At 74.2% G+C, this 57,671-nt stretch carries 48 protein-coding genes and 1 pseudogene (1 of these 49 only partly in view); 29 read left to right on the forward strand and 20 right to left on the reverse strand.

Going from position 1 to position 57,671, the window contains the following annotated elements:
• Together AB0D49_RS23040 and AB0D49_RS23045 are read right to left on the reverse strand one after the other, a co-directional pair.
• Positions 1–248, reverse strand: a 248-nt coding sequence (locus AB0D49_RS23040) for a hypothetical protein (protein WP_362760367.1), incomplete at its 3' end; no start/stop codon positions are given.
• A gap of 25 nt (positions 249–273) precedes the next feature.
• Positions 274–606 carry a TraR/DksA C4-type zinc finger protein gene (locus tag AB0D49_RS23045; RefSeq protein WP_362760856.1) on the reverse strand — a complete coding sequence of 111 codons (333 nt, stop codon included), beginning with the start codon at positions 604–606 and terminating at the stop codon, positions 274–276.
• Positions 607–993: 387 nt separating this feature from the next.
• On the opposite strand from AB0D49_RS23045, the gene AB0D49_RS23050 reads away from it, so the two are divergent.
• From AB0D49_RS23050 to AB0D49_RS23080, 7 genes are all read left to right on the forward strand, one after another.
• Complete coding sequence (locus tag AB0D49_RS23050; protein ID WP_362760370.1) at positions 994–1,998, forward strand: sensor histidine kinase; 1,005 nt, start codon at positions 994–996, stop codon at positions 1,996–1,998.
• A gap of 2 nt (positions 1,999–2,000) precedes the next feature.
• Positions 2,001–2,702, forward strand: a complete 702-nt coding sequence (locus AB0D49_RS23055) for a response regulator transcription factor (RefSeq protein WP_362760373.1) — start codon at positions 2,001–2,003, stop codon at positions 2,700–2,702.
• A gap of 137 nt (positions 2,703–2,839) precedes the next feature.
• Entirely contained in the window at positions 2,840–3,112 is a 273-nt protein-coding gene (locus tag AB0D49_RS23060) for a hypothetical protein (RefSeq protein WP_362760376.1), read from the forward strand.
• 126 nt (positions 3,113–3,238) lie between these two features.
• The gene (gene secD / locus AB0D49_RS23065; RefSeq protein ID WP_362760377.1) at positions 3,239–5,530 is read left to right on the forward strand and encodes a protein translocase subunit SecD; all 2,292 of its coding nucleotides are present in this window, start codon (positions 3,239–3,241) and stop codon (positions 5,528–5,530) included.
• 349 nt (positions 5,531–5,879) lie between these two features.
• On the forward strand, positions 5,880–6,308 hold the full coding sequence (locus tag AB0D49_RS23070; RefSeq protein ID WP_362760380.1) for a hypothetical protein: 429 nt from the start codon (positions 5,880–5,882) through the stop codon (positions 6,306–6,308).
• Between the two features lie 137 nt (positions 6,309–6,445).
• Positions 6,446–6,949: a hypothetical protein gene (locus AB0D49_RS23075; RefSeq protein ID WP_362760383.1), complete on the forward strand. Its 504-nt coding sequence runs from the start codon at positions 6,446–6,448 to the stop codon at positions 6,947–6,949.
• Between the two features lie 245 nt (positions 6,950–7,194).
• A complete protein-coding gene (locus tag AB0D49_RS23080) occupies positions 7,195–8,622 on the forward strand; it encodes a glutamate decarboxylase (protein WP_362760386.1) in 1,428 nt (475 codons plus the stop codon).
• 102 nt (positions 8,623–8,724) lie between these two features.
• Here the strand turns inward: AB0D49_RS23080 and aztD are convergent, their stop codons facing one another.
• The 4 genes from aztD to aztB form a co-directional block, all read right to left on the reverse strand.
• Entirely contained in the window at positions 8,725–9,945 is a 1,221-nt protein-coding gene (aztD, locus tag AB0D49_RS23085; RefSeq protein ID WP_362760389.1) for a zinc metallochaperone AztD, read from the reverse strand.
• A gap of 99 nt (positions 9,946–10,044) precedes the next feature.
• Complete coding sequence (gene aztC / locus AB0D49_RS23090; RefSeq protein ID WP_362760392.1) at positions 10,045–11,007, reverse strand: zinc ABC transporter substrate-binding protein AztC; 963 nt, start codon at positions 11,005–11,007, stop codon at positions 10,045–10,047.
• Positions 11,004–12,293 carry a hypothetical protein gene (locus AB0D49_RS23095; protein WP_362760395.1) on the reverse strand — a complete coding sequence of 430 codons (1,290 nt, stop codon included), beginning with the start codon at positions 12,291–12,293 and terminating at the stop codon, positions 11,004–11,006. The genes aztC and AB0D49_RS23095 overlap by 4 nt, the downstream gene beginning before the upstream one ends.
• Positions 12,294–12,390: 97 nt before the next feature.
• A complete protein-coding gene (aztB, locus tag AB0D49_RS23100) occupies positions 12,391–13,284 on the reverse strand; it encodes a zinc ABC transporter permease AztB (RefSeq protein ID WP_362760398.1) in 894 nt (297 codons plus the stop codon).
• Positions 13,285–13,308: 24 nt separating this feature from the next.
• On the opposite strand from aztB, the gene aztA reads away from it, so the two are divergent.
• Together aztA and AB0D49_RS23110 are read left to right on the forward strand one after the other, a co-directional pair.
• Positions 13,309–14,043 (forward strand): zinc ABC transporter ATP-binding protein AztA, encoded by a 735-nt coding sequence (gene aztA / locus AB0D49_RS23105; protein WP_362760401.1) that lies wholly within the window; start codon positions 13,309–13,311, stop codon positions 14,041–14,043.
• A gap of 313 nt (positions 14,044–14,356) precedes the next feature.
• A complete protein-coding gene (locus AB0D49_RS23110) occupies positions 14,357–14,869 on the forward strand; it encodes a hypothetical protein (RefSeq protein ID WP_362760404.1) in 513 nt (170 codons plus the stop codon).
• A 174-nt stretch (positions 14,870–15,043) separates the two neighbouring features.
• On the opposite strand, the gene AB0D49_RS23115 is transcribed toward AB0D49_RS23110, so the two are convergent.
• Positions 15,044–15,892 (reverse strand): DUF4097 family beta strand repeat-containing protein, encoded by an 849-nt coding sequence (locus AB0D49_RS23115; protein WP_362760407.1) that lies wholly within the window; start codon positions 15,890–15,892, stop codon positions 15,044–15,046.
• A gap of 487 nt (positions 15,893–16,379) precedes the next feature.
• Complete coding sequence (locus AB0D49_RS23120) at positions 16,380–16,808, reverse strand: DoxX family protein (RefSeq protein ID WP_362760410.1); 429 nt, start codon at positions 16,806–16,808, stop codon at positions 16,380–16,382.
• A 602-nt stretch (positions 16,809–17,410) separates the two neighbouring features.
• Between AB0D49_RS23120 and AB0D49_RS23125 the strand changes: the two genes are divergently transcribed.
• The 5 genes from AB0D49_RS23125 to AB0D49_RS23145 all read left to right on the forward strand — a co-directional run bounded on the left by AB0D49_RS23125 (position 17,411) and on the right by AB0D49_RS23145 (position 23,576).
• Positions 17,411–18,106 carry a lytic polysaccharide monooxygenase gene (locus AB0D49_RS23125; RefSeq protein WP_362760413.1) on the forward strand — a complete coding sequence of 232 codons (696 nt, stop codon included), beginning with the start codon at positions 17,411–17,413 and terminating at the stop codon, positions 18,104–18,106.
• A 284-nt stretch (positions 18,107–18,390) separates the two neighbouring features.
• On the forward strand, positions 18,391–20,100 hold the full coding sequence (locus tag AB0D49_RS23130) for an aromatic amino acid ammonia-lyase (RefSeq protein WP_362760415.1): 1,710 nt from the start codon (positions 18,391–18,393) through the stop codon (positions 20,098–20,100).
• A gap of 51 nt (positions 20,101–20,151) precedes the next feature.
• Entirely contained in the window at positions 20,152–21,144 is a 993-nt protein-coding gene (locus AB0D49_RS23135; RefSeq protein WP_362760419.1) for an aldo/keto reductase, read from the forward strand.
• A 45-nt stretch (positions 21,145–21,189) separates the two neighbouring features.
• Complete coding sequence (locus tag AB0D49_RS23140; protein ID WP_362760421.1) at positions 21,190–22,404, forward strand: cytochrome P450; 1,215 nt, start codon at positions 21,190–21,192, stop codon at positions 22,402–22,404.
• Positions 22,401–23,576, forward strand: coding sequence for a cytochrome P450 (locus AB0D49_RS23145; protein ID WP_362760424.1), 1,176 nt, complete (start codon positions 22,401–22,403; stop codon positions 23,574–23,576). Before AB0D49_RS23140 ends, AB0D49_RS23145 begins: the two co-directional genes overlap by 4 nt.
• On the opposite strand, the gene AB0D49_RS23150 is transcribed toward AB0D49_RS23145, so the two are convergent.
• The 4 genes from AB0D49_RS23150 to AB0D49_RS23165 form a co-directional block, all read right to left on the reverse strand.
• The gene (locus AB0D49_RS23150; RefSeq protein WP_362760427.1) at positions 23,542–23,880 is read right to left on the reverse strand and encodes a hypothetical protein; all 339 of its coding nucleotides are present in this window, start codon (positions 23,878–23,880) and stop codon (positions 23,542–23,544) included. The two genes, AB0D49_RS23145 and AB0D49_RS23150, sit on opposite strands and share 35 nt — an antisense overlap.
• Positions 23,880–24,587: an O-methyltransferase gene (locus AB0D49_RS23155; RefSeq protein WP_362760430.1), complete on the reverse strand. Its 708-nt coding sequence runs from the start codon at positions 24,585–24,587 to the stop codon at positions 23,880–23,882. Before AB0D49_RS23155 ends, AB0D49_RS23150 begins: the two co-directional genes overlap by 1 nt.
• A 198-nt stretch (positions 24,588–24,785) precedes the next feature.
• Positions 24,786–25,595, reverse strand: a complete 810-nt coding sequence (locus tag AB0D49_RS23160; protein WP_362760433.1) for an alpha/beta fold hydrolase — start codon at positions 25,593–25,595, stop codon at positions 24,786–24,788.
• Positions 25,596–25,648: 53 nt separating this feature from the next.
• A complete protein-coding gene (locus AB0D49_RS23165) occupies positions 25,649–26,629 on the reverse strand; it encodes an alpha/beta hydrolase (RefSeq protein ID WP_362760435.1) in 981 nt (326 codons plus the stop codon).
• 338 nt (positions 26,630–26,967) lie between these two features.
• Between AB0D49_RS23165 and AB0D49_RS23170 the strand changes: the two genes are divergently transcribed.
• The 7 genes and pseudogenes from AB0D49_RS23170 to AB0D49_RS23200 all read left to right on the forward strand — a co-directional run bounded on the left by AB0D49_RS23170 (position 26,968) and on the right by AB0D49_RS23200 (position 35,298).
• On the forward strand, positions 26,968–27,120 hold the full coding sequence (locus tag AB0D49_RS23170) for a hypothetical protein (RefSeq protein WP_362760437.1): 153 nt from the start codon (positions 26,968–26,970) through the stop codon (positions 27,118–27,120).
• Between the two features lie 14 nt (positions 27,121–27,134).
• A complete protein-coding gene (locus tag AB0D49_RS23175) occupies positions 27,135–28,691 on the forward strand; it encodes a protein kinase (protein ID WP_362760439.1) in 1,557 nt (518 codons plus the stop codon).
• A 404-nt stretch (positions 28,692–29,095) separates the two neighbouring features.
• The gene (locus AB0D49_RS23180; RefSeq protein ID WP_362760442.1) at positions 29,096–29,992 is read left to right on the forward strand and encodes an SDR family oxidoreductase; all 897 of its coding nucleotides are present in this window, start codon (positions 29,096–29,098) and stop codon (positions 29,990–29,992) included.
• Positions 29,993–30,188: 196 nt separating this feature from the next.
• On the forward strand, positions 30,189–30,500 hold the full coding sequence (locus AB0D49_RS23185) for a CU044_2847 family protein (RefSeq protein WP_362760444.1): 312 nt from the start codon (positions 30,189–30,191) through the stop codon (positions 30,498–30,500).
• Entirely contained in the window at positions 30,497–31,294 is a 798-nt protein-coding gene (locus tag AB0D49_RS23190) for a trypsin-like peptidase domain-containing protein (RefSeq protein WP_362760447.1), read from the forward strand. Before AB0D49_RS23185 ends, AB0D49_RS23190 begins: the two co-directional genes overlap by 4 nt.
• Before the next feature lie 1,085 nt (positions 31,295–32,379).
• Positions 32,380–33,216: pseudogene (locus tag AB0D49_RS23195) on the forward strand (AfsR/SARP family transcriptional regulator); the annotation flags it as partial.
• A gap of 618 nt (positions 33,217–33,834) precedes the next feature.
• Positions 33,835–35,298, forward strand: a complete 1,464-nt coding sequence (locus AB0D49_RS23200; protein ID WP_362760449.1) for an MFS transporter — start codon at positions 33,835–33,837, stop codon at positions 35,296–35,298.
• Positions 35,299–35,380: 82 nt separating this feature from the next.
• Here the strand turns inward: AB0D49_RS23200 and AB0D49_RS23205 are convergent, their stop codons facing one another.
• The 4 genes from AB0D49_RS23205 to lnt form a co-directional block, all read right to left on the reverse strand.
• Positions 35,381–37,318 (reverse strand): GAF domain-containing protein, encoded by a 1,938-nt coding sequence (locus tag AB0D49_RS23205; RefSeq protein ID WP_362760452.1) that lies wholly within the window; start codon positions 37,316–37,318, stop codon positions 35,381–35,383.
• A gap of 99 nt (positions 37,319–37,417) precedes the next feature.
• Entirely contained in the window at positions 37,418–38,218 is an 801-nt protein-coding gene (locus AB0D49_RS23210; protein WP_362760455.1) for a 3-hydroxybutyrate dehydrogenase, read from the reverse strand.
• A gap of 54 nt (positions 38,219–38,272) precedes the next feature.
• Positions 38,273–38,752, reverse strand: coding sequence for an NUDIX domain-containing protein (locus tag AB0D49_RS23215; RefSeq protein ID WP_362760458.1), 480 nt, complete (start codon positions 38,750–38,752; stop codon positions 38,273–38,275).
• Between the two features lie 68 nt (positions 38,753–38,820).
• Positions 38,821–40,428, reverse strand: a complete 1,608-nt coding sequence (gene lnt / locus AB0D49_RS23220; protein WP_362760459.1) for an apolipoprotein N-acyltransferase — start codon at positions 40,426–40,428, stop codon at positions 38,821–38,823.
• A 346-nt stretch (positions 40,429–40,774) separates the two neighbouring features.
• On the opposite strand from lnt, the gene AB0D49_RS23225 reads away from it, so the two are divergent.
• A complete protein-coding gene (locus AB0D49_RS23225; RefSeq protein WP_362760859.1) occupies positions 40,775–41,791 on the forward strand; it encodes an O-antigen ligase family protein in 1,017 nt (338 codons plus the stop codon).
• 191 nt (positions 41,792–41,982) lie between these two features.
• Here AB0D49_RS23225 and AB0D49_RS23230 read toward each other — a convergent pair whose 3' ends face one another.
• Both AB0D49_RS23230 and AB0D49_RS23235 read right to left on the reverse strand, forming a co-directional pair.
• Positions 41,983–42,537 carry a hypothetical protein gene (locus tag AB0D49_RS23230; protein WP_362760462.1) on the reverse strand — a complete coding sequence of 185 codons (555 nt, stop codon included), beginning with the start codon at positions 42,535–42,537 and terminating at the stop codon, positions 41,983–41,985.
• A 330-nt stretch (positions 42,538–42,867) separates the two neighbouring features.
• A complete protein-coding gene (locus tag AB0D49_RS23235) occupies positions 42,868–43,659 on the reverse strand; it encodes an aspartate/glutamate racemase family protein (RefSeq protein WP_362760465.1) in 792 nt (263 codons plus the stop codon).
• A 39-nt stretch (positions 43,660–43,698) separates the two neighbouring features.
• Between AB0D49_RS23235 and AB0D49_RS23240 the strand changes: the two genes are divergently transcribed.
• Entirely contained in the window at positions 43,699–44,892 is a 1,194-nt protein-coding gene (locus tag AB0D49_RS23240; RefSeq protein ID WP_362760468.1) for a glycosyltransferase, read from the forward strand.
• Between the two features lie 204 nt (positions 44,893–45,096).
• On the opposite strand, the gene AB0D49_RS23245 is transcribed toward AB0D49_RS23240, so the two are convergent.
• Positions 45,097–46,416: a TerD family protein gene (locus AB0D49_RS23245; RefSeq protein ID WP_362760861.1), complete on the reverse strand. Its 1,320-nt coding sequence runs from the start codon at positions 46,414–46,416 to the stop codon at positions 45,097–45,099.
• Positions 46,417–46,712: 296 nt separating this feature from the next.
• Between AB0D49_RS23245 and AB0D49_RS23250 the strand changes: the two genes are divergently transcribed.
• From AB0D49_RS23250 to AB0D49_RS23275, 6 genes are all read left to right on the forward strand, one after another.
• Positions 46,713–47,147 carry a DUF6643 family protein gene (locus AB0D49_RS23250; RefSeq protein ID WP_362760471.1) on the forward strand — a complete coding sequence of 145 codons (435 nt, stop codon included), beginning with the start codon at positions 46,713–46,715 and terminating at the stop codon, positions 47,145–47,147.
• A gap of 51 nt (positions 47,148–47,198) precedes the next feature.
• The gene (locus tag AB0D49_RS23255) at positions 47,199–48,023 is read left to right on the forward strand and encodes an MOSC N-terminal beta barrel domain-containing protein (protein ID WP_362760863.1); all 825 of its coding nucleotides are present in this window, start codon (positions 47,199–47,201) and stop codon (positions 48,021–48,023) included.
• Between the two features lie 425 nt (positions 48,024–48,448).
• Positions 48,449–49,051 (forward strand): hypothetical protein, encoded by a 603-nt coding sequence (locus AB0D49_RS23260; RefSeq protein WP_362760474.1) that lies wholly within the window; start codon positions 48,449–48,451, stop codon positions 49,049–49,051.
• 152 nt (positions 49,052–49,203) lie between these two features.
• Entirely contained in the window at positions 49,204–51,648 is a 2,445-nt protein-coding gene (locus AB0D49_RS23265) for a right-handed parallel beta-helix repeat-containing protein (protein ID WP_362760477.1), read from the forward strand.
• A 402-nt stretch (positions 51,649–52,050) separates the two neighbouring features.
• Positions 52,051–53,502 (forward strand): carotenoid oxygenase family protein, encoded by a 1,452-nt coding sequence (locus AB0D49_RS23270; protein WP_362760479.1) that lies wholly within the window; start codon positions 52,051–52,053, stop codon positions 53,500–53,502.
• Between the two features lie 424 nt (positions 53,503–53,926).
• Complete coding sequence (locus tag AB0D49_RS23275) at positions 53,927–56,056, forward strand: FUSC family protein (RefSeq protein WP_362760481.1); 2,130 nt, start codon at positions 53,927–53,929, stop codon at positions 56,054–56,056.
• 257 nt (positions 56,057–56,313) lie between these two features.
• On the opposite strand, the gene AB0D49_RS23280 is transcribed toward AB0D49_RS23275, so the two are convergent.
• Positions 56,314–57,671: the 3' portion of a hypothetical protein gene (locus AB0D49_RS23280; RefSeq protein ID WP_362760484.1), read on the reverse strand. It continues 1,024 nt past the right edge of the window; only the last 1,358 of its 2,382 coding nucleotides appear in the window; its start codon lies beyond the right edge, outside the window; it ends in the stop codon at positions 56,314–56,316.

The following is a 57,671-nucleotide window of genomic DNA, read 5'->3' on the forward strand; positions in this document are numbered from 1 at the left end:
TCAGCCCTCAGCGCACGGTCACCGGACGGCGGACCGATGGCGGACAGGTCAGCGCTCAGCGCACAGCCCCCGGACGACCGGTCGTCGGCGGACAGATCAGCCCTCAGCGCACGGTCACCGGACGGCGGACCGATGGCGGACAGGTCAGCGCTCAGCGCACAGCCCCCGGACGACCGGTCGGCGGCGGACAGGTCAGCCCTCAGCGCACAGTCGCCGGACGGCGGGCCGGTGGCGGTCGGGTGGTTCATGGCAGCACCTCCTGCGGCGGGCCGGTCAGCCGGCCGCGTGGCGCTGGCAGGTGACGCAGTACCGGGTGTACGGGAGGATCTCCAGCCGCTCGGCGGCGACCGGCTTGGCGCAGCCGACGCACCGCCCGTACGAGCCGTCCTCGACGCGGGCGAACGCCTCGTCGATCTCGGTGAGCACCCGGCGCACGGCCTCGGCCTGCACCGCCATGAGCGGGTCGGCGGCGTCACGGTCGGTGCCGTCCAGCGCGTGCAGTTGGGCGAGGCGGCTGGTACGCGCGTGGTCGAGGCGCAGACGCGCCTCGTGGACGCCCGGCCCGGCGGCACGGGATCCCTTCCGGGGCTCGGGGGACCCGGACACGGTCCGGTCCTCGGTCGGCTGCCCGCTCGGGGTGGTGTCGAGCGCCACGGCGGCTCCTCTCTCACGGCGCGGTACGCGCGGCGACGGCCGTCCGCGATCCCGCCCGGCGGCGGACCGGACGGCCTCGTCCTGGTCCACTGTGCGTCCTCGCGCCCGCCGTTCCCATCGGGCGCGGACCCCATTTCGCGGGGGACGCGATGCCCATACGACGCCCGCGCCGCATGGCACCGCGGATCACCCGGGGCGCCCGGATGGGTAGCCCGTGACCTGGGAAATGGGGGTTGGACCCCATCGACGCGCGGGCCCGCGACGGGGCACGGTGAGGTCCGGGGCGCACCCCTGCACCAGGGCAGGAGGGGCGGCCCCCCTGGAAGGAGACGTGTCCCGGTGTCGCTGTTCTGGCGGATCTTCGGGCTGAACGCCGTGGTGCTCGGCGCCGCCACCGGGCTGCTGCTGTGGGCGCCGGTGACGGTGTCGGTACCGGTGCTGCTGACCGAGGCGGTCGTGCTGGTCGGCGGGCTCGGGGTGATGCTGGTCGCCAACGCCGCCCTGCTGCGCTGGGGTCTGGCCCCGCTGGGCCGGCTGACCCGGCTCATGGGCACGGTGGATCTGCTGCGCCCCGGTCAGCGGCTGCCCGTGCCCGGCGCCCCGCGCGGGCGGGACGACGGCCGGTCCGGGGGCAGGGGCGGGGGCGGTGAGGTCGCCGAGCTGATCCGGACGTTCCACGCGATGCTGGACCGGCTGGAGCACGAGCGGGCCACGTCCAGCGCCCGTGCCCTGCTGGCGCAGGAGGCGGAGCGCCGCCGGATCGCCCAGGAGCTGCACGACGAGGTCGGCCAGGGCATGACCGCGATCCTGCTGGTGCTCAAACGGGCCGCCGACGACGCACCGCAGCCGCTGCGCGCGGAGTTGCAGCAGGTCCAGGAGATCACCCGGGAGAGCCTGGACGAGGTACGGCGGCTGGTGCGCCGGCTGCGGCCCGGGGTGCTGGAGGACCTCGGCCTGGTCAGTGCGCTGACCTCGCTGACCGGGGACTTCGCCGCGCACACCGGGCTGCGGGTGGTCCGCCGCTTCGACCCCGACCTGCCCGCCCTGGAACCGGAGACGGAACTCGTGCTGTACCGGGTGGCGCAGGAAAGCCTCACCAACGCCGCCCGGCACGCCGACGCCACCCGGGTCGAGGTCGCTCTGCGCCGGGCCGGAGAGGCGCTGGTGCTGGAGATCGCCGACGACGGCCGGGGCGTCGAGGCCGCCCACGAGGGCGCCGGAATCCGCGGGATGCGGGAGCGGGCGCTGCTGGCCGGGGCCGCCCTGGACATCTCCTCGGCCCCGGGCTCCGGTACCCGGGTCCGGCTCACCACCCCCGTCCCCGCGCGCAGAAAGCAGCCGTGACCATGCCCGACCCGCTCCTCCCCCCGTCCGCGCCGTCCGTGTCGTCCGCCCCGCAACGCCCCATCCGTATCCTGCTGGCCGACGACCACGCGCTGGTCCGGCGCGGAGTGCGGCTGATCCTGGACCGGGAGCCGGACCTCGAAGTCGTCGGCGAGGCGGGCGACGGGGCCGAGGCGATCGAGGCGGCCCGCGCTCTGGACGTCGACCTCGCCGTCCTGGACATCGCCATGCCCCGGCTCACCGGCCTCCAGGCCACCCGCGAACTGAGCACCCTGGTACCGGGTCTGCGGGTCCTGATGCTGACGATGCACGACAACGAGCAGTACCTGTTCCAGGCGTTGAAGGCCGGGGCGTGCGGCTATGTGCTGAAATCGGTGGCGGACCGGGATCTGGTCGCCGCCTGCCGGGCGGCGATGCGCGACGAGCCGTTCCTGTACCCGGGTGCGGTGACCGCGTTGATCCGCAGCTATCTGGACCGGGTGCGGCACGGCGAGGAGAATCCCGGGCAGGTGCTCACACCGCGCGAGGAGGAGGTGCTGAAGCTGATCGCCGAGGGGCATTCGTCGAAGGGGATCGCCGAGATCCTCGTCATCAGTGTGAAGACCGTGCACCGCCACCGGGCCAATCTGCTGCACAAGCTCGGACTGCGGGACCGTCTCGAACTGACCCGGTACGCCATCCGCGCGGGGCTGGTGGAGCCCTGACGTCCACCCGGCCCGCGCCCCCGCGCCCCGCCCGCCGTGCCGGACCGTCCGGCGGGCGGCGTCTCGCGGCGACGCTCGGTGCCCTGCTCGCCGTCCTCCTCGCGGTACTGCCCGGCACGCTCGCGGCCGATACGGCGGTGCCCGGCACGGGTGTGCGGCACACGGAGTCCGCGCCGCGCGCCGACGAACCGTGTGTCACCGGCTGCGCCGCGCCCGCCCGCGGAACCCGTCACGACCCCTCCGGTGAGCGTCCGTCCGCACTGGACCAGCACGCCACCGATCCCCGCCGCCCGGTGCCCGCCCCCGTCGGCACCGGCCCCGGCGCGGCACCGTCCGCCGCTCCCCCGCTCTCCTCGGGCCCGGCGGCGCAGCACCGCGGGCGGGCGCCTCCGGCCCGCCCCGGCAGCTGACAGCACCACCTTCCTGTTCTTCCCCCCCTTCTTCCCCCCCTTTTCCGCTTTTCCGCGCCCGCGGCCCGGCATACGCATCCATGCCCGGCCGCCGTGGCGTGGGTTCCGCCTGCCGGAGGCATCGAATTGACCCGTCGTCATCACGGGCAGCGGCTGCGCGCGCTGCTCGCCCTCGTCGTACTCGCCGGTTCGCTGGCGATCGCCCTCACCGTGCCGATCCGTCTGGGACTCGATCTGCGCGGCGGCACCCAGATCGTGCTGGAGACCCGGTCCACCCCGACCACCGAGGCCGACCGGGCGGCCACCGACCGGACCCTGGAGGTGCTGCGCGGCCGGATCGACGCACTCGGCGTCGCCGAGCCGACCCTCGTCCGCTCCGGGGACCGGCGGATCATCGTCGAACTGCCGGGCGTGCAGGACCCGGAGCAGGCCGCCGAGGTCCTCGGCCGTACGGCGCAGCTGACCATGCACTCGGTCCTGGGCCCGGCCGACCCGTCGTCCCCGCAGGGGGAGACGGCCGGCGGGGAGCGTGTCCTGCCCGACGAGTCCGGGCAGCGTCTGCGGCTGGAGGCCGCCGGTCTCACCGGTCAGGACGTCGAGGGCGCCGACGCCCGGTTCGATCCGCAGAGCGGCACGGGCTGGCATGTCACCGTCGACTTCAGCGACTCCGGCCAGGACCGCTGGACGGCGCTCACCGCCGAGGCCGCCTGCCATCCGGCCGGGGACCCGCAGCGCCGGGTCGCCATCGTGCTGGACGACAAGGTCATCTCGTCGCCGCAGGTCGACCCGTCGGTGGCGTGCGGCGCCGGAATCCCCGGCTCCTCGACCCAGATCACCGGCTCGTTCAGCGACACCGAGGCGCGTGAACTGGCGCTGCTCATCTCCGGCGGCGCCCTGCCGGTACCGGTGGAGACCATCGAGCAGCGCACGGTCGGCGCCACCCTCGGGGACGCGGCGATCTCCGCCGCCGCCTGGGCCGCCGTCATCGGCACCGCGCTGACCGCGCTGTTCATCATCGTCGTCTACCGGCTGCTGGGCCTGCTCGCCACGGTCGCCCTGGCCTGCTACGGCCTGATCTCGTACGCGGCGCTGGCCGCGCTCGGCGCGACGCTGACCCTGCCCGGTCTGGCCGGGTTCGTGCTGGCGATCGGGATGGCGGTGGACGCCAATGTGCTGGTCTTCGAACGGGCCCGGGAGGAGCACGCGGCCCGTCGCCGCCCGAGTCCGCGCTCGGCGCTGACGGCCGGTTTCCGGGGCGCGTTCAGCGCGATCGCCGACTCCAACGTCACCACGCTGATCGCGGCCGGGCTGCTGTTCGCGCTGGCCTCCGGTCCGGTGCGGGGCTTCGGGGTCACCCTGGGCATCGGTGTCCTCGCGTCCATGGTGAGCGCGCTGGTGATCACCCGGCTGCTGGCCGAGTTCGCGGTGGGCCGCGGGCCGGTCCGGCGCAGGCCCCGGATCAGCGGCATCGCGGACCTCGGCTGGGTACGGCGGTGGCTGACCCGGCGTGATCCGTTCCTGATGCGCCGGCCGCGCCGCTGGCTGGCGGTGTCCGCCGCCGCGCTGGTGCTCGCCGGGTCCGGGGTGCTGGTGCGCGGCCTCGACTTCGGGATCGAGTTCACCGGCGGGCGGCTGATCGAGTACCGCACGAGCAGCCCGGTCGACCCGGACCGGGCCCGCGCCGCGCTCGCCGACGCCGGGCTGGACCGCGCGGTCGTCCAGGCGTCCGGGGACGGCGCGGTGACGGTACGGGCCGAGGACCTGTCCGACGCGGACGCGGCCACCGTGGAGCGGACCGTGGCCCGGCTCGGCGGCGCCACCGAGCAGGTGCGGGACGAGATGATCGGCCCCAGCCTGGGCGAGGAGCTGCGCCGCAACGCGCTGATCGCGCTGGGTCTGGCGCTCGGCGCGCAACTCCTCTACCTCTCCGTGCGCTTCCGCTGGATGTTCGCGGTCGGCGCGGTCGGCGCGCTGGCGCACGACGTGGTCGTACTGCTCGGCGTCTTCGCCTGGCTCGGCAAGCCGATCGACGGGCTGTTCCTGGCGGCGCTGCTGACCGTGGTCGGCTACTCGGTCAACGACTCCGTGGTGCTGTTCGACCGTATCCGTGAGCTGCTGGGCCGCGACCGGGCCACGTCACCGGCCCGGCTCACCAACCGGGCGATCCTCCAGACGCTGCCGCGTACCGTCAACACCGGCATGGGCGCGGCGATCATCCTCGGCGCGCTCGCCGTCCTCGCCGACGACGCCCTCACCGATTTCGCCCTGGCCCTGCTGATCGGCCTGGCGGTGGGCACGTACTCGTCGGTGTTCACGGCGTCACCGCTGACGATCGTCCTGCACCCGGAGGGGCCCCGCAAGGCGCCCGCCCCGACGCGGGACGGCGAGCGCCGCAAGGTACCGTCCGGCCGCGCCTAGCGGTCCCGGCGCCCCGGTCGGGAGGGTGCTCGGCCGGGGGGCCGACGGTCACACCCTCCCGGCCGGAGGCTGCTCGGCCACGCCCAGCGGTCACGTCCCCCCGGCGGGAGGCCGCACGGCCGCGCCCAGCGGTCACGTCCTCCCGGCCGGAGGCCGCACAGCCACACCCAACAGCCACATCCCCCGGGCCGGAGGCCGCACAGCCACGCCAAGCACTCACGCCCCCCGGCCGGGAGCCCGCTCGCAACCCAGGTGGTACCCCGCGTCCCCCGGACTACCACCACGGAGGTACCCCGGTGTCCGCCCTGGTCCGTCGCGCCGCCGCACGCCCCGCGGCGAGCCTGGTCGCATGAACCCGATGTCCCCTCCCGCGCCCTCCCTCGCCGCCCGGCTGCGCGCCCTGAACCGGCCCCTGGTCGGGCTGCTGGTCGCCGTCGCGCTGGTCCGGCCGCTGTTCTCGGTCACCGGTCTCTCCGACGCCCTCGGGAAACCGGCTGCCCCGCTGCTGCTGACCGCCGGTATCTCGCTCACCTGGATCCTGGTGGTGGGCCTGCGCCGCGACCCCGAGCCGCTGCTCACCCCGATCGCTGCGGGCGTCGGGTACGCGGTGGCGGTGACCGTGCTCAGCGGCGTCCTGTCCCCGCTGCTCCTGGGCCGCCTGGAAGGCCCGCTGGCCCGGCCGTACGCGATCGTGCCGCTGCTGCTCACCAACATGGTGTGGGGCGCGGTGTGCGGGGGTCTCGCGCTGGCGGTGCGGCGGGCGCGCGGCGCCCGGTGAGCCGGTGACTGCCCGAGTGGGCGGCGGGGCTGCTCCTTCGACGCCGGTGCCGGGCGGCGCATTGACGCCGTGCCGGGCGGGGGCGACGATGAGGGCCGCCGTGCCGGGCGGGACGGAGGGATCGGAGAGCGTACGCGGTGACCGACGGACTCGCACCCGACGACTGGGCCGCCCCGCTGCCCGGGGCGTACGGCCCGCTGTGGGCGCGGCTCACCGAGGGGGTGGCCGCCGGGCACTACCCGGAGGCCGTCGCCGCCGCCGACCGTCTTGAGTCGGTGCTCGGCCGGGACTTCGGCCCCCTGCACCCGTACACCGTCAACACGCTGACCGTGCGGGCCTGGCTCGCCCTGCTGTCGGCGCCGCGCACCCACGCCTGGGCGGAGACGGCCGCGCATCTGGTGGAGACGACCCAGCGGCGGCGGGCCGCCGAGGCACCGGACGAGGAGACCCACCGGACCCTCAGGAACGCCCACGCCGTATGGACCGTCCTGACCCGCCGCGACCCGGGCACCGCCCGGGAACTCGCCGCACTGCTGCTGCCGTTGCTCGCCACGCTCCCCGCGGAGGAGGAGCGCCACCGCTGCGCCACGGCGGTGGCCCGCTGGGTCGACGGGACCGGGTCGGAGCACGGCGACCGGTGAGTCCGGACCCACCGGGGCCGTCCGAGGGACACCGGGACCGGGACCGGGACCGTCGTCGCGCGGGGCCGGTCCGCGGGTCTGCGGAGAGCCCCGGACCGGCATCCAGTATGTACAAGGGAAAATCCAGTTCATCAGTACGCAAATCGATCACTGAATCGGTGGAATCCGCCGAGAAACCGGGGCGCTTGGCGATCTAGCGTCGGATGCGACGGGGGCCGCACGCAGCAGAGAGGCACTTCGCAGCCATGTCCCTTCCGCAGACCGACGTCAAGCCCACCCGCACATCCCGCACCGGGCGCGACAGCACGTACGACAGTGAGAGCGACGGCGAACAACGCGGCGGGATCAGCTCCCCGCTGATCCCGTCGGACCTCTTCCGGGACGTCGCCCCGCCCCTCGACGAACTGCCCGAGACGGCGTCCGCGCCCGATCTGATCTACCGGCGCGTCCGCGACGAGCTGATGCTCGACGGCAACGCCCGCCTCAACCTCGCCACCTTCGTCACCAGCTGGATGGAGCCGCAGGCCCGCCAGCTGATGGCGGAGACGGCGGAGAAGAACCTCGCCGACCGCGCCGAGTACCCGCAGATCACGGCCATGGAGGAGCGCTGTGTCCGGATGCTGGCCCGGCTGTGGCACGCGCCGCGCCCGGACCAGGTCCGGGGCTGCTCCACCACCGGCTCCAGCGAGGCCGCCATGCTCGGCGGGCTCGCCCTCAAGCGCCGCTGGCAGCAGCGCCGCCGCGCCCAGGGCAAGGACACCGCCCGCCCCAACCTGGTGATGGGCGCCAACGTCCAGGTCTGCTGGAAGAAGTTCGCCAACTACTTCGAGGTGGAGCCCCGCTACGTCCCGATGGAGCCGGGCCGCTACCACCTCACGCCCGACACCCTCACCGCCTACTGCGACGACCACACCATCGGCGTCGTCACCGTCCTCGGCTCCACCTTCGACGGCTCCTACGAGCCCGTCGCCGACATCTGCCTCGCCCTGGACGGCTACCAGGCCGCCACCGGCACCGACATCCCCGTCCATGTCGACGGCGCGTCCGGCGCGATGGTCGCCCCGTTCCTCGACCCGGGCCTGATGTGGGACTTCCAGCTGGAGCGGGTCGCCTCCATCAACACCTCGGGCCACAAGTACGGCCATGTCTTCCCGGGCCTGGGCTGGGCCCTGTGGCGGGACGCCGCCGCCCTCCCCGACGACCTGGTCTTCGAGGTGGACTACCTGGGCGGCAGCTCCCCCAGCTTCACCCTCAACTTCTCCCGCCCCGGCGCCCATGTCGTCGCCCAGTACTACAGCTTCCTGCGCTACGGCTTCGAGGGCCTGCGCAATCTGGCCGCCCAGAACCGGACGACGGCCCGTGCCCTCGCCGCCCGGATCAGCGCCCTCACCCCGTACGAGCTGGTCACCGACGGCTCCGAACTCCCCGCCTTCGCCTTCCGGCTGACCCCCGGCACACCCGGCTTCACGGTGTTCGACGTGTCCACCGCCATGCGGGCCCGCGGCTGGCACCTGCCCGCCTACTCCTTCCCCGCGCCCTGCCAGGACGTTTCCGTCCTGCGGCTGGTCGTCCGCACCGGGTTCACCGCCGAACTCGCCGGCATGTTCATCGCCGATCTGGCCGATGTCACCCGGCGGTTGCGGACCGCTCCCGCGCACCTGACGGCGACCTGACGGCACGGTGACGGGCGGGCGGCCCCCGTACGCCGGGGAACCCCCGTACGCCGGGGAGCCGCCGTACTCCGGGGAGCCGCCCGCCCGTCCGCCGTACGCGGTTCAGTGCCCCGCGACCACGCCCGACAGTTCGTTGGTGGCGTGCGGCAGGGTCACCGAGGCGGTCTTCTTCCCGGTGTCCAGGTCGACCGCGTGCAGCGCGCGCTCACCCGGCTCGGAGACATACGCCATGTGGCCGCGCACGAACAGGGTCGGCCGGGCCTGCTGCCAGTCCAGCGGCTCCTGCCACTCGCCCACGACCGGGATCTTCTTCTCGATGTCCCCCGTCACCGGGTCGACGACCCGCAGAGCGCCGTCGGTGCCCAGGACGAGCGCCTCACCGTGCGGGCCCCGTCCCAGCGAGCGGAAGGAGTAACTGGCGCCGAGGTCGACCAGGCGCAGCGACGCCTTCTCGGTGTCGATCAGGGAGATCCGCGTGGGGCGCTCCAACTCGGCGTCCGGGTCGGTCTTGTAGTCGCCGAGCAGCACCGGGGACGCGTCGCTGCCGGACTGGTTGCCGATCCGGCCGTAGTCGTCGGGGGCGTCGACCTTGGTGAAGGCGCCGTCCTGGTAGATGAGGACGCCGTCCTCGCAGCCGACGGCGACGGCCTCGCCCTGGGCCGCGGCCTCGCCGTGCACCCCGGGGCAGTTCTCGGCGCGGGCGATCTCCTTCCCGTCCTTGTCCAGGACGAGCGCCCCGGTGCGGGTCTCCTCGGTGCCGACGGTGCTGAGCAGCTCACCGTTGCCCAGCTCCACGGCGACCCCGTGGTGCGGCTCGGCGGAGGTGTACGTCCGGCTCTCGGGCTTGCGTCCCTCGGCCAGGTCGGCGGGGTCGAACACGACGACCTCGCCGGTGCCGTCGGTGAACAGCACCGTACGGCCCGCGTGGCGCACCACATGCCCCGGCTTGGCCCCCGGGTACTCGATGCCGGTGAACTTCTGGGCGGTGGCGTCCAGGACCCGGAATCCGGCGTCCGTGGAGACGATGACATGGTCCGCGTCACCGGCCGGGTTGACCCGGTTGAAGCCGGGCAGCTCGATGGTGCCGGCCACCTTGAGGGTGTCGCCGTCCAGGATGTGCAGTCCGCCGTCGAAGGTGGCCACGAGCGGGTTCGCGACGGGCGCGGCGCTCGGCGCGTTCTTCGCCCGGGTGTCGGACGACGGCTTGTCGTCGGAGCCGGAGCCGCCTCCGCAGGCCGTCAGTACGGCGGCCACCGCGAGGGCGAGCGCGGTCCCCTGAACGGCTCTGCCGCGTGCGGCGCGTATCGAGGTGTGGGTGTTCATGGGTGGTGTGTCCTTTCCGTGCCGCGCGCGACGGGGCGGCGGCGTTCGAGCGGGATGGTGGAGGGAGAGAAATGAGCCAGGGCCGAAGCCACCCGGCTGTCAGCCGGTCAGTCCGTCGGTCATGGCCGTGGTGTTGGCGCGCATCATCCGCAGATAGCTGTCGGCGCCCCCGCCCTCGGCGGTCAGCGACTCGGAGTACAGCTCGATCACCCGGACACCGCCGCCCAGTTCGCCGTCGAGCACCTCGGCGAGCCGGGTCGGCTGGGAGGAGTCGGCGAACACCGTGCGCACCCCGGCCTCCTCCATCGCCAGGGTCAGCGAGCGCAGATCGGCCGAGCTGGGCGAGGCGAGGGTGGTGCCGCCGGGCACGACCGCGCCGATCACCCGGAAGCCGAACCGGTCGGCGAGATAGCCGAAGACATGATGGTTGGTCACCAGCGCCCGCCGGTCCTCGGGGATACGGTCGAAGGACGCCGTCATCCAGGTGGCGAGGTCGGCGAGACTGCGGTCGTAGCGGTCGGCGTTGGCGCGTATCGCGGTGCCGTCCACCCCGTCGACATGCTCGATCACCTGGTCGGCGATCAGCCCGGTGGCGGTGCGGACCCGGTCGGGGTCGGTCCAGAAGTGCGGGTCGGGCTCCCCCGCCCCGCCGTCGCCCGTGGCGCCGAAGGTGAGCGGATCGACCGACCGGCCCACCTCGAAGGTGGCCACGCCGGACTCCCGGGCCGCCGCCACGTGCCGCAACACGTTCTCCTCCAGGCCGAGACCGTTGAAGACGACCAGGTCGGCCCGCTCCAGCTCGGCGGCCTGCACCGCCGACACCCCGAACGAGTGCGGATCGGCGTTGGGCTTCATCAGCACGGTCACCTCGGCCTCGGCGCCCACTATCTGCCGGGTGATGTCACCGAGGATGTTGGTGGTGACCACGATCCGGGGCTGCTCGCCCCCACCGGCACAGGCTCCGGCGCCGATCACGACGGCCATCGCCACCAGGGTCATCAGCAGCCCGCGCACCCGGGCCACGGCCACCCGCACCCGCCGCTTCGCCCGTCCCGCGCTCATCGTCCGGTCTCCGCCATCAGACGCGGCGCGAGATCCAGCGCGAAGGTGCGCGCGATCCGCAGCCCGTCCGCGTAGTCGATCTCCAGCACCCGGCGGCCGTGCGGATCGTTGACGTACGCCCGGCTCCGGTCGACCTCGATGACCGGTGCGGCCCCGTCGCCCGGCGTCACCAGCCGCTCGGTGCGGGCGACTTCAGTGCCTTGGGCGATGTCGAGGGCGCGCAGTGTCCCATCGGTCCGCAGCACCAGCAGCGGGGAGCCCTCCCCGGCGGTGTTCGCGGCGAGCACCGGCCCGGTCTCCACCCGGGTCCAGGTCCCCTCGCCGACATCCAGCACCCACACGGCGTCGTCCCCGGCGGGCGCGGTGAGGGTGTCACTGCCCGGCCGGTGCCGGAAGGCCCCGGCGCGCTCGCCCTCGGGGACCTTCCGGTCGTAGGGGATCTTCTCGACGGTGAGGGCGCCGTCCCGTTCCGCGATCAGCAGCGCCCCGTCGGCGCAGCCCAGCACCACTCCGCGCCGGGTGACGGCGTCGCCGCGCGGCTCGGCACACACCGCGTCCGGCGCGTCGGCCTTCCGCCCGGCCCGGTCGAGCACGACGAGCCGTGCCGCCCCGCCGCCCGCACCCGCCTCCAGCGCCACCAACTGTCCGGCGTACGGGACGACGGCACCGGTGTACGTCCCCGGCAGGGTGCTGGGTTCGCCGATCCGGCCCTTCTCCAGCTCGGTCCGCTGGTAGAGCGCGGCCCGTCCCCCGCCGTCGGTCATGACGGTGACGGCGGCGTCGGAGCGCACCTGGGCGGTGTCGCCCGCGGGGAGTTCACCGACGTCCCGGACCGCCGCGCGGTAGTAGTGGACGTGGTCCCCGTGGTCCACCATCCAGGTCCCGCCGTCGAGCACGCCGATGGCCCGGGAGGTGTGCAGGAACCCGAACCGCCCGTCCGTCCCGATCCGTACGGCGTCCCGCACCGGGGCCGTGTCGTGCACCTCGCCGGTGATCAGGTCGAGGACCTGGGTGGCGCCGCTGCCGGGGTCGTTCAGCAGCAGCCGGGACTGCTGTTCGGCGGCCTCCTGGGCGCCCTCGACATAGCCGTGCGGGGTGGCGGTACCGGTGTCGGCCGGGGGTCGGTCGTCGTCCGGTGTGCCGTCGCCGGGCGCGGCGCAGGCCGTACCGAGAAGGGCGGTCAGCAGGAGAGCGGCGAGGGGCCGGGTGCGGGGCGGGGGCGTCGGGGGTGCCGCGGCGGGCGCGGCCCGCGAAGTGACACTGCGTCGGACGGACAGGACGGTCATCGCCTCGGGCTTCCTTCTATGGGTCGGGTGTGCGGTGGGGGGGGCTTCACGCGGAGGGGCTTCGCGGGGGGGGTGACTCATCCGTGGGGGGGGTGACTCATGCGCGGGGTTCCGGGGTCGCTTCGCCGGTGGGGCGGGCCGAAGTCGGGTCGGCGCCGTTCCGGCGTGCCCCCCGTGCCCGGTGCCACAGCAGTGAGCCGGTGTGGGAGAGGAAGAAGAGGGCCACGGCGAGCGCCGAGACGGTCGCCCCCGCGGCGGTGCCCAGATGCCAGGAGAGCAGCAGCCCCCCGAAGGTGGCGGCGGCGCCGGTCAGCGCGGCGAGCAGCATCACCGCGCGGACACTCCGCGCCCAGGGCAGAGCGGCGGCGGGCGGCGCGATGAGCAGCCCGAGCACCAGCAGGGTGCCGACGACATGGAAGGAGGCGACGATCGCGAGGCCCAGCAGCCCGAGCAGTACGGCGTGCGCGAGCCGGGGCCGCAGCCCCAGCGTGTGGGCCTTGCGCGGATCGAAGGCGAGGGCGAGGAACGCCCGGTGTCCGAGGACCGCCACCGTCAGCGCCGCGAGCAGCGCCACGGCCAGCAGCACCACGTCCCGCTCCCGGACGGCGAGGACGTCCCCGAACAGGAAGCCGGTCAGGTCGACCGCGAACGACTGCGACCGGGACACGATGATCACGCCGAGCGAGAGCATCCCGACGAACAGCAGCCCGATACCGGTGTCCTGGGACACCTTGGGCGCCCGCCCCAGCGCGGTGACGCCCGCCGTCATGACGGCCGCGCTGAGCACCGCGCCGATCAGCGGGTTGCCGCCCAGCAGCGCCGCCAGCGCGACCCCCGGCAGCAGCCCGTGGGACATGGCGTCGCCGAGGAACGCCATTCCCCTGAGCACCACCCAGGTCCCGGCGAGCGCGCAGATCGCGGACACCAGGATTCCGCCCCACAGGGCGCGTTGCACGAAGGTCACCTCGAACGGGGCCGTCAGCCACTCCATGCCGGTGACACTACAATGAAAATCATGTTCAAAAAACCGCCCCAGGGGCCCGGGAATGAGCGGGACACGACCGCACACCTCTCTTTCACCGATCTGTGCGCCGGATACGACGGCCGTCCGGTGCTGCGCCAACTCAGCGCCGACATACCGGCGTTGGCGACCACCGCGCTGGTCGGCCCGAACGGCAGCGGAAAGTCGACGCTGCTCGGTGTGCTGGCCGGTGTGATCCGTCCGACATCGGGCACCCTCAGCCGCCGGGACGGCTCCGCCCCCGCCTTCGTGCCCCAGCGCGCGGCCGTGCCGGACGCGCTGCCGCTGACCGTGCGGCAGACGGTGGAGATGGGGCGCTGGGGCGAGCGCGGACCGTGGCGGCGGCTGACCCGCCGGGATCACGCCCTGGTGGACGAGGCCCTCGACCGGCTCGGGATCGGCGCCCTCGCCGGCCGTCAGCTCGGCGCGCTCTCCGGCGGGCAGCGCCAACGCGCCCTGATGGCCCAGGGGCTGGCCCAGGGCTCCGCGCTGCTGCTGCTCGACGAACCGACGACCGGGCTCGACCCCGAGGCCAGGGACCGGATCGCCGGGCTGCTCGGGGAACTCGTCACCGACGGGGTGACGGTCGTCCAGGCCACCCATGATCTGACCGCCGCGCGCGCGTCCGACGCGTGTCTGCTGCTGCGCGACGGACGGCTCGTGGGACAGGGCCGCCCGGAGCGGGTGCTGACGGCGACCGCACTGGCGGAGGTGTGGCAGCCGATGTGACGCGCGGCGCGGCGGGGGGCTCCGCTCGGTCACGGGTGGAGGCGCTGGTGGAGGCACGGGTGGAAGCGCTGGTGGAAGCGCGGATGGAGACGCGGGCGGAGACGCGGGCGGAGACGCGGCGCGGGCTGGCGCCATCCGGAGCCAATCTGGCCGGGAATCGCCCGCGAGAGCCGCTCTCCGGCGACTGGAAGCAGCGCCCGAGCAGGACCGCCGACCGCCTCCCAAGGCCCGTTTCACCTGGCCAAAGGGGTGGGGGACGACCGCTGCGCCGGATAGGTGCCGCGCGGCGCAATCAGCGTGCCATCATGGTTCCATGGAACTTGGAGTGTACGTCGAGAGCCTGCGTGAGGAGCTGGTCGCGGCGTCCTCGGCGGGCGACGCCGAGACCCGCGCGGTGGCCGAACGGCTCGTCGCTCCCCTGGAGTCGTCCGTCCGGCTCACGCTGCTCAATGTGCTGTCCGCCGCCGCCGAGGAGATCACCCAGGGGCTGGCCCCCGGCTCGGTGGATCTGCGGCTGCGCGGGATGGAGCCGAGTTTCGTGGTGACCCCGCCCGCCGCTCCGGGGGGCGGCGCCGAGGACACCGCCGACACACCGGAGGACACGGCGGGCGAGTGGTCGGCGGCGGCGCTCGGCGGCGCCTCGGGCGGGGCCACGGCCCGGATCAACTTCCGGCCGCCGCAGGAGATGAAGGAACAGATCGAGGAGGCGGCGGCCCGCCAGGGCATCTCGGTCAACGCCTGGATGGTGCGGGCCTCCGCCGCGGCCCTGGCCAGCAGCAAGCGCACGCCGCGGGGCAAGCAGCGCTTCGACGGGTGGGTGCAGTAGGACCCCGGTCCGTTCCTGGCCGGGGTGCGCGGGCCGCGCCCCGGCTATGACCGGGGCGCAGGGGCCGCGCCTCGGATTCACGACCAGGGTGCGCGGGCCGCGCCCCGGTTCCTGGCCGGAGTGCAAGGGCCGCGCCTCGGATTCACGCCCGGGGTGCGCGGCCCGCGCCCTGGTTCACGAGGCGCGGAGCAGCGTGATGTCACCGAAGGCGGTGTGGCCGCGTACGGTGATGCCCTCCCCGGGCGACTCGCCGGTGCTCTCCAGCATGTTGTGCACCCGTCCGTACCCGGTGCTCAGCTCCAGTTTCGCCGGGCGGCCCGCGCCGATGCCGATCTCCAGATCGCCGTTCGCGGTCTTCAACACCACCGCGTCACCGGTGACCTCGCCCAGGCGGATGCCGCCGTTGGAGGTCTCGGCGTCCGTGCGGGAGCCGAGGACGTGGTCGACGGCGATGTCCCCGTTGGAGCTGCGGATCTGAAGGTCGCCGGTGACCCGGCCGATGTCGGTGTTGCCGTTGGAGTTCTTGACCGTGAGGGCTCCATCGACCTGGCCGACGCGGATGCGCCCGGTGGAGGTGGCGACCTCGGCGTCACCGTCGACCCGGCCGACGGTGACATGTCCGGCCGAGGTCCGCAGCCGCAGCGGGCCGGTCCGGTCGACCTGGAGATGACCGGTGGACGTCTTGAAGAAGCACTCGCCGAGCCGGCCGGTGCAGCGCAGATCCGCGACCGGTGCCTCGCCGCGCAGCCGTGAGCCGCTGGGCAGCGAGATCGTCAGATCCACCGAGTGGGTCTTGCGGGAGAACCCCATCGCGCGCGGCTTGGGGGTCCTGATCGTCAGGACGCCGTCGGCGAACCCCACGGTCGTCTGCTCGGCCGCCTTCACGTCCGAGGCGTCGGTCTCGTCGGTCGGCCGTACCTCGACGACGGTGTCGGCGCGGTCCTCGGCGGTGATCCGCACATCGCCGACCGCGCCGACGTCGATCCTGAGGCTGATCGGCTCAGGAGTGTCGAAAGCGGGCATGGCTTCCCCTTCTCATGCGCTGGGCGGGCGTCCCGACGGACCGGGACGGAGGGCTGCCGGTCACACCGCAGCCGTCCGCGGACGAACCTACCCTGGTGGCGCCATTATGGCGCAGGTCGTTTCGTGCTCCGCACGCTCGGGCTGCCGGGGCGGACGACGTTCCTGGAGCGGGTCGGCGCGCCAGGATGGCGCCATGGACCGTCGACCGGGTCGGCCGGTGCCCCTCGGCCGTGCCGCGCGCGCGACGGCACCTGCGTCAGAACCGGGCCAGGCCCGTCGGCAGGTGCCGTCGCGCACGGGGTGACGGCGGGGCCGGCGGGCCCGCAGGGGAGGGAACGGGCCCACCGTCGTCGACCGATCGTCAGCGCCCCACCGTCACCGGTCGGCGGACATCAACGCCCCACCGTCACCGGTAAGCGGACGTCAACGCCCCCACCGCCACCGGTCGGCGGACATCACCGCCCCCACCGCCACCGGTCGGCGAACGTCACCGCCCCGCCGCCACCGGCCGCTCGCCGCCCCGGCCCGGCCGGGCCACCGACGTCAGGGTCCACCGGCCCGGTCCGAGCGCGGCGATGAGCAGGAAGGACCAGCAGAACATGGCCGCCGCCTCACCGCCGTTCTCGATCGGGAACAGCGCGTCGGACTGGTGCTCGACGAAGTAGGCGTACGCCATGGACCCGGAGCACAGCAGGGCGGCGGGCCGGGTGGCGACCCCGGCCAGGACGAGGGCGCCGCCGAACAGCTGGATGACGGCGGCCCACCAGCCGGGCCAGGCGGCGACGTCGGGCTTGGTTCCGTGCGGACCGCCGAGGACGTCGAAGAGCGTGGCGGCGCCATGGCAGGCGAACAGCAGTCCGACGACGATCCGGAAGAGCGCGATCACATGATCCCTGTTCTTCTCCAGCGCTTCCATCGGTGAGGCTCCTCTCTCGCGCGGCGCCCCGAGCGGGGGCGGCGCCGTGGTGGGGGGTGGTGCTGCCGTGGTACGGGGCCGCGCGATGCGCGCGGGCTGTGTGCCGGGGACGTGGAGCGGCACGGGTGGGTACGGGCGGGGCCTCCTCTGCGGGTGGACATGCCGATCCGGACGCCGGTCCACGACCGGCGTGGCACGGAGGTGCGGGTGCCATGAGGTGCCGCGCGCGGCGGATCGCGCGGCACGTTCTCTGCGGTACGACACCCTGCGGTGCGGTGTGGCGTCGCGGATGGTGCGGGGCGGTGCCCCCGGGGGCCGGCGTGCACGGCGGAGGGGGTGCGCGACGCTGTCGGTGCGGTCGGGCGCGGTCCGGAACCAGCGGGCGTTCCCCCGACTGTTCACCACCCACCACCCGATTGTCTAGACCAATAGCCCAAGAAGTTGGAACGCGGGTGAGCGTCGGCCAACTCGGCACGCGGGACGGGCGGTTCCTTCTCCGCACCCTCTTGACCGACCTGGGTTTCCGGCTATGGTCTAGACCTAATGGCGGCAAGGTCTAGACCAAATCCACTGTGCGTGCGTCCCTCAGGAAAGGGCAAGGCATGACCAAGAACAGACGGATGGCCTGCGTCATCGGCGCGTTGATCGCCCCGCTCCTCGCGATCAGCCTGCCCGCCGGGTCGGCCGGCGCCCACGGCTGGGTGACCTCCCCCGGCAGCAGACAGGACCAGTGCGCCGCGGGCGTCGTCGACTGCGGCCAGATCCAGTACGAGCCGCAGAGCGTGGAAGGGCCGAAGGGCCTCACCAGTTGCAGCGGCGGCAACGCGCAGTTCGCCGAACTGGACGACGACAGCAAGGGCTGGCGGGTCACCCCGGTCGGCCGCAACCACACCTTCACCTGGCACCACACGGCCCGGCACGCCACGGCCAACTGGCAGTACTACATCGGCAGCCAGAAGATCGCCGAGTTCAGCGGCGGGAACGCCCAGCCCGCCGCCGATGTCAGCCACCAGGTCGACTTCGGCTCCTTCACGGGCCGTCAGAAGGTGCTGGCCGTCTGGAACGTGTCCGACACCGGGAACGCCTTCTACTCCTGCGTCGACGTGAACATCGGCGGCAGCGGCGAGGAGCCGACCGGCTGCGCCGCCCCGGCCTGGAGCGCCGGAAGCGTCTACAACGGCGGCGGGACGGTGTCGTACGGCGGTCACACCTGGCGGGCCAAGTGGTGGACCTCGGGCGAGCAGCCCGGCACCACGGGCCAGTGGGGCGTCTGGGAGGACCTCGGCGTCTGCGCGTAGCCACCACGCTCCCGGCTCCGCCGACCCGTCACGGCGGGGCCGGGTCCCGCGCGGGGCGCTTCCCCCTGGCGCCCCGCGCACCCGGGTGGGCGTGTCGCCCGCCGGGCGCGGCACCCCGGCCGCCTCCCCCGACTCTGCCGTACATCAGTGCGAAATGCGGCCTTCTTCCGCTTCGCTCCGGGCTGATACTACGATTTTCATCGCACGACGCACGCTTCGTCGGCGCCGTCATCAGGTCATTCGCGCGGGACATGACGACCCCGAAAGGACCTCTGGCTCCCACCATGCTGACTGCTCACGCCCCCGAACCAGCCGACAAGGACGACTTACCCGGCCCGTCGTCCGTCCCGGCGCCCCCGAACGGCCCGCTGCTGGGTGACGACTCGCTCAGCCTCATCGATGTGGCGCACACGGCCCGTTCGCCCCGTCCCGATGCCGGGGGCGCCCGCCCCGCCATCGCCCCCGCGGCCCGGCACCGCATGGAGCGGTCCGTCCGGGTCAGGGACGAGATGACCGCCTCCCGGCGACCCGTCTACGGGGTCACCACCGGGTTCGGCGACAGCGCGCGCTTCCAGCTCGCGGCGGGCAAGGCGGCGGCGCTCCAGCGGAACATGGTGACCTATCACCTCAACGGCACCGGCCCGATCGCCGACCCCGAGGTCGTCCGGGCCACCATGCTGATCCGGGCCAACAGCCTCGCCCGGGGCTACTCCGGTATCCGCCCCGAGGTCGTGGACCTGCTGCTCGACTGTCTGCGCCACGACATCACCCCCCTCGTCCCCGAGCGCGGCTCGGTCGGCGCCAGCGGCGACCTCGTCCCGCTCTGCTATGTGGCGGACCTGCTGACCGGCGGGGGCGAGGCGCGGTACGCGGGGCGGCGGGTCCCGGCCGCCGAGGCGCTGCGCGCGTGCGGGCTGCGTCCGGTGGTGCTGGAGGCCAAGGAAGGGCTCGCGCTCATCAACGGGACCGCCTTCATGGCCGGTTTCGCCGTGCTGGCCGCGGCCGACGCCCGGGAACTGGAGATCACCGCGGACCTGTGCACGGCGCTCGCCGTCGAGGCGCTGCGCGGCAACCGCGACCACTTCCACCCCCTCGTCCACACCCACAAACCGCATCCCGGCCAGCGCCGTTCCGCCGCCCGGGTGCGTGCCCTGCTCACCGGGTCCCGGCTCTGCCTCGGCAACGACGAGGCGCTGCGGCCCCGCCCGGACGTCGAGGAGACGGGACTGCTCGCGCTCGGCCGCCCCGTCCAGGACCGCTACTCGGTGCGCTGCGCCCCGCAGGTCACCGGTGTCCTCGGCGACACCCTGGACTGGACCGAGCGCTGGCTGGCGACCGAGATCAACTCCACCAACGACAACCCCCTGTTCGACCCGGAGTCCGCCACCGTCTACAACGGCGGCAACTTCTACGGCGGTCATGTCGGCCATGCCATGGACTCGCTCAAGCTGGCGCTGGCCGGGCTCGGCGATCTGCTGGACCGGCAGCTCGCCCTGCTGGTGGACAGCAGGTTCAGCGACGGTCTGCCGCCCAATCTCGCCGCGCCGCTGCCGCCGGACCACCCGGAGGCGGGGCTGCATCACGGCTTCAAGGGGATGCAGTTGACCGCGTCCGCGCTGGCCGCCGAGGCGCTGCGGCTGACCATGCCGGCCACCGCGTTCTCCCGGTCCACCGAGGCCCACAACCAGGACAAGGTGAGCATGGGCACGATCGCCGCACGGGACGCGCGGACGGTCGCCGAGCTGGTCCGGGAGGTCGCCGCGATCCAGTTGCTGGCCGGCTGCCAGGCCGCCGACCTGCGCGGACCCCGGCTGCTCGGGGAGGGCACCCGCGCGGGCTACGAACTCGTCCGCGCGCATGTGCCGTTCGTCGACCGGGACCGCCGGATGGACGGTGATCTCGCCGTCGTCGCCCGGCTCGTCCGGGACGGCGCGGTCGGGGCGGCGCTGCGGCCGTGGCAGCCGCCGGTCCCCGGCGTCGCGGCGCTGTCCTGACGACCGGCATCCCGCCACCCGCAGATCCCCGCGCGCGAAGGAGCCGTGCCCGTGTCCGTGTCCGTCGTCGTCCCGCAGCGCAGGCTCGGTGCGAGCCGCCTGACCGTCTCCTGTCCCGGGCTGGGCACCGCCACCTGGGGCACGACCACCGCGGCCGAGGACGCCGCCGAGCAGCTGAGGGCGTTCCTGTCGGTGGGCGGCACCCTGCTGGACACCGCCGACATCTACGCGGCCGGGCGCAGCGAGGAGATCCTCGGCTCTCTGCTGGGCACGGTGGTGGCCCGCTCCGAGGTGGTCCTGGCGACCAAGGCGGTCGGTGTCCTACACGATCCGGGCCGCCGTCAGAACGCGTCCTACGCCCATCTCCTGGCCGCCCTCGACCGCTCGCTGACCCGGCTGCGCACCGACCATGTCGATCTGTGGCAACTGCACGCCTGGGACCCCGCCGTACCGCTGGAGGAGACGCTGCGGGCGGTGGACGAGGCGCTGTCCTCCGGGCGGGTGCGGTACGCGGGAGTGTGCAACTACAGCGGCTGGCAGACCGCGAAGGCCGCCGCCCGGCAGAGCGGTGTCGGGCAGGCGCCGCTGGTGTCGGTCCAGGCGGAGTACTCGCTGCTGGAGCGCGGCATCGAACGCGAGGTCGTCCCGGCCGCCGCCGACGCCGGGCTCGGGCTGCTGCCCTGGGCGCCGCTCGGGCGGGGCGTCCTCACCGGCAAGTACCTGGGGGGCGTGCCCCGGGACCGGCTGGACAGCCGCTTCTTCCGCTGGTACGTCGGCCGCCATCTGGACGAGCGGGCCGCGCCGGTCGTCGAGGCCGTCGTCACCGCCGCCGCCGGACTCGGCGTCCCCCCGCTGGCCGTCGCCCTCGCCTGGGTCCGCGACCGGCCCGGTGTGACGGCCCCGCTGATCGGCGCCCGTACCGTCGGGCAGCTCCGCGAGTCCCTCGCCGCCGAGGCGGTGGACCTGGTGCTGCCCGAGGAGATCCGCGCGCGGCTCGACGCGGTGTCCGCGCCGCACGCCGGCTACCCGGAGACCGGCATCTGAGCCCGTGAGCCAAGTACTCCCCCGTCCGGAAAGGAAGGGCAGACCGTGAGCGTCGAACCCCCGCCGGAGACCGTCCGGCTGCTGAACCGGTCCTTCATGCGCGACCCCTATCCGGCCCTGCGGGAGCTGCGGGAGCGGTGCCCGGCCGTCCCCGTCGAGAACGGCGGCTTCCGGATGTGGGTCGTCACCCGCTACGAGGACGCCCGGCGGATTCTCGCCGATCCCTCCCTCAGCCGTGATCTGGTGGCGCACCGGCGGGCCGTCGTCGCGCAGAACCTGGTCGACGACACCCGCCGGCCGAGGCTCCCGCGCGAGCTGCGGCGCAGCATGCTCGACCAGGACGGGGAGGACCATCTGCGGCTGCGCCGCACGGTGAGCCGGTTCTTCAGCCCGTCCCGGCTGGACGAGCTGCGCCCGAGGATCGAGGAGCGCGCGGACGCGCTGCTGGACGGGCTGCCGACCGGTGTGCCGCTGGACCTGGTGGACGCGTACGCGCGACCGCTGCCCGCGACCGTGCTGGCCGAGCTGCTGGGGGTGCCGGAGGAGGCCAGGGCGGAGTTCCCGGCCTGGGAGAACGCGATCCTCACCGCGCCCGGCACGGCGGAGGTCGAGGACGCGGGACGCAGACTGGCCGCGTTCGCCCGGGAGGTGATCGAGGAGAAGCGGGCGCGGCCCGCCGACGATCTGTTCACCGAGGTGGTCCGGGCGGCGGCGGACGGGGTGATGGACGACACCGAGCTGATCTCGATGATCACCCTGCTGACGATCGCGGGACTGGAACCGGCCAGCGCGATCGGCAGCGGTGTGCTGACCCTGCTCGACCATCCCGACGAGCTGGCGCTGGTGCGCGCGCGGCCCGCACTGATGGCCGACTGCGTGGAGGAGGTGCTGCGCTACGAGACCCCGTTCCGGATGCTCACCCCGCGCTTCCTCGACCATCCCCTGGAGCTGGACGGCGTCACCGTCCCGGCCGGTGAGCTGATCCTGGTGTCGACCGGCGCCGCCAACCGGGACCCCGGCCGGTTCGACTCCCCCGACGCCTTCCGCGCCGACCGCTGCCCGCGCGGCCATCTCGGGTTCAGCCACGGCAGCCACCGCTGTCTGGGCGCGGAGCTGGGCAGGCTGGAGACGACCATCGCGCTCGACCGGTTCTTCGCCCGCTTCCCGGACACCCGGCTGGCCGCCCCGCGCGCCGAAGTGCCGTGGCGGCCGGGGATGTTCATGCGGCGGCTGGACGCGCTGCCGGTGGTCCTGGAATGACCGGACACCAGCACCAGCACCCGGACCGACCGGACGACGGCACGGCCCGCCCCGCGCCCGTCGAGCGGATCGCGCTGCCCGACGGCCGTACGGTGTGGTCGGTCACCCGGTACGCCGCCGTCCGCGCGCTGCTCGCCGACACCGACCGGTTCTCCAACGACGCCTCCGCCATGGGCGCCGCCGCCCCGCTGGGGGCGCTGCCCGCCGAGGTGCGGGAGGTGGTGGCGGGGGACATGCTCAACACCGATCCGCCCCGGCACACCCGGCTGCGGCAGCTGGTCGCGCACGCGTTCACCGCCCGCCGGGTCGCCGGGCTCCGTCCGTCCGTCGAGCGGACCGCCGTACGGCTGGCGGCGGACCTCGCGGACCGGCCCGACGCGGACCTGCTCGCCGGGTACGCCCGTCCGCTGCCCACGCTGGTGCTCACCGCGCTGCTCGGGATACCGGCCGCCGACGCCGGGCGGGTCGGCGCCTGGTCGGAGACCTTCGTCACCGAACTGCTCGGCGCCGGGGACCGGGACGACCTGCTCGCCGCGACCCGCGCCCTGCTGGACTACGCCGGGGAGCTGGTCGCCCGCCGTCGTACGGAGGCGGCGGGCGAGGACCTGGTCGCGGAACTGATCGGCGCCGGACTGGACGACACGGAGCTGGTGTCGATGGTGTTCGTCCTCCTCGTCGCCGGGCAGACGGCGACGGCCCAGCTGATCGCGAAGACCGCCTTGCTCCTGCTCACCGATCCGGGTCAGCTGGCGCTGGCGCGGGCCGACCGCGCGCTGATCCCGGGCGCGGTGGAGGAGGCGCTGCGCATCGATCCACCGCTCAGGGTCTCCGCGTTCCGCCGGGCGCGGCGGGACGTCACCGTCGACGGGACGGTCGTCCCGGCCGGGGAGATCGTGCTCGGCTCGCTGAGCGCCGCCCACCGCGACCCCGCCCGGTACACCGATCCCGACCGGGCCGACATCCGCCGTACCGACCTGCGGCACCTGGCGTTCGGACACGGCATCCACCGCTGTCTGGGGGCGGGCCTGGCACGGGCGGAGGCGGAGGTGGCGATCGCCGTGCTCCTCGACCGCTTCCCCGCACTGCGCCTCGCCGGAACCGGCGTCCGTCACCAGGACGCCGGGATCATGCGGAAGATCACGGCCCTTCCGGTGCGGCTGCTACCGGGGTGAGGGTGCCCCGCAGATGCTGGAGCCCCCCGTCCGCCGCCACCATGAACGTGTCGACGCACCCACCGACGGCGTCGATCACCATCACCAGCCGCGCGAACTCGTCCTGAAAACTCACGGCGAACATCTCCCCGCGCAACGCGACGACTTCGATATCCGCGGTGTACGAATACCCGCTGCCGTTGCCACTCACCATCGTGTATGTCAATCGACCCTCGGTGGTGTAGTCGTGCTCGACGGTCAGGGCGCCGTATTCGACGCGATACACCTTTCCGGCGAGTGCGAAAGGGGTCGCGGTGCCGCTCATCACGTACCGCCTTCCTGTGCGGTGTCCTTCTTGCGGGCGAGGGTGAGTCCGTCGGCGATCGGCAGGACGACCGTCTCGAAACGGTCGTCGGCGGCGAGCCGGGCGTTGAACGCGCGCAGGGCGCGGGCGCTGTCGCGGGCCAGTCCGGCGGGGGCCGCTTCGGGGTCCATGACGTACCCGCTGAAGAACACGTTGTCGGCGACCAGCAGCCCGCCGGGGCGCAGCAGCGGGGCCAGCGCGGTCAGGTAGTTCTCGTAGTTCTCCTTGTCCGCGTCGAGAAAGGCCAGGTCGACGCGGGTGTCCTCGGGGAGGGCGCGGAGGGTGTCGGCGGCGGGTCCGAGGCGGAAGTCGATCCGGTCGGCGACACCGGCCCGCTGCCAGTGCTCGGTCGCCGTGCCGAGCCAGGTGTCGCTGACGTCACAGGTGATGACCCGTCCGCCGGGTGCGGTGCCGCGGGCCAGACAGAGCGCGGAGAGCCCGGTGAACGTCCCGAGGTCCAGCACGGTCCGGGCCGACACCATCCGGGCGAGCAGGGTCAGCAGCGCGCCCTGTTCCTCGGGAATCATCATGATGGCGAGATCGCCCGCCTCGGCGCTGCGCTCGACGAGGCTCTCTATCACGGTGTCGACCGGGCTCCCCGATCTCAGAAGATATTCACGCAATGCCGGATTCAGCGGGACGTGCTTCAGTTCGAGATAGCGCCTCATCGTCTGATTCCTTCCCCGACGGAGCGGCAGGCGTTCTTCAGTACAGCGCAGGGGAATTGCGCTGCCAAGTGCGTCCCGGTGGGGTGAATCGGTGAAAGGGAGGCGTGTGGCGCATTCCCGTCGGGCGCCCCCGGACGTCACGGCCGATGGACGTCAGGTGATGCCGGGGCGGTCACGGCGACGGAGCCGCGTCCGGCGTCATCGCCCGGCCTCCACGTCGCTCCAGAACGCGTCGACGAGCGCGTTGAACACGTCCGGGGACTCCTGGAAGGGCTGGTGGGCCTCGCCGCTGAGCACCTCGAAGCGGGCGCCCGGAACGGCGTCGGCGACGATCCGGCCGAGCCGCTGGGGGGTGGCGATGTCCTGGTCACCGGCGACCACCAGGGTCGGCACGGCGATACCGGGCAGCCGGTCGAGGCTGTCATGGCGGGCGAACGCCGCCAACTGCCGCTGGAACGCGTCCGTCGACTGCGGATGCGGGAAGGCGAGGGACTCCTCCACGATGGCGCGTACCGTGCCGTCGGCGTGGGCGCGCGGCGTGTAGATCCACAGGAAGAACGCCTCCAGCAGGGCGCGTCCGTCGGGGGCGTGCGCCGCCAGCCAGTCCCAGGAGCGGGTGAGGGCGGTGAAGTAGGCGTCCGCGCGGGCCCAGGTGCTGGTGAGGACGAGGCTGCGGACGGCTCCCGGGTGGCGGAGCGCCAGTTCCTGCGCGATGGCGCTGCCGCCGGAGAACCCGGCGATGTGCGCCCGGTCGACACCGAGCGCGCGGAGCACCGCCGCGGCGTCGTCGGCGAGGGACGCCACCGACAGCGGTCCGCCGGGCAGCGGGGTGCGTCCGGCGCCCCGGTTGTCGAACGCGTGCAGCCGATAGCGGCCGGCCAGGCCGTCGAGTTGCGCCTCCCACGCCTCCGCGGGGTCCCCGAGCCCCGCGATCAGCAGGACGTCGGGCCCGGTCCCCCGGCTGTAGGTCCAGAACCTGGTCCCGTCGAAATCGACGTACGCACCCATGTGGCACCGCCTTCCACCCCAGGGTCTCCCCCGCGCCGCCCGGCGGGAACCGGTCAGCCGTCGTGCAGGGCGGTGCGCAGGTAGCTGACGGCCAGGCCGATCGCCGCCTCGGCGGCGTGGGTCCCGCGCAGGGCGTTGAGCATCACGAAGTCATGGATGATCCCCTGGAAGCGCACCGCGGTCACGGCGACCCCGGCCTCGCGCAGCTTGTCGGCGTAGTGCTCGCCCTCGTCGCGCAGCACGTCCGCCTCGGCGGTGAGGACCAGGGCGGGCGGCAGCCCGGTGAGCTGCTCGGTGGTGGCGCGCAGCGGCGAGGCGGTGATCTGCGCGCGCTCGGCCGGGTCGGTCGTGTACTGGTCCCAGAACCACCGCATCCCGTCCCGGCGCAGGAAGTAGCCGGTGGCGAACTGGTGGTACGAGCCGGTGTCGAAGGCCGCGTCGGTGACCGGGTAGAACAGCACCTGCCGGACCAGCGGCACATCGCCGCGCTCCTTGGCCATCAGGGTCAGCGCGGCGGTCATGTTGCCGCCCACCGAGTCACCGGCCACGGCCAGCCGCCCGCCGTCCAGGTCCTTGGTGGCGCCCTCGGCGACGATCCAGCGGGCCACGGTGTAGTTCTGCTCGATCGCCACGGGGTAGCGGGCCTCGGGTGAGAGGTCGTACTCGGGGAAGACCACGGCGGCGTGCGCGCCGGACGCGAGTTCCCGCACCAGCCGGTCGTGGGTGCGGGCGTCGCCGAACACCCAGCCTGCGCCGTGCAGATAGAGGATCACCGGCAGGGTTCCGGTGGCGCCCGCGGGCTTGACGATCCGGGTGCGGACACCGCCGGTGGGGCCGCCGGGGACGGTGATCCACTCCTCGTCGACGTCCGGCGCGTCCACCGCACCGGACTGCACCTCGTCCACCGCCTTGCGCCCCTCGGCCGGGGGCAGATCGAAGAGGTACGGCGGGTTGGCGGTGGCCTGCGCGAACGCGGCCGCCGCCGGTTCCAGCACGGGCTGGACGGGCTGCGCCCGCTCCACGGCTTCGGTCATCTCCTGCTCCCGGAGGGTCGTACGGCACGCCGGTCGTTCCGGCGGGGCGTCGCACGGGGCGGGGAGGCTTCCGCGCGGCGCCGGTGGCACGGTAGGCGGCGGGCCGCGGGGCGCGTTGCCCCCGGGCGCACGGGCGTTGTTCGTCGGCGCACGGCAGGCGCGGAGCGCGGGACCCGGCCGGGTCAGCCGTACTCCCACAGCAGGGGGCGAGGGCGCCCGGTGCCGACCGCCCGTCCGGCCCATCTCCCGTGCCTCAGAAGGGCGTTGTGGGCGCACAGAGGTGGCCGCTACATTCCTCACCGAGGCAGGTCCGGGAACGGTGGGGGGAACCGGCTCACATGGACGAGAACGCCGTCGCCGTGCACGGCGGCGCGGGCGGACCGGACGCGTCCAGGACGGGACACGGGGCGACCCGCGTACGGTGCGAGCGCCGGGGCCCTTCGGTCGGCACCGTGCGGGACACCGCCGCGCCACGCCGCGAGCGGGTCTGACGAGGGGGACACCAGTGCAGGCGGAGCGGACGGGGGCGGCGCGCCCCGGCGAGCGCATCGGGCCGTACACGATCCTCACGGAGTTGGCCAGCGGCGGGATGGGCCGGGTCTATCTGGCCCGCTCCCCCGGCGGCCGTACCTTGGCCGTCAAGACCCTTCTCGCGCAGCCCGGCGACGGCGCCGTACCCGAGGCGGACCGCCGCCGGTTCGCCCGTGAGGTGTCCCTGGCGCGGCGGGTACGCGGGCTGTACACGGCGAGTGTGGTGGACGCCGACGCGGAGGCCCGCGTCCCCTGGATGGCCACCGAGTACATACCGGCCCCGTCGCTGCGGGAACTGGTGACGTCCCAGGGCCCCCTGCCGTCGCCCGCCCTGCACTGGATCGCGGCCGGGATGACCGAGGCGCTGGTCAGCATCCACACCGCCGGGCTCGTCCACCGCGACGTCAAGCCCTCCAACGTCCTGCTCCCCGAGGACGGTCCCCGGCTGATCGACTTCGGGATCTCGCAGGCCGCCGACATCACCCGCACGGCGACCGCCCTCGGCACCATCGCCTTCGCCGCGCCCGAGCAGGCCCGGGGCGAGCCGACCACCCCCGCGTCCGACGTGTTCTCGCTGGGCGCCACGCTCCACTATCTCGCCACGGGCCGCAGCCCGTACCGGGACATGGGCGAGGGCTCCGCGCTGGAGCAACTGGTGCGGGCCGCCGAGGGCGACCTCGACCTGACCGGCCTCGCCACCGACGTGCACGACCTGATCCTGCCCTGTCTCGCCCTGGACGCCGCCCGACGGCCCTCCCCCCAGGTCCTGTTGATCGAGGTGGGCACGTTCCTCGCCAAGCGCCCGCAGGCACGCGGCGCCGCCGACTGGCTGCCGCGCGCCTGGTCCACCGCGATCGAGGGACACCGCAGACGCCGTACCGACGAGGCCGACGCGGCACGGCGGCGTGTCGACCCGGACGCGGCCACCCGGCGGACCCCGCCGACCGCACCGCCCCGCACCCGGCGGATGCCCCGCCCCGCGCCCCGTCCGGCGCCCCGCCGGGCACCCCGGCGCCGCGCGCTCGGTATCGGCATCGCCGTGGCGGTGCTCGCGGGCGGCGGCGTGCTCTACGCCATGCAGGGGGACGGCGCTGCTCCCGGCACGGTGGTGCAGGACATGCGGCTGGCCCTGGTGGAGCAGAGCCAGACCGGTGAGTGCGCCGACACCCTCCCGCCGCCCACCTTCTACGCCCCGGAGCTGGAAACCTGCTTCAGCGTCTCCACCCGGGCCGCGGACCGGATGAGCGTCACACGGTTCCAGGAGGTGCGGGCCGTGTTCGAGACGAACTCCGGTGGATGGGTCGTCCAGGCCACGTTCCAGGACGGCGAGGACACCGAACGGTTCACCGAACTCACCCGGCGCGCGTCCCAGCGCGAGAACCCGAGGAACCAGCTGGCCATCCTCCTCGGCGACCGCCTCATCAGCGCCCCCGCCGTCACCGGCCCGCTCACCGGGGGCGAGATGCAGATCAGCGCGGAGTACACGCAGGACGAGGCGAACGAGTTGGCGCGGCAGTTGGGGGCGCCGTAGGGGGGGGCTGCGGACGGCGGCTGTGGGGAAGGGGGGCGTGGTGAGGGGGGCGTGGGAGCGCCGCGTGTGCTTGCTGCCGCTGCGCGTCCTTGGCGATGGGCTTCTGCCGGGCATCTGCCGGGCTTCTGCCGGGCGGTGCGGCAACCCCCTGGTCCTGTCCCCGAGTTGGACGGCCCCGTACCCGATCGGGTGGAACGCCGGTGCCCGGGGCCGGGGGCGGCCCCCTGTATGACCTAATGAAGGGCGAGTCGCGGACCTGGTGCGCAGGTGTCGGGAAACGTCCGCGCCGGGGCCGTGAGCGGTCCCGCAAGTACCCCGTACCCCGTACCCCGTACCCCGTACCCCATGTGCCCCTCAACCCCCTTGCCCCTTACCCCTTACTCCGGTCCCCAGGGAGCCTCTCCGTGCGTGTCCTCGTCACCGGTGCCACCGGTTTCATCGGCAGTGCCGTCGTCCCCGAGCTGCTGGCCGCCGGGCATACGGTCGCCGGGCTCGTCCGCTCCGAACGGGCCGCCTCGGTGGTGGCCGCCGCCGGGGCCGAGCCGTGCTTCGGGACGCTGGAGGACCTGGACAGTCTGCGGCGGGCGGCGGACACGGTGGACGGCGTGATCCACACCGCCTTCATCCATGACTTCGCCACCTACACCGAGTCCGTCCAGATCGACCGCCGGGCGGTCGAGGCGATGGGCGACGCGCTCGCGGGGTCGGACCGGCCGCTGGTGGCGGCCTCGGGCAGCGCCGGTCCGGCGCTGGGCCGGGTGGTCACGGAGGAGGACGCCGCCGTGCCCGGGACGCCGGGCGCGCTCCGGGCGCCGTCCGAGGAGGCCGCGCTGGCGCTGGCCGGACGGGGGGTGCGGGCGTCCGTCGTACGGCTGCCGCCCTCGGTGCACGGGCGCGGGGACCATGGGCTGATCCCCGTGCTGATCGGCTGCGCGGTCGGGAAGGGGGTCTCCGCGTATCTCGGTGACGGCGCCAACCGGTGGCCCGCGGTGCACCGGTACGACGCGGCGCGGCTGTTCCGGCTGGCGCTGGAGAAGGCTCCCGCGGGTGCGCGGCTGCACGGGGTCGACGAGGAGGGCGTGCCGTTCCGGGTGATCGCGGAGGCGCTGGGGAAGGGGCTGGGGCTGCCGGTGGCGTCCGTCGATCCGGCGGACGCGCACGGCCACTTCGGGTGGCTGGGCGTCCTCGCCGGGATGGACGCGCCCGCGTCGAGCGACCGGACGCGGACGCTGCTGGGCTGGCGTCCGGAGCAGGCGGGGCTGCTCGCGGATCTCGCGGACGGCCACTACTTCGCCCGTTGATCCCCGCCCTCGGGAGCTGTCTGTCCCGCTTCCCGCTTCCCGCTCTTGCTCGAAGCCAGGCGCGGCCCGGCAGCGGTCGCCGGGACCTCGACCGGGCCTCGTGCGGTGAACCGGTCGCGCACCAGGATCGCGCTGGCTACGCTTCGTTGCGGAAGTCGGCAGCCTGGTGGCCGGGACCGCGCCCATGGGGGGATGTATGGCTGAAGTTCGGGTCGAGACGGTGGCGCTGGACTCGTCGGGGAGTCGCCAGATCGCCAGCCGGACACGGTCCAGTGCCGCGCTGGGTGATCGCGCGCCGGAGCTGGAGGAGGCCATCGTCCAGGCGTCGGACATCGCTCAGCAGTCCCTGGCGCGCGTGCCGGGCCGCGACGGCTGGCAGGTGTCGAGCATGGCGGTGACGTTCGGGCTGACGCTGGGCGCGGAGGCGGGAGTCATCCTCTCCAAGGCGTCGGCCGAAGCGTCGTTCGAGGTCACTCTCACCGTGGAGCGGGTCCCGGAGTCACCGTGACGGCCGCCCGCTACTGGGTCGAACTCTTCGACTCCGGGCAGCGCCTCGGGGGCGGCTTCTTCCTGACCCGCCGCTATGTGGTGACCGCCCTGCACTGTCTGCGGGGGCTCACCTCGCCGGACGGGCGGCTCGATGTCGTCCTGACCGACGGCAGCAGGCTGGCGGGCGAGGTCTGCCGCCGCGACGAGGACGCCGACCTGGCGTTGATCACGATCGCCGCCGCGTACGACGTACGGCTGTCGATCCCCCGGGCCGGGACGGCTCGCCGAGGGGACGACTGGCACGCCCCGTACCGTCCCGAGGCGATCGAGCCGGTGCTCGGTGGGAAGGTGGACGACGGTACGGCGGACTACCCCTGTGAGGGCGGCGCGGTCATCCAGGCTCTGCAACTGACGGTCGATCAGCAGACGGGGGACTACTCGGGGTACTCGGGCGGTCCGGTGGTCACGGGCGTTCCGGACAGTGCGGAGCCCGCCCTCGTGGGCATCCTTCTGGAACAGGTCCCGGACCGGGTGAGCGCCGGGCGTGCCGCCAATGTGCTGTTCGCCGCGACCATCGGCGAGGCGCTGAGCCGTTTCGACCAGTTCCATGTGGAGCACCTCATCGACGTCCTCGATCCGGGGGGCTCGGCGAAGCGGGCCGAGCTGGCGGGCACCGCTGCCGCGGAGTCGTCGTTCGACCGCGTCCGTGCGTGGGCGCAGCGCGGTCTTCTCGATCCGTCGCAGGTCGCCGAACTCAATTTCATGATCGCGAAGACAGCGCTCGAACGGCAGCTGCGCGGTGACGGGACATGACCGATGTGTGGCGGCAGGCCATCACCAGCGCCGAACGCGCGCTCGCCGCGGACGGCAACGACGCCGACCGTGTGCGTGCCGCGAGCGCGGTAGCCGGCCTGTGTGAAGACCCTGGCCTCCTCCGGCGCCCCGCCCTCGGCAAGGAGCTCGCCTATCTGACCGCGCTGCTCGAAGACCTCGGCCTGAGCCGCGAGGCGGCGGACCTTCGCGAGTCCGTGCTCGCGCGTGTCTACGCGGACCCCGATTCCCTCTCCCTCCCGGCCGACGTCAGAAACGAACTGGCGGTCGTCCTCGCGGACCGCGATCTGATCCCGGCCGCCCTGACTGTCCTGTCACCGGCCATCGCTCTGGAGGGGCGACACGACGACAGCCTCGGCGGTGCCCGGAGCCGGGCCAATCTGGCGGCGATCAAGCTCCGTCTGGGGGACATCGAGGGAGCCGCCGGGGCGGCCGAGGCGGCGCTGACCCTCAGCGCCCCGCTGGAATCCGACCGCGAACAACTGGAGATCCGGCTGCTGGCGACCGCCGTGCTGGAAGGCGCCGCGCGCCGACAGGGTCGACACGGCGAGGCGGATGAGCTGACCGACGCCGTCGCCCGCACGGCACGGCAGATGGTCCAACTCCTCGGCGGCGACCATCCGCTGTCCCTCTCGGCGCTGATCACCCTCGCTCTGGCCAAGTTGAGTTCGGCGCTGGCCGCGGGCGACCGCGAGCGGTGGAGTCAGGCGGCGGAGGTACTGGTGATCGCCGTGCAGAAGGCGACGGTGACGCTGGGACCGGCCCATCCCCTGTCCCGCACCTCCCTGTGGGGCCTCGCCACCACCGAGTTCCCGGCGCGTGCCGTACCCGACGCGCGTGGCCGTGACGGGGCGTCAGCGGTGGGCGCCGCGTCCGGTCGTCGCGTGGACGAAGGGGAGCCTGCCGCACCCGAGGAACGTGACCGTGACGGGGCGTCAGCGGTGGGCACCGCTTCCGGTCGTCGCGTGGACGAAGGGGAGCGTGCCGTACCCGACGAGGGTGGCCGTGACAGGAGGTCGGTGAGGGGCGCCACGCGCGCTCGGCGCGGGGACGTGACCCGTCGGGCCATGCCCCGGGAGGCGAGTACCGGGACCGTCCCGGGTCGGACGGAGCGAGATGGCCAGGCGACTCCGGCCGCGTCCGAACCGCCCCTGCGGCTCGGCGTGCTCGGTCCGGTGCGCGTCTGGCGTGGCGAGGCGCAGGTGCCCGCCGGGTCCCCGCAGCAGCGGGCCCTGCTGGCGGCGCTGCTGCTGCGCGACGGCCGGACCGTGACCGCCTCCGAACTGGTCGAAGCCCTGTGGGGAGCGGAGCCCCCCGTCCGGGCGCTGGAAGCGCTCCACACGTACACCGCCCGGCTGCGCAGGCTGCTCGATCCCGGGATGCTGGTCAGGGTGCCCGGGGGGTACGCGCTCCGGGGGATCGCCGAGGGCGCGTTCGATCTGACCGTCGTCCAGACCCTGGCGGCGGAGGCGGACCGGGCACGGGCGGCCGGCGAACTCACGCGGGCCCGGGAGGTACTCGGTCAGGCACTGGTCCTGTGGGAGGGCGAGCCTCTGGCCGGGGTGCCCGGCCCGCACGCGGAAGCCCAGCGGGTACGCCTCACCGAGTGGCGGCTCCAGCTCCTGGAAACCCGCCTCGACCTGGATCTGGAGCAGGGCCGTCACATGGAGGCGGCCTCGGAGCTGACCCTGCTGACCGCCGCGCATCCCCTCCGGGAACGGCTGCGCGAACTCCAGATGCTCGCGCTGTACCGCAGCCGACGGCGTACCGAGGCCCTCGCCGTGTACGCGGACGCCCGACGGCTGCTGTACGCGGAACTCGGTGTCGCCCCGCACGCCGCGCTCCGCGAGCTGTGGGAACGGATGCTGCGCGGCGACCCGGACTTGGCGGAGCCGGGGACACCGTCGGCGGGGCGGGAGTGACACGGATTCTGCGTGTCGGGCCCGGACTTGACGGAGCCACGGACACCGCCCGCGGCGCGTGAATGACACGGATTCTGCATGCCGGGCCGGGACTTGACGGAGCCACAGACACCACCCGCGGCGCGCGAGTCACACGGATCCTGCATACCGGGCCCGGACTCGACGGAACCACAGACACCACCCGCAGCGTGCGAATGACGGCGGGGCGGACCACGCCAGTCGTGGGAACGGATTCTGCGCGGCGACCCGGACTTAGCGGACCAACGGACACCGCCCGCGGCGCGCGAGCAGCAGCACGCCGGACCACGGACACCGGCCGCGGCGTGTGAGCAGCAGCGAGCCGGACTGACGGCCCCGCGCCGACGCCCGTGCGGGGCAGCACCGGGCGAGGAACGGCGGTGACACCGGCGCCGGGGACGGTACTTGGTCCGCCCGCCCGGTCCACAAGCCCCGGACCCTGCTCGTCCGACTCCTGCATGGCGCCCACACTCACCCCCCGCCCCCAAACTATGGTGCCCCACCACATGTGCGCCCCACCTGCCCATTCCTACGGTGTCCCGACACCCACCCGTCCCCACCGCACACAAGGAAGTGGCGTACATGGCGTCCCCCACCACCGCTCCCCCACCGCCCGCCAAGCTCCGCCGGATCGTCGCCGCCAGTCTCATCGGGACCACCATCGAGTGGTACGACTTCTTCCTGTACGGCTCGGCCGCCGCGCTGGTCTTCAACGAGTTGTTCTTCCCCGGCTCCGATCCCCTGGTCGGCACGCTGCTCTCCTTTCTGACGTATGCCGTCGGCTTCGCCGCCCGGCCGCTGGGGGCGCTGGTCTTCGGTCACTACGGCGACCGTCTCGGCCGGAAGCGACTGCTCGTGCTCAGCCTGCTGCTGATGGGCGGCGCCACCTTCGCGATCGGGCTGCTGCCGACCCATGCCGCCATCGGGTCGGCCGCGCCCGTGCTGCTCACCGTGCTGCGGCTGGTGCAGGGGTTCGCGCTCGGCGGTGAGTGGGGCGGAGCCGTGCTGCTGGTGTCGGAGCACGGGGACGCGCGGCGGCGCGGGTTCTGGGCGTCCTGGCCGCAGACGGGGGCACCCGCTGGCCAGTTGCTGGCGACCGGTGTGCTGTCGTTCCTCACCGCGGTGCTGTCCGAGGCCGCGTTCAGCGGCTGGGGCTGGCGGATTCCGTTCCTCCTCTCCGGTGTTCTGGTGATCGTCGGGCTGTGGATACGGCTGTCCGTCGACGAGTCGCCCGTCTTCCAGCAGGCCCTGGCCCAGGCGGAGGCGCGGAAGCGGGATGGCGGGGCCACGGGTTCGGGCGCGGGCGCGGGCTCGAGGTCGGGCTCTGGCGCGGGCGCGGGCGCGGGCGCGGCGGCCGAGCGGATGCCGCTGCTCTCGGTGCTGCGGGATCACTGGCGTGATGTCCTGGTCGCCATGGGCGCGCGCATGGCGGAGAACATCAGCTACTACGTCATCACCGCCTTCATCCTCGTCTACGCCACCACCGCCGCCGGAGTCTCCCGGCAGTCCGCGCTGAACACCGTGCTGATCGGGTCGGCGGTCCACTTCGCCGTGATCCCGTTGTGGGGTGCCCTGTCGGACCGGGTGGGGCGGCGGCCCGTGTATCTGCTGGGCGCGGCGGGGGTGGGGCTGTGGATGTTCCCGTTCTTCGCCCTGATCGACACCGGTCGCTTCTTGGCCATGCTGCTCGCCGTGACCGTTGGCCTGGTGCTGCACGGGGCGATGTACGCGCCCCAGGCCGCCTTCTTCTCCGAGCTGTTCGCCACGCGGGTGCGGTACTCGGGTGCCTCCATCGGTGCTCAGTTCTCCTCGGTGGCCGCAGGTGCTCCGGCGCCGCTGATCGCCACGGCCCTGCTCGCCGACCACGGCACGTCGACCCCGATCGCGCTGTATGTCATGGCGGCGGCGGTGCTGACACTGGTCGCGGTGGGGGTGGCCGACGAGACCCGGCACCGGGATCTCCACGAGGTCGGGAGGCCGGGGAGCGACGGGGGCGGGTCGGCGGTGCCCGCGCAGCCGTCGTCGCACGGCTCCCATACCGTCTGACGTCGGAAGCGGGCCGCGTTCCGGTGTCCGGCCCCGTACACCTCGGGTGCGCGGGGCGCTCCCGGCGTCCGCGCCCCGGACGTCACGGTCTCGGGACCGTCAGACGGTGGAGTCTCAGGGCCAGTTGGATCTCCAGGATGCGGGGCGGGCTCTGCCAGTCCTCGCCGAGGAGTCTGCCGACCCGCTCCAGGCGCTGCGCCACCGTGTTGACATGGACGTGGAGGATGTCCTTGGTGCGGGCCGGGCTCATCGCGCCCGCGAAGTAGGCGTCGAGGGTGCGGAGCAGTTCGGTGCCTCTGCGGTCGTCGTAGGCCACGACCGGGCCGACGGTGCGCTCGACGAACCCCGCGATGTCGCGGTCGCCCGCCAGGAGCAGACCGAGGAAGCCGAAGTCCTCCGCGGCGGCGCCGTCGCCGGTCCGGCCGAGCAGGCGCAGGGCCTCCAGGCAGCGGCGGCCCTCGGCGTAGGCGGTGGCGAGGGTGTCGGGGTGGGCGGTGAGGTCTTTCACGGGGGCGGAGGCGCCGACGGTGACGGCCTCATGGACAGCGGTGCCCAGGTGGCGGGCGGTGCGGCGAGCCACGTCGGTGGCGGTGTCGCCGCCGGTGAGGGGCAACAGCAGGACCGTGCCGCCGTCGCGGGCGGCGGCGAGTCCGTGCCGGGTGGCGGCGAGGTGGGAGGCGGCCGACCAGAGGCGGCGGCGGGCGGCGGCCTCCTGGTCGGCGTCGGCACCGGTGCCGTCCAGCCGGGCGGCGAGGACGACATGGGTGGCGTCGAGGTCGGCGTGCAGCCGGGTGGCGCGGTCGCGCAGCAGCCGGGGGTCGCGGTCGCGGGCGTCGAGGAGGTCGTCGAGGAGTTCGCCGCGGACCCGCTGTTCGGCCTCGGCGGCGGAGCGGCGGGCGAGGAGCAGCAGGGAGGTGACCATCGCGGCGCGCTCCAGGGTGCGCTGGTCGACCGGGTCGAGTCCGGGGTGGCCGCGCAGGACGAGGGCGCCGAGGAGTTCGTCACCGGCGGCGACGGCGGCGATCCAGTCGTCCCGGTGCCGTACCGCGTGGCCTTCCGCGCGGGATGCCTCCAGGGGGGCGGTGGGGGTGGCGTCGGTCTCGGTGAAGCGGACGGCGCCTTCGAGGATCTCGGAGACGGCGGCGGCCACGTCATGCACGCCGCCGCCGCGCAGGACCAGTTCGGCGAGCCGGTCGTGGACGTCGGAGGCGCGCTCGATGACGGCGCTGCGGTCGCGGATGATCTCGTTGGCGCGCTCCAGGCCGGCGAGGGCGGCGCGGGTCTCGGTGAGGAGATTGGCGGTGTCGATGGCGGCGGCGGCGAGCGCGGCGAAGGAGCCGAGGAGGGCGATCTGCTCCCGTTCGAAGACCCGGGCGCGGCGGTCGGCGGCGAACAGGACGCCGATGACCTGCGGGCCGAGGGTGAGCGGGACGCCGAGGATGGCCACCAGGCCCTCGTCGCGCACGCCCGTGTCGATGGCGGTGGTGTGCTGGAAGCGGTCGTCGTGGAAGTAGTCGTCGGTGACATAGGGCCGGGCGGTCTGGGCGACCAGGCCGCCGAGCCCCTCGCCCATGCCGAGCCGCAGTTGCTGGAAGCGGGCGGCGACGGAGCCTTCGGTGACCCGCATATAGGTGTCGCCGCGCTCGGGGTCGTTGAGGCTGAGGTAGGCGATGTCCGTGCCGAGCAGGGAGCGGGCGCGCTGCACGATCGCCTGGAGGACCGCGTCCAGATCGCGGGGGCCCGCCAGGTCGTGGGCCGTCTCGAAGAGGGCGGACAGCTCGGCCTCGCGGCGCCTGCGGCCCTCCAGCTCGGCGCGGACGCGCAGGGCGCGGAGCTTGGCGGTCTCCAGCGCGGCCAGTTGCTCGGGCGGGCGGCCCTCGGCGCGGGCCAGCAGCAGGGGGTGTTCGTAGGCGTCGAGGGATGCGCCGCGGGCCAGCAGGTCCAGGAACGGCGCCTCGGCGCCGCCCACGGGGTCTGCGGCGGCGGGGCGCTCGGCGGACTGCACGTGATCGCGGGACATGCCCCCAGGATGACCCATCCGCCACCCGGCCCGTCAGCCCTGTGGATAACCCCGGGACCGGCCCGCGCTCCGGCCTGTGGACAACCCGGGGTGCCCTGGTCAGTGCGCGGTCCAGCCGCCGTCGAGGACCTGGGAGGTGCCGGTGATCGAGGACGCCGTCGGCCCGCACAGATGGGCCACCATCTCGGCGACCTCGTCCGGTTCGATCAGCCGCTTGACCGCGGTGTCGCGCAGCAGGACCTCGGTGAGGACCCGCTCCACGGGGATGCCGTGCAGTGCGGCCTGGTCGGCGAGCTGCCGCTCGACCAGCGGGGTGCGGACGTAGCCCGGGTTCACGCAGTTCGAGGTGACGCCGTGCGGGGCGCCCTCCAGCGCCGCCGTCTTGGACAGTCCCTCCAGGCCGTGCTTGGCGGCGACGTACGCGGATTTGAAGGGGGAGGCGCGCAGACCGTGCACGGAGGAGATGTTGACGATCCGGCCCCAGCCCTGTCCGTACATGTGCGGCAGGGCGCCCCGGATCAGCCGGAAGGGCGCTTCCAGCATCACGGTGAGGACGGTGTGGAAGACGTCCGGCGGGAAGTCCTCGATGGGCCGGACCAGTTGGAGTCCGGCGTTATTGACCAGGATGTCGGTGCCCTCGGCGGCGTGTTCGGCGGCGTCGAGGTCGGTGAGGTCCAGGACGTGGGGGGCGAGGGTGCCCGGCAGTCCGGCGGCGAGCGCGGTGAGGTCGGCGAGCCCGGCCGCGTCCCGGTCGACGGCCCTGACCTCGGCACCGGCGGCGGCCAGCCGCAGGGCGCAGGCCCGTCCGATGCCACCGGCGGCACCGGTGACCAGGGCGGTCCGGCCGCCCAGGTCGGGCGGGGAGGGGAGGGCGGCCGGGACGGCGGGGGGCGTGGTCATGATCCGACCCTAAGCGGCCCGCACCCGTTCACCCATGTGGTCCGCCTCTACTGCTCACAGGGCTGTCATGGGGTCGAACCACGTGGGTGCCTCAGCCATGGCCTGCTTGATCCTCAGCACTCCGAACTCGTCCAGGTCCGGCAGCGCGTCGACGGCGAACCAGCCGACGTCCAGCGACTCGTCGTCGTTCACCCGCGCCTCCCCGCCCAGCGCCCGGCAGCGGAACGTGATGTCCATGTACTGGCAGACGTCCCCGTTGTCGTACCGGACCGGTGACAGGGCCTGGACGAGGACGACCCGCTCGGCGACGCAGCGCACCGCGGTCTCCTCCTCGACCTCGCGCACCGCGCAGGCCGCGGGCTGCTCGCCGGGCTCCGGGATACCGCCGATCAGCGACCACTTGCGGTTGTCCGAGCGCCGGTTCAGCAGGACTCTGCCCGTGTCGTCGAAGACGACGGCGGTGACTCCGGGGAGCCAGAGCAGCTGATGACCGGCGGACTCGCGCAGCGTGGTGATGAAGTCAGGGGTAGCCATGTCCCCGACCCTAGCGGCCCGGTTCGCCCCGTCACGTCCGGTTCACGGGGCGTACGACGGTCGTACGGCTACGCGCCACCCGCGCGCCGCCCGCGCACACCTGCGGTGATGGCCCAGCCCAGGCCGCCCGCGGCGACCAGCAGCAGCGCGATCTCGGGCAGCACGCCCAGCTTGGTGGCGGGCGTCTGCGAGGAGCGCAGCGGCACCTCCTGGACCAGCGTGTCGGCGACGAACATGCCGGTGCGCTGGGTGATGGTGCCGTCGGGCAGGATGATCGCGCTGACGCCGCTGGTGACCGGGACGGTGACCGTGCGGCTGTGCTCGACCGCGCGGACCCGGGACATGGCGAGCTGCTGGTAGGTCATCTCGCTGCGGTCGAAGGTGGCGTTGTTGCTGGGTACGGAGATCATCTGGGCGCCGTCGACGACCTCCGAGCGCACGGCCCAGTCGAAAGCCGCCTCATAGCAGGTGACCAGGCCGACCTTGGTGCCGTCCATGGTGAACACGCCGGGTTCGCTGCCCCGGCTGAAGTCCTGGGCGACCATGCTGGTCCATTCGCTGTTGATGGCGCCGATCAGCGACCGCAGCGGCAGGTACTCACCGAAGGGCTGGATCTGCCGCTTGTCATAGGTGTCGACGGGTCCCTTGTCCGGGTCCCACAGGATCTGCTCGTTGAGCAGCCTGCCGTCGCGCTGGACGACTCCGCCGACCGAGATGGGCACCCCGATCGCCTGTGCCGCCCGGTCGATGACCGCGCGGGCGTCGGCGTTGGCGAAGGGGTCGATGTCGGAGGAGTTCTCCGGCCAGAGCACGAAGTCGGGCCGGGGGACCCGTCCAGCGGCCACCTCGGCGGCGAGCCGCTCGGTCTCCCGCGCGTGGTAGTCGAGGACCGCGCGGCGCTGCGAGTTGAAGTCGAGCCCCGCGCGGGGGACGTTCCCCTGGACCACGGCGACGGTCGCGGTGCCGTCCTCGGCGTCGTCACTGACCAGCGGGCGCGCCGCGAAGGCGCCCACCACGGGGACCGCCACACCGAGCAGTGCCACGGCGGCGGTGCCCCGGCGCAGGACGCGGGTGCGGCGCGCGTGGAGGGCGACGCGCAGCAGTTCGTAGCAGCCGAAGCCCGCGAGGACGACGGCGAAGCCGAGGACCGGGGTGCCGCCCAGGGCGGCGAGCGGGAGGAAGACGCCGTCGGCCTGGCCGAAGGCGATCTTGCCCCAGGGGAAGCCGCTGAACGGGACCCGCGCGCGGGCGGCCTCTCCGGCGATCCACACGGCGGCGGCCCACACCGGCCAGCCGGGCAGCCGGGAGACCGCGGCGACGCCCGCGCCGACCAGCGCCACGAAGAGGGCCTCGATCGCCACCAGGGCGAGCCAGGGGCCGGGGCCGACCTCCACGCCGGTCCACACCAGCAGCGGCAGGAGGAAACCGAGGCCGAAGAGGTAGCCGAGGCCCAGTCCCGCCTTCCAGCCGCGTCCGCGCAGCACCCAGCCGAACCCCGCGAACGCCGGGAGGGCCAGCCACCACAGGGTGCGCGGCGGGAAGCTGACATACAGCAGCACTCCGGAGAGGGCCGCGACAGCGGGCGGCACCAGACGCGCGGGCCAGCGGCGCGCGGCGGGCGCGGGCTGCGGTTCGGCCTGGTCCGGTTCGCCGGCGGGGGGCGCGGTGACGGTCACTGTGGGAGTGTACGGCGGCTTCCTGGGCGGCCGACAAGGACGGTCCCGCGCGGGAGGGCGCCGCGACCTGCGCGGAGTCCTCCGGTGCGGGAGAGGCGCCCGGGACGGCCGGGGGCGCCGGGGCCGTCGCCGCGCACGCTTTCCGCATAGTTCGTCACCGCTCATCCACAAAGGGACGATCAGCCGTTACCGTGTGCCGGAGCCCCGGGGCGCGCGGCCGTGATCCGGCGCGGGCGGCCGGGGCCGGGGAGAGGGTCCGGGGGGACGGGTGGGGTCCACGAGAGGCGTGTCCGCGGCCGGGGAGGCGGCGGAGGACGACAGACGCGGCGGGTCCGACGCGGCCGGTATGGCGATCCTGGCCGGCTGCGCGCTCTGGTCGCTGATCACGGCCGCCGTCCATGGCGGGCGGCCCGAGGGGGCGCTCCTGGCGGTGCTCGCCGTGGCCGCCGGACATGCGGCGGGCCGGATCACCGGGGCCCTGCTGCCGGTGGCCGCCCCGGCGATGGCCGCGCTGGCCGGGATCGCCCTCCCGCTGACCGTGCCGCAACTCACGCCCGGTCCGCAGCCGGGGCCTCCGCTCGGCCATCTGGGTGCCACCGCCGCGCTGCTGACGCTGTCCGCCGGGGCCGCCTGCTGCGCGGCCTGGGCGGCGTCGGCGCCCGCGGTCCGGCTGCTGCTGCGGCTGACGGCCGTCGCCGCGGCGCTCACGGCGGCGGCGCTGGGCTCGGTGACCGGCGCGACCGCCTGCGCCGTGGTGCTGCTGGCCTCGCTCGCGGCGGGCCGGATGCGGCGGCGCGGCCCCGGTGTCGCGGGGCTGGCGCTGGCGGCGGCCGGGGTCACGGCGGCCACCTGGGCGGTCGCCGCGCGGTCGCTGCCGGACGGGCTCGCGGCGTCGCTGGAGGGGCAGCTCACCCCGCGCCGGGTGGAGCTGTGGCGGGACGCGCTGGCCCTGCTGGAGCGCGAGCCGCTGCTGGGGGTGGGACCGGGCCGGTTCGGCGAGCTGAGCCCGGCCGCGGGCGGGCCCCTGCCGTCCGACGGCAAGGCGCATTCGGCGCTGCTCCAGCAGGCCGCGGAGCAGGGGGTGATCGGGGTCGCGCTGCTGGCGGCGGCGTTCTGCTGGGTGCTGAGCGCCCTGTGGCGGACCGCGCGGCCGACCCCGGTGGCGCTGACCGCCGGGGCGGCGCTGACGGCGGTCGCGGCCATCGCGGCGGTGGGCAACGCGCTGAGCTTCACCGCCGTGACGGCGGGCGCGGGTCTGCTGGCCGGTCTGGCGACCGCCCGTCCGCTGTCCGACCCGGCCGGGTCGGCGGGAGGGAAGGGACCGCGCGGGAGCCGGTTCGCACAGGATGGGCCGAACGGGTGAGCGAGGGCATGTGAGGGACCGGCGCGCCAGGACGGGCACATCGGAACGGGCGCATCAGGACCGACGCACCTGGACCCTTCAGAACCGGGCCGCATCGGGACCCATGAAGAAGCGCGGGCCACGTCAGGCCCTGTGAAAGGGAGCGGGCCACATCAGGCCCCGGTGAAAGAGAGACGGAGGCCGGAGCCGGTTCAGTGGGCCGTGTCCGCGGTGGCGGCCCGCAGCCGGTCGCGGATCACCCGGACGGCCGCCTCCGCGTCGTCCACGGTGATGGTGAACGTATGTCCGTCCCACAGCCGCAGGACCAGGCCCTCGCCCTGGCGCACGACCACGGCCGTGCCCTTCTCGGGCCGCCAGCGGTAGCCCCAGCCGCCCCAGTGGCGCGGCGTCACATGGGCGACGAAGTCGGCACCGGCGACATGGGACAGCGGGATACGGCGGCGCGGCACACCGATGTGGCCGCAGCGCACCTCCAGGGAGTCCTTGTCGACCTTCAGGGCCACGCTGACGAAGGCCAGGGTGCCGAAGAGGACCAGCAGACCGGCCGCGATGCAGCCGACCACGCTCATCACGAGGGGGGCGGAGCCGGACGTCCACGCCGAGTCGACGGCGAGCTGGACTCCGAGTGCCACACAGGCGGCGCCGACCAGCGCCAGCAGCCACTGCACACGGTTGGTGGCGTGGCCGGTCCAGACATCGGGGTGCGCTTCGGGCGCGTCCGGCGCGTTGTGGGGGTGGTCCCTCATGCCATCGAGACTACTCACGTTTCGCTCCGCGGGTACCCGCGCGCACGGGGCGCCTGCTCCGGACGGAGGCGGCCCCGCCGGGGCCTGTCCGCGCGCCAGGGCCTGTCGTGTGGATCATCCCGGCCGTCGGCCGCGGTGCCTTGTCGGCTGCCCCGAGCGGGGTCTGGTGCGTGCAGCTGCAAGGCGGAGGAGGGAGTCGACGCGGTGGGGGTACCCCCGGTCGAAGGCTGGGGGACGTCAGGGACTGACGGCAACGCGGCTGGGGGTACCCCCTCTGGAGGAGGGCGTGCCAGACCCCGCGAAGCGCCGGGATGATCCGAACGACAGGCCCTAGGGCAGCCGTGCGGGAGCCGCCGCCCCGAGGAGGCGGCCCTCCTCGTACGCGAGCGCGGGTCCCGGGAGGGCGCCCGTCCGTCCGCTCAGGAGCACGGTCACCGAACCGGTGGGGGCCGCTCCAGGTGCGGGTCCGGCGCCGATCCGGCGCAGCGCCTGCGCGGCCACCGCGCCCGCCGAGCCGAGCAGGGCGAGCGGCGCCCTGCCGGGCCCCCGCAGGGCGGCGCGGATGCGGTCGGCGACGAGTTCGTAGTGGGTGCAGCCGAGGACGACGGTCCGTACCTCGCGCGGGGTGAGGGCCGCGGCGGACGCGATGGCGGCGTCGATCGCCGTCTCGTCGGCGTGCTCGACCGCCTCGGCAAGTCCCCAGCAGGGCACTTCGGTGACGGTGACTCCGTCGGCGAAGTCGCCGATCAGTCCGCGCTGGTAGGGGCTGCCGGTGGTGGCGGGGGTTGCCCAGATGGCGACCGGGCCGCCGGAGGCCGCGGCGGGCTTGATGGCGGGGACCGTGCCGATCACCGGGAGGCCGGGCTCCAGGAGGTCGCGCAGGGTGGGCAGCGCGTGCACGGTCGCCGTGTTGCAGCCGACGATCAGCGCCTCGGGACGGTGCGCGGCGGCGGCGCGGGCGACGTCCACGGCGCGCCGGGTGAGGTCCTCCGGGGTGCGGGGACCCCAGGGCATGCCGTCGGGGTCGAGGGAGAGCACGAGATCCGCGTCGGGGCGGAGGCGCCGTACCGCGGCGGTCGCCGCCAGCAGGCCGATTCCGGAGTCCATGAGCGCGATCTTCACCCGGCCACGATAGACGATGGGCCGTGTCGGACCGGTGCCGTGGGGCAGACTGCGCGGGTGACCGCCTTCGCCTGGATCGCCGTCGGATCGCTCGCCGCCTGGCTGTGGCTGCTGCTGTGCCGGGGCTTCTTCTGGCGCACCGATGTCCGGCTGCCGCCCCGCCGGGACCCGGAGAGCTGGCCGTACGTGTGTGTCGTGGTCCCCGCGCGGGACGAGGCGGGGATGCTGCCGCTGAGCCTGCCCTCGCTGCTGGCGCAGGAGTATCCGGGACGGGCCGAGGTGATCCTCGTGGACGACGGCAGTACGGACGGCACGGGGGAGCTGGCCCGGGGGATCGGGCGCACATGCGGCGGTCTGGCGCTGACCGTGGACGCGCCGGGCGAGCCGCCCGCGGGCTGGACCGGGAAGCTGTGGGCGGTACGGCACGGCATGGCGCTCGCGCGGGCCAGGGGACCCGAGTTCCTGCTGCTGACCGACGCGGACATCGCCCATGAGCCGGACAGCCTGCGGGAGCTGGTGGCCGCCGCCCATGGGGGCGGTTACGACCTGGTGTCGCAGATGGCGCGGCTGCGCGTGGCGAGCGGCTGGGAGCGGCTGGTGGTGCCCGCGTTCGTCTATTTCTTCGCGCAGTTGTATCCGTTCCGGTGGATCGGCCGGAAGGGCTCGCGTACGGCCGCCGCGGCGGGCGGCTGTGTCCTGCTGAGCGCGGCGGCGGCGGACCGCGCGGGAGTCCCGGACACCATCCGGCACGCCGTGATCGACGATGTGGCGCTCGCCCGCGCGGTGCGGCGTGGCGGCGGGCGGGTCTGGCTGGGGCTGGCCGACCGGGTGGACAGCGTGCGTCCCTATCCCCGGCTGGGCGATCTGTGGCGGATGGTCTCGCGCAGTGCCTACGCCCAGTTGCGGCATCAGCCGCTGCTGCTGGCGGGGACGGTCGCCGGACTCACCTTCGTCTATCTGGTGCCGCCCGTCGCGGTGGTCGTGGGCATGGCGGGCGGCGGCATCGCCCTCGCGCTGCCGGGCGCGGCGGCATGGCTGGTGATGGCGGGCACGTATGTGCCGATGCTCCGTTACTACGCGCAGCCGCTCTGGCTCGCCCCGGTGCTGCCGTTCACGGCGCTGCTGTATCTGCTGATGACGGTGGACTCGGCGGTGCAGCACTACCGGGGACGCGGCGCGGCCTGGAAGGGCCGCACCTACGCACGTCCCGGGGCGGTGCCCGAGGAGGGCTGAGCACACCCGCTGGACACGCTCGCAGAGCGCATCCACGGTGCTCACCCGGTGAACACGCTCGCTGAGCACACCCGCTGAACACATCCACGGTGCGCACCTACGGAACACACCTACTGTGCGCGCCCACTGGACACACCTACCGGCCACACCCGCCCAGCACCCGCTGCGCGCCGGACCCGCTCCCTAGGACGGGCGTCCACGCCGCTACTTGCGTCCCGGCGTCCAGTTCATGCCCCAGCCATACGCGTGGTCCACGGTCCGCTGGGGGCTGACGCCCCGCTCCGGCACCAGGTAGCGGGCCTCGCGCTGGACGATGAGTTCGCCGTCGCTGTGGGTGATCAGGGCGAGCGCGCACACCGTGGACGGGATGGTGCACTCGTCCAGCGAGAAGTCGATCGGCGCGCCGAACTGCGGGGTCAGGGTGACCGTGGCGTGCAGGTCGGCGAAGGAGCGGGCGCCCTCGTAGATGGTGACGAAGACAAGGATGCGGCGGAAGTACCGCTGGGCGTCGAGGTTGACGGTGAGGTTCTCCCCGCTGCTGACCGCTCCGGTGCGGTCGTCGCCGTCGAGGTGGATGAACGGCGGCCGGTCCAGGGCGCCGTACGCGTTGCCCAGGGACTGGACGACGCCCTTGGTGCCGTCGGAGAGTTCGAACAGGGCGCACAGGTCGAGGTCGAGGTCCGCGTGCATGGCGACCGCGCGGCCGAGTTTGCTGCCCCAGCCCTTGAACTGTTTGCGCACCTCCCAGTTGAGGTTGACGCGGAGGGCGCCCGAGGTGCCGCCCTGCTTGCTCAGCGACACGGCGGGGGCGGACTTGGTGAGGGTGATCTTGCTGAGGCTGACCGGCCGCGAAGGCGCCGCCGGGGCGGACGGCGCGGCGGCGGGCGGGACCGCCGGACGGACGGGGGCGGCGGGCTGCGCGCGGGTGGGGGCCGCGGGCTGCGGACGCGAGGTGGCCACGGGCTGCGGACGGGCGGGGGCCGGTGGCGGCGGGGCGGGCTGCTGGGGTTCGTCCACGCTGATGCCGAAGTCCGTGGCGAGACCCTCAAGGCCCCGGTCGTAGCCCTGTCCCACGGCGCGGAACTTCCAGGCGCCCTGGCGGCGGTAGAACTCGCCCAGCACGAAGGCGGTCTCCACGGTGGCGCCCGTGCTGTCGAAGCGGGCGACCACGGAGTCCCGGCCGCTCTCGCGGACCTCCACGGCGAGGTCGGGCACCTGGCCGAAGGTGCCGCCGTCGGCGGAGGCGGCGAGCACCACGGTCTCCACGGCGGGCTCCACACGCGCGAGGTCCACGATCAGGGTGTCGGTGACCCGGTCCCCGGCGGTGCGCTTGCCCTCGTGGCGGACCGCGCCCGAGGCGTGCGCAGCCTGGTTGTAGAAGACGAAGTCGGCGTCCGAGCGCACCTTCCCGCCCACCAGCAGCAGCGCGGAGGCGTCCGCGTCGGGCACCCCGGGGCCGGAGCGCCAGCCCACCTCGACCCGCAGCGCCGTGGCCGGCACCGGAACGTTCGACCCTTTCGACATGGACATGTCCGCCCCCATCCTGTGCGTGGCGCCGCACGGCGCGCCGGACGTCACTGGTTCCCGTCCGACCAACCTATTCCCCGGTGGCGCGAAACGCCCGTCCGGAGGAGATGAAGGCCCCGTGGTCAACCGCCGGTAACCCGCAGGGAACTGAGCCTTTACACGATTCGAACGCGCCGTGCCGCCCCTTTTTGCCAAGTTCGCTCGCATTGGCGATCCGGAGTCACTGCCGACACGGAAATCAACCCTCTTATCGGTCTCCACAACCAGCACATCGTGGGCTTAACTTATGTGCCATGACCTCCCCCCGCTCCACCTATGGCGGCGGCTACTACTCCGCCTCCTTCCCGGACACCCCGATCTACGACTCGCTCGTGGCCGAGCGGGGCACTCCGCAGATCGCCCCGATCCGGGTTCCCGCCGCGTACGACACGGGCAGCCACCTGCCCGCGCTGCCGCCGGCCCTGCCCGCCCTCCCGGCGGCGCCCTCCCAGCCCCTCTACGGCTACCCGCAGGCGCAGCAGCCCGCCCCGCTCCAGCAGGCGCCCGCCGCGTACATCCCGCAGCAGGCCACCGCGCCGCGCGGCTACCCGGGCCCGCAGCCGCAGCCGCCCCGCCCCGCCGCTCCCGGTGTCACCGGGTACGAGGCGATGCGCCCGGCCGCCCCGCGGCCCGCCGCCCCGGGCGGTTACCAGGACCCGTACAACAACCAGCAGTACCGCGGGTACTGATTCCCGCCGCCGGTTGTCGGTGCCGCCTGGCACGATGGCCGTATGGGGAACGTGGGGAACGCGCGACTGCTGTCGCTGCACATACATCCGGTCAAGGCGCTCCGGGGCGTCGCGCTGCCGGAGTACACGGTGGAGCCCTGGGGGCCGGCCGGTGACCGACGCTGGGTGCTGATCGACGACGGGGGAAAGGTCGTCACCCAACGGCAGCAGCCGCGCCTCGCGCTGGCCGCAGCCGAGCCGCTGCCCGATGGCGGGATCCTGCTGTCCGCGCCCGGTCTGGAGCCGCTGGCCGTGACGGTCCCGGAGCCGACCGCGACGGTCACGCTGGAGATCTTCCGGGACAAGGTGGAGGGGGTCCTCGCCGACGGCCGGGCGCACGCGTGGTGCACCGCCTTCCTCGGCGCCGACGTCCGTCTGGTGCACATGGACGATCCGGCGGTGCGCCGCCCCGTGGACCCCGAGTTCGCGCTGCCGGGCGAGACGGTGAGCTTCGCCGACGGCTATCCGCTGCTGCTCACGTCCAGCGCGTCCCTCGACGCGCTCAACACGCTGATCGCCGACGGCCCGCACGCCGCGGAGGGCCCGCTGCCGATGAACCGCTTCCGGCCGAACGCGGTGGTCGCCGGTACGCCCGCGTGGGCCGAGGACGGCTGGTCCCGGCTGGCGATCGGGCAGGTGCGGTTCCGGGTCGCGAAGAAGTGCGGGCGGTGCGTGGTGACCACCACCGACCAGGTCACCTCGGCGCGCGGCAAGGAGCCGTTGTTCAGTCTCGGCCGTCATCGCCGGATCGGCGGGAAGCTGGTCTTCGGCCAGAATCTGGTGCCGCTCGACCGCGGCACGATCCGGGTGGGCGACCCGGTCCGCGTCCTGGACTGAGCCGGCTGAGCCCCGGGCCGTGGTAGGAGCGGTGGGAGGGGCGGGGCGGGCGCCTGCCACGCTCAGGGCCGATCACGGCACCCCCCTCATGCCCCTCCCCCCTCCTCGCAGCGCCGCATCACCCGCGCTCTGCACCCGCTCACCGCACCCCCTCCCCGCCCCGCCACATCACCCGCGCTCTGCCGCCGCACCCCGCTCACCGCACTCCCGCCCCGCCCCCCGCCCCGCGCACTCCCCGCCCACGGGAACCCCCGCCGGTGCTCCGTCCGTTGGAGGGGCGAGGGGCCCGTGCGGGCCCAGTGGCGCGAGGGAGCCGGGGGTCGGCGGAGTTCCGGCCGGGGTGATTTCGCTCTCTCTTGGTCCGGTCCGCTCAGCGCCGGGCGCCACGCCGGGTTATCACGGAGCGGGGAAGGGGGTGCCGAACGGTGCGAGCGATCCGAGGTCTATGGCGCTGGCGGCACAATCCGCTGTGCCGCACGACCGATCTCCTGGAGTCCTGGCTGGCGCTGTCCGCTCTGCTGCTGATCCTGGTGACGGCGCCCGCGCTCGGTGTCCTGGCGGGCACGGCCGCGCAGGACGCCCTGGAGCGGTCGGTCGCCGAACAGCACGCATCCCGGGCGGAGGTGACGGCCACGGTGGTGCGGGAACTGGACCGCAGCGTGCTGGACATCGACCCCGAGGCCGCCGCCTCGGACACCCGCAGCAGAGTCCTCGCCGACTGGACCGCGCCCGACGGCAGCGAGCACCGCGGCCCGGCGCTGACCCGGCTGACCGCCCCCGAGCCCGGCGACCGGTTCCCGCTCTGGACCGACCTGGCCGGACGGACCGTCGCCCGGCCGCTGGACTCCGCCACGGCCGGTACACATGCCGTACTGGCCGGGCTGGGCGCGGCCCTCTCGGTCGCCGGTCTGCTGGAGTGCGGCAGACGCCTGCTCCTGTGGCGGCTCGTCAGACGCCGCTACGACCACTGGGACCGGGCGTGGCAGCGCGCGGGCCCGGACTGGGGCCGTACCGGTACCGGCAGTTGACGCCCTCCGGCCACCCTCCCGGCCACCGTCCGGCCACCCTTCGGCGGCCTTCCGGCTCTGGTCAACCCACCACCCGCGCGCACGCTACGGTGGTCCGGCCGAACCCTTCGGCATCAAACCCGCGTACGACGAGGTGGGGGCAGAACACCGCCATGGCACAGGGCACGGTCCAGGTGACGCACACCGGCACTTCGCGGTGGCGGCGCCGCACAGGTGAGTACACCTCGCTCGCCGCCGCCCTGGAGGCCGCGGCCGACGGGGACGTCCTCACCGTCGCCCCCGGCACCTACCGGGAGAATCTCGTGGTGCAGCGCGCGGTGACACTGCGCGGACCCGAGGGCTCCCCCGGCTCGGTGCGCATCGCCCCCGTGGACGGAGTGCCGCTGACCGTGCGGGCCTCGGCGGTCGTGCAGGACCTGCTCGTGGAGGGCCAGGACTCCGCCGCGCCCGCGCTGCTGGTCGAGGAGGGCGCGCCGGAGCTGACGGACGTACGGGTGGTGACCCGTTCCGCGTCCGGGATCGAGGTGCGCGGCGGCGCCCGGCCCACCGTGCGGCGGTGCACGGTCGACAACCCGGCGGGCATCGGCATCGCCGTGCTCGACGGCGGGGGCGGGGTGTTCGAGGAGTGCGAGGTGGTCGCCGCCGGACAGGCCGGGATCGCCGTGCGCGGCGGCGGGCATCCACGGCTGGACCGCTGCCGGGTGCACCACGCGTCGGGCGCGGGCCTCACGGCCACCGGGGAGAACTCCGCGCTGGAGGCGGTCGGCTGCGAGGTCTACGAGGTGCGCGGCAGCGGCGTGCAGATCACCGCCCGCGCCACCGCCCACCTCACCGACTGCGATGTGCACCGCACCACCGCCGACGGCGTCACCCTGGACACCGACGCGGTGCTGACCCTGGCCGACTGCCGTATCCACGACATCCCGGAGAACGCGGTCGATCTGCGCTCCCGTTCGGTGCTCACGCTGACCCGGACCAGTGTCCGCCAGTTCGGCCGCAACGGGCTGTCGGTGTGGGACCCGGGCACCCGGGTGGACGCCAACCAGTGCGAGATCTTCGACTCCACCGGCGACTACCCGGCGGTGTGGGTGAGCGACGGCGCCACGGCCGTGCTGGACTCGTGCCGGGTGCATGATGTGCCGGACGCGCTGTTCGTGCTGGACCGGGGCTCCCGCGCGGACGTCGTCGACAGCGACCTGTCCCAGGTGCGCAACACGGCGGTGTCGGTGAGCGACGGCGCCACCGCGCAGCTCGACGACTGCCGCATCCGGGACGCGGCGACCGGCGCCTGGTTCCGTGACCACGGCAGCGGCGGCACGCTCGGCAACTGCACGATCACCGGCACCCAGACCGGCGTGATCGTCACCAAGGGCGCCGACCCCACCGTCGAGCGGTGCACGGTCGACTCCCCCGCCGAGGCCGGTTTCTATGTGTCCGCGGGCGGCCGGGGCAGCTTCACCGGCTGCCGGGTGACCGGCAGCGGCGGCTACGGCTTCCATGTCATAGACGGCTGCCGTACGACCCTGCGCAAGTGCCGTACGGAGCGCTGTGCGCGCGGTGGCTACGAGTTCGCGGACGCCGGAGCGGACGGCGCGGGCGGCGGTCCCGTCGTCGAGGACTGCACCAGCGACGAGAGCGGCGGAGTGCGTCCGGCGGCGGCCGAGCCGGTGGTGCGGCAGTCGGCGGTCCGTACGCCCGGACTGCTGGGGGCGATCCCCGGGCAGCGCACCGCCGAGCCCGACCCGGTCCCAGCCGCCGCGGCGCCCCCCGAGCCGGAGAAGCCCTCCCGCACCTCCCAGGCCGTCCTCGGCGAACTGGACGCCCTGGTGGGCCTGGACAGCGTCAAGCGCGAGGTGCGCGCGCTCACCGACATGATCGAGGTCGGCCGGCGCCGCCAGCAGGCGGGCCTCAAGGCCGCGTCCGTCAAACGGCATCTGGTCTTCACGGGCTCCCCCGGCACCGGCAAGACGACGGTGGCCCGGCTGTACGGCGAGATCCTCGCCTCGCTAGGGGTGCTGGAGAAGGGGCATCTGGTCGAGGTGTCCCGGGTCGATCTGGTCGGCGAGCACATCGGCTCGACGGCGATCCGCACCCAGGAGGCGTTCGAACGCGCCCGGGGCGGGGTCCTGTTCATCGACGAGGCGTACGCGCTGTCCCCGGAGGACGCGGGCCGGGACTTCGGCAAGGAGGCCATCGACACGCTGGTGAAGCTGATGGAGGACCAGCGGGACGCGGTCGTGGTGATCGTCGCCGGGTACACGGCGGAGATGGAGCGATTCCTGAACGTCAACCCGGGCGTGGCGTCCCGTTTCTCGCGGACCATCACCTTCGGCGACTACAACCCCGACGAACTGCTGAGGATCGTGCGGCAGCAGGCCGAGGAGCACGAGTACCAGCTCGCCGAGGGCGCGCCCGAGGCGCTGCGGACGTACTTCGCGCAGATCCCCAAGGGACCGGCCTTCGGCAACGGGCGCACCGCGCGGCAGACGTTCGAGGCGATGGTCGAGCGGCACGCGAGCCGGGTCGCGCAGCTCGCGGAGCCCAGCACGGACGATCTGTCGCTGCTGTTCGCGGAGGACCTGCCGGAGCTGCCGTGACCGCGCGGCGGTGACACCCTGGGCTGCCATGAGCGCGCGGCGGTGACGCCGGGGGCTGCCGTGACCGGGCTCCGGTGACACCGCGAACGCGTCCCGTGGAGTCCGTGACCTGCCGTGGACGCGTCTCGCAGAGCCACCAGCCGCCGTGGAGGCGTCCCGCAGACCCCACGGGGCCGCCGTGGACTCGTCCAGCAGGCCCCACGAGCCGCCGCGAACGGGTTCCGCAGCCACAACGAGCCACCAGGAACGCATTCCCGCAGCCACCGCGAGCCGCCGAGAACGCATCCCCGTAGCCACCGCACACCGCGAGGGGCCGCCCGCCCAGCGCCCGCCCGCGAAGTGGCGGACAGGCTCGGGCGGTACTTGACTGGAAGGGCAGGCACCCGGCGCCGGGAGGCTCCCATGACCGCACCCACCGCCGCCTTCGACCCGACCCGCGTGGCGCACCTCAACGGACGGTTCGCCCCCGTCACCGACGAGGTCGACGCGGTGGATCTGGAGATCTCCGGGGAGTTGCCGCAGGACCTCGACGGGGTCTTCCTGCGCAACGGCCCCAACCCCCGCTTCACCCCGATCGGCAGCTACCTCTACCCCATCGACGGGGACGGGATGGTCCATGGCGTCTGGCTGTCCGGGGGCCGCGCCCGCTATCGCAACCGGTTCGTGCGCACCCCGGCCATGCGCGCCGAGGAGCGCGCCGGACACGCCCTGTGGGGCGGTCTGGAGTCGCTGATCACACCGGACACGGACGACGTGGACGCGTCCCTCGCGCACACCTTGAAACCGCTGCCGGACATCAGCGTCGTACGGCACGCGGGGCGGCTGCTGGCGCTCGCCGAGTCGGACTGTCCGTTCCGGCTGAGCCCGGAGCTGGCGACCCTGGGGAAGGAGACCTTCGGTGGGCGGCTGCCCGCGGGCATCACCGCGCATCCGAAGACCGACCCGGTGACCGGGGAGATGGCGGTGTTCTGCTACGCCCTGGAGCCGCCGTATCTGACCTGGTCGCTGCTCGGACCCGATGGCGCGGTGCGGCGCGGGCCCACGCCGGTGCCGGGGGCCGACGAGCCGCAGATGATCCATGACATGGCGCTCACCGCGCGGTATCTGGTGCTGGTGCTCGCCCCGGCGTACTTCACGCTCGACGCCGCGATGAACGGGGGCTCCCTCCTCGCCTGGCGGCCCGAGCGCGGCACCCGGATCGCGCTGATCCCCCGGGACGGCGGACCAGTGCGCTGGGCCACCGACGAGGCGTTCTGGGTCTGGCACACGGTCAACGCCTACGACGACCCGGCCGACCCCGCCGATGGTGCGGGACGGGTGGTCCTGGACTACGTCCAGTGGCCCGCGCTGGCCCTGGGCGACGGTCCCGACGCGGACGGTGCGCTGGAGACCGGTCATGGGCTGACCCGCGCGGTGGTGGACCCGGCCGCCGGGACGGTACGGCGTACGCGGCTGGACGACGCGCCGGTCGAGTTCCCGAGGGTCGACGACCGGGAGCTGTCCCGGCCGTACCGGTGGCTGGCCGTGGCGGCGGACAGCGGCCGGGGCAGGGACCTGCTGTACGGCGAGTACGACGCGCTGCGCTGGTACGACCTCGGCGGCTCGGGCGTGTCGACCCTGCTGTGGGACGCGGGGGACCTTTCGGTGGGCGAGCCGGTGTTCGCCCCGGTGCCGGGGACACGGGACGGCGCTCACGGCTTCTGGCTGACGTTCGCCACGGACCGCACCGACGGCACCAGCCGTCTGCTGGTGCTGGACGCGCGGGACCCGGAGCGGGGTCCGGTCGCCGAGGTCCATGTGCCGGTCCGGGTGCCGCTGGGGCTGCACGGGGTGTGGCTCCCGACCGAGGAGTGACCCGGCGACCGGCGTCCGCGCGGAGGCCGGTCGCCTGAACGCCCGCAAAGACGAGCGCGCCTGGACCCGCCGTCCGCGCGTGGGCCGGTCGGGCGGTCCCGGGACACCCGACGGGGCGGCGGGCCCGCCCCCGCGCGACCGACCGGCACCATGGCCCGACACGCCCGACACGCCCGGCAGCGGGACCGCCGGACCACCGGGCAGGGACCCGGGGGACGGTCCCCGGTCGTGAAGAACCGGAAGGACCGGAAGAACCGGTCGTACGAAGGCCCGTCCGTGATACCGGTCGCTCGAAGGGCGGGGGTCATCAGGGACCGGTCGAGGAGAGACCGGTCGTACCGAGACCGGTCATAGGCAGGCCGGTCATACGGGGCCGGTTCTGGGGAGGCCGGTCACAAGGAGCCGGTCCTGGAGAGGAACGCCGATGCCGAAGCCGCCGTCGCCCGAGCTGACCGGCGCGGTCCGCCGCGCGGTCCGGGTCACGGTCGCGGCGACGATCGGGTTCTATCCGGCTGAGCATCTGCTCGGGCAGCCGGTCGTCGCGGTCTACGCGCTGTTCTCGGCCATCGCCTTCGGCGCGCTGTCGCCGCTGCCGGGCTCCGGCCGTACCCGCGCGGCGACCGTCCTGCGGGCGATGCCCGCCGCCGCCGTCCTGATCGGCCTCGGTACCGCGCTGGCGGTGGCGACCTGGGCCGCCGCCGCGGGGATGCTGGTGGTGGGGTTCGTGCTGACGTTCGGGGCGGCATGCGCGCCCCGGCTCGCGGCCGTCGTGCCCGGCCTCCAGCTCTGCTACATCCTGGCCTGCTTCCCGCCGTACGAGCCCGGCACGCTGCCCCAGCGGCTCATCGGGCTGGCCGTCGGGGCGACCGCGCTGGCGCTCTGTGAGGCGCTGCTGCTGCCCGCGCCGTGGCAGCCGTCGTACGCCGACCGGCTCGCCGAGGCGCTGGATCTCGCGGCGGGCGCCGCGCGGCGGCTGACCGGGCCCGGGGACGCGGACGCCGGGGCAGCGGCCCTGCTGCGGGAGCGGGGCCGCGCGCTGCGGTTCTCACAGCAGCCCGGGGGCAGCCGTCCCACGGGGGCGGGGCGCCGGGACCGGGCGCTGGCGCAGGCCGGTTCGGCGACCCGGCGGCTGCTGGACCAGCTCGCCGCGCTCACCGAGATCCCTCCAGGACCGGTCGACGTCCCGTCGCAGAGCCTGCTCCGGGGCACCGCCGCGACCTGCGCGGACACGGCGGACCTGCTGCGCGGGCGGCGCCCGGCGACCGGTCCCGAGGCGATCGTCGAGATGACCGAGCAGTTCCTGGTCGAACGGGCGCGGCTCCCGGAGCGGCGCCCCGAGGGCACCCTGCACCCGCTGTTGCGGCGCCGTTCGACCGTGCTGTCCGCCGCGGTGGCCGCGGTGACCGTGCGGACCGCCGCCTCGCTCGCGGCCGGGGGCCGCCGCCGCTCCGTACCGGGGCTGCCGCACGAGCAGTTCTGGTACGCCGGGGAGCCCGCCGTCCGGCTGTGGCTGGTCCGCGTCACCGGGAACCTGACCCGGCACTCGGTGGTGTTCCAGAACGCCGTACGGACCATGCTGGGGCTGGCGCTGGCCCGGCTGGTGGCGGGGTCGCTCGATCTCACGCACGGCTTCTGGGTGCTGCTGGCCGTGCTCACCCTGGGCCGCACCACGGCGGGCGCCACCTGGTCCGCCGTCCGCTCGGCGGCCGTCGGCACGCTGCTGGGCGCGGTCGTGGCGGGGGCGCTGGTGATCGGCGCGGGCGACGCGACGACGCTGTACGCGCTGCTGCTCGTGCCGGTGATGCTGGTGGCGTTCTCGGTCGGACCGGTGGGCGGGCCGGTGTGGGCGCAGGGCCTGTTCACGCTGGTGGTGTCGCTGGCGTTCGCGCAGCTCGCGCCGGTGACCTGGCGGCTGGCCGAGGCACGGCTGGTGGATGTGCTGACGGGCAGCGCGATCGGGCTCATGTGCGGGCTGCTGGCCTGGCCGTCCGGGGCGCGGGCGGAGATCCGGCGCGGTGTGGCGGCGCTGCTGCGCACCACCGGGCCGCTGGTACGGGCCACCGCGGACGCCGTGACCGGCACGGGCGGGCACGGCGATGAGGTCGCCAGGGGGATGCTGCCGGTGACCCTGCACCGGCTCCAGATCGCGGAGGCGGCGTACGCCCAGTACCGCGCGGAGCCCGTTCCGCACGCGGGTGAGGACGGTCCGGACTGGCTGGCCGCGCTCAACTACGGCTCCCGGGTGCTGACGGGCGCGTACTGGCTGCCGCGGGAGCGGGGCGCCCGGTCCTTCCCGCCCGGCGCCGAGCGCTGGGTCCGGGAGACCGCCCGGCACATCGCGGCGGCGGGCGAACGCGCCGCGGACCGCCCGGCGGCCGTTCCGCCGCTCCATCCGCCCCCGCTGCCCTGGTCCGAGGCCCGGACGGGACCGCCCGCCGCGCTGTCCCTCCTGGTCGATGTGGAGGTCTGGCTGCACGCGCTGGCCAGGGATCTGGAGACGACGGTGACCGCGCGGCCCGGGGCCCGTGCGGACGGCGGGGGTGCCGAGGGGTGAGGGCGGGAGCGGCGGCCCGGCGGAGCGCACGCGGAACGGCATCCCGGACGCCGCCCACGACCACCGGAACAGGCGACCAGGGCGGGCGACCAGACCGGACCAGACGACCGGACCAGACGACCAGACCGGACCAGGCGACCAGAGCAGGCAACCAGACCGGACCAGGCGACCAGAGCAGGCAACCAGACCGGACCCGACGACCGGAACAGGCGACCGGGAGACGGCACCACGCACCGCCCCTGCGGCGCGCCCCCTGCCTACGCCTCCGGTCTCGGCGCCGGTACCTCCGTGGGTCGCAGCCGCGCCAGCAGCCGGGAGCGTTCCGTGGCGAAGGCCGGGTCCGCCTGGTAGTCGGAGTGGCCGAGGATCGGCGCCGGGAGCGGATGCAGGTCGGTGCGGCCGTAGGCGAGGGGGTCGGCGAGGGCCGGGTGGTCGACCTCGGGACCGCAGTCGCCGGGGAGCCGGATGGGGCCGCCGATCGGGTCGGTGGCCCGGTACAGATTGCGCCAGCAGTCGACGTCCTCGTGCAGCGCGCCCAGCGCGGCGGCACCGAAGTACGCGGGGAACCAGCGCCCGTACAGCCGCTCCAGTGGTGAGCCGTAGGTGAGGAGGGCGACCCGGCCGCGGACCTCCGGGGTGAGCTGCCAGGCCGCCGCCGCGGCGAGGACGCTGCCCTGGGAGTGGCCGGAGATCACCAGCCGTCCGCCGGTGACCTTGGTCCAGGTCGCCATCCGCCAGGTGAGGTCGGGGACGGCCCGCTCGGCGTAGCAGGGCGGCGCGAAGGGGTGCGCGGCGCGCGGCCAGAAGGTGCCGACGTCCCAGAGGATGCCGATGGTGCGCCGCGCGGAGGCGTCCTTGTAGGCGCGGCGGCCGGAGGCGACGAACAGTATGAAGCCGAGGCCGATCAGCCAGGAGCCGAGCGCCTGCGCGGTCTCGGCGGCGCCGTGCACGAACGGATGGACGCCCTCGGCGGCCCGTGCCGGTGTCCGGCCGGTGGCCAGCGCCCCGGCGAGCGCGCCCGCGCCGAGCAGCAGGGTCACCAGCGCGGTGACGGCGACCAGGGTCGGCGTCCGGTCGGTGAGGGTCGCCATCGCGCGGGCGCGGGCGATCCGGCGGGTGCGGCCGTCGTCCGCCGACTCGTCGGGGTAGTCGCGCGCCACGCCGGACTGCTCGGCGCGGGCGAGCCGCACAGTGCCCCGGGCCAGCCAGACGGCGACCAGGAGGAGCACGAGCAGCAGCGGCGGGATGGCGGACGCCTGCCAGGTGAGCAGGACGGGCGGGCCGGGGAGGGGGGCGGTGGTGCCGTCCAGCCAGTCGGCGACACGCTGGGCGACCCCGCCGGAGAAGACCCCGCCGAGGGCGCAGGCCAGCAGGGCGACGGCCGGGCCGCCGAAGCCGCGCATCGCGCAGCGGGGCTCGGGGAGGGCGCGGTGCAGGACGTGGGCGACCGCGCACAGGGCGATCGCCAGCAGGCCCTGGAACAGGGTCAGGGCGCCGAACACGCCGTCGCCGGGCAGGCCCCGGGTGGAGTGCCAGCCGGGGCGGGCCCAGCCCGCGTAGGGCACGGCGAGGAGCAGCAGGACGACGGCGGCGAGCGGCAGGCGCCGCACGAGGT

It is taken from the genome of Streptomyces sp. NPDC048290, assembly GCF_040652095.1.
Classification (GTDB): Bacteria; Actinomycetota; Actinomycetes; order Streptomycetales; family Streptomycetaceae; genus Streptomyces.

What these genes read in the sequence shown, in the direction of transcription:
- AB0D49_RS23055 (WP_362760373.1), top strand. Translation starts at nt 2,001, where the DNA reads ATGCCCGACCCGCTCCTCCCCCCGTCCGCGCCGTCCGTGTCGTCCGCC.
- AB0D49_RS23070 (WP_362760380.1), top strand. Translation starts at nt 5,880, where the DNA reads ATGAACCCGATGTCCCCTCCCGCGCCCTCCCTCGCCGCCCGGCTGCGC.
- AB0D49_RS23080 (WP_362760386.1), top strand. Translation starts at nt 7,195, where the DNA reads ATGTCCCTTCCGCAGACCGACGTCAAGCCCACCCGCACATCCCGCACC.
- aztD (WP_362760389.1), bottom strand. Translation starts at nt 9,945, where the DNA reads ATGAACACCCACACCTCGATACGCGCCGCACGCGGCAGAGCCGTTCAG.
- aztC (WP_362760392.1), bottom strand. Translation starts at nt 11,007, where the DNA reads ATGAGCGCGGGACGGGCGAAGCGGCGGGTGCGGGTGGCCGTGGCCCGG.
- AB0D49_RS23095 (WP_362760395.1), bottom strand. Translation starts at nt 12,293, where the DNA reads ATGACCGTCCTGTCCGTCCGACGCAGTGTCACTTCGCGGGCCGCGCCC.
- aztB (WP_362760398.1), bottom strand. Translation starts at nt 13,284, where the DNA reads ATGGAGTGGCTGACGGCCCCGTTCGAGGTGACCTTCGTGCAACGCGCC.
- aztA (WP_362760401.1), top strand. Translation starts at nt 13,309, where the DNA reads ATGTTCAAAAAACCGCCCCAGGGGCCCGGGAATGAGCGGGACACGACC.
- AB0D49_RS23110 (WP_362760404.1), top strand. Translation starts at nt 14,357, where the DNA reads ATGGAACTTGGAGTGTACGTCGAGAGCCTGCGTGAGGAGCTGGTCGCG.
- AB0D49_RS23115 (WP_362760407.1), bottom strand. Translation starts at nt 15,892, where the DNA reads ATGCCCGCTTTCGACACTCCTGAGCCGATCAGCCTCAGGATCGACGTC.
- AB0D49_RS23120 (WP_362760410.1), bottom strand. Translation starts at nt 16,808, where the DNA reads ATGGAAGCGCTGGAGAAGAACAGGGATCATGTGATCGCGCTCTTCCGG.
- AB0D49_RS23125 (WP_362760413.1), top strand. Translation starts at nt 17,411, where the DNA reads ATGACCAAGAACAGACGGATGGCCTGCGTCATCGGCGCGTTGATCGCC.
- AB0D49_RS23130 (WP_362760415.1), top strand. Translation starts at nt 18,391, where the DNA reads ATGCTGACTGCTCACGCCCCCGAACCAGCCGACAAGGACGACTTACCC.
- AB0D49_RS23145 (WP_362760424.1), top strand. Translation starts at nt 22,401, where the DNA reads ATGACCGGACACCAGCACCAGCACCCGGACCGACCGGACGACGGCACG.
- AB0D49_RS23150 (WP_362760427.1), bottom strand. Translation starts at nt 23,880, where the DNA reads ATGAGCGGCACCGCGACCCCTTTCGCACTCGCCGGAAAGGTGTATCGC.
- AB0D49_RS23155 (WP_362760430.1), bottom strand. Translation starts at nt 24,587, where the DNA reads ATGAGGCGCTATCTCGAACTGAAGCACGTCCCGCTGAATCCGGCATTG.
- AB0D49_RS23160 (WP_362760433.1), bottom strand. Translation starts at nt 25,595, where the DNA reads ATGGGTGCGTACGTCGATTTCGACGGGACCAGGTTCTGGACCTACAGC.
- AB0D49_RS23165 (WP_362760435.1), bottom strand. Translation starts at nt 26,629, where the DNA reads ATGACCGAAGCCGTGGAGCGGGCGCAGCCCGTCCAGCCCGTGCTGGAA.
- AB0D49_RS23170 (WP_362760437.1), top strand. Translation starts at nt 26,968, where the DNA reads ATGGACGAGAACGCCGTCGCCGTGCACGGCGGCGCGGGCGGACCGGAC.
- AB0D49_RS23185 (WP_362760444.1), top strand. Translation starts at nt 30,189, where the DNA reads ATGGCTGAAGTTCGGGTCGAGACGGTGGCGCTGGACTCGTCGGGGAGT.
- AB0D49_RS23200 (WP_362760449.1), top strand. Translation starts at nt 33,835, where the DNA reads ATGGCGTCCCCCACCACCGCTCCCCCACCGCCCGCCAAGCTCCGCCGG.
- AB0D49_RS23205 (WP_362760452.1), bottom strand. Translation starts at nt 37,318, where the DNA reads ATGTCCCGCGATCACGTGCAGTCCGCCGAGCGCCCCGCCGCCGCAGAC.
- AB0D49_RS23210 (WP_362760455.1), bottom strand. Translation starts at nt 38,218, where the DNA reads ATGACCACGCCCCCCGCCGTCCCGGCCGCCCTCCCCTCCCCGCCCGAC.
- AB0D49_RS23215 (WP_362760458.1), bottom strand. Translation starts at nt 38,752, where the DNA reads ATGGCTACCCCTGACTTCATCACCACGCTGCGCGAGTCCGCCGGTCAT.
- AB0D49_RS23225 (WP_362760859.1), top strand. Translation starts at nt 40,775, where the DNA reads ATGGCGATCCTGGCCGGCTGCGCGCTCTGGTCGCTGATCACGGCCGCC.
- AB0D49_RS23230 (WP_362760462.1), bottom strand. Translation starts at nt 42,537, where the DNA reads ATGAGGGACCACCCCCACAACGCGCCGGACGCGCCCGAAGCGCACCCC.
- AB0D49_RS23245 (WP_362760861.1), bottom strand. Translation starts at nt 46,416, where the DNA reads ATGTCGAAAGGGTCGAACGTTCCGGTGCCGGCCACGGCGCTGCGGGTC.
- AB0D49_RS23250 (WP_362760471.1), top strand. Translation starts at nt 46,713, where the DNA reads ATGACCTCCCCCCGCTCCACCTATGGCGGCGGCTACTACTCCGCCTCC.
- AB0D49_RS23265 (WP_362760477.1), top strand. Translation starts at nt 49,204, where the DNA reads ATGGCACAGGGCACGGTCCAGGTGACGCACACCGGCACTTCGCGGTGG.
- AB0D49_RS23270 (WP_362760479.1), top strand. Translation starts at nt 52,051, where the DNA reads ATGACCGCACCCACCGCCGCCTTCGACCCGACCCGCGTGGCGCACCTC.
- AB0D49_RS23275 (WP_362760481.1), top strand. Translation starts at nt 53,927, where the DNA reads ATGCCGAAGCCGCCGTCGCCCGAGCTGACCGGCGCGGTCCGCCGCGCG.